The 57,671-nt window shown below is 32.0% G+C and carries 48 protein-coding genes (2 of these 48 cut by a window edge); 26 read left to right on the forward strand and 22 right to left on the reverse strand.

Annotation, left to right across the window (positions count from 1 at the left end):
• Both C1X07_RS21855 and C1X07_RS21860 read right to left on the reverse strand, forming a co-directional pair.
• Positions 1–388: the beginning of an FAD-dependent monooxygenase gene (locus C1X07_RS21855; protein WP_103072178.1), read on the reverse strand. 767 nt of this gene lie to the left of the window's left edge; only the first 388 of its 1,155 coding nucleotides appear in the window; it begins with the start codon at positions 386–388; its stop codon lies off the left edge, out of view.
• Positions 389–491: 103 nt separating this feature from the next.
• Positions 492–1,544: an adenylate/guanylate cyclase domain-containing protein gene (locus C1X07_RS21860; RefSeq protein ID WP_103072179.1), complete on the reverse strand. Its 1,053-nt coding sequence runs from the start codon at positions 1,542–1,544 to the stop codon at positions 492–494.
• A 140-nt stretch (positions 1,545–1,684) separates the two neighbouring features.
• Between C1X07_RS21860 and C1X07_RS21865 the strand changes: the two genes are divergently transcribed.
• The 14 genes from C1X07_RS21865 to C1X07_RS21920 all read left to right on the forward strand — a co-directional run bounded on the left by C1X07_RS21865 (position 1,685) and on the right by C1X07_RS21920 (position 16,784).
• Entirely contained in the window at positions 1,685–2,710 is a 1,026-nt protein-coding gene (locus C1X07_RS21865) for a S1C family serine protease (RefSeq protein WP_103072180.1), read from the forward strand.
• A 158-nt stretch (positions 2,711–2,868) separates the two neighbouring features.
• Positions 2,869–3,519 carry a DUF6515 family protein gene (locus tag C1X07_RS21870; protein ID WP_103072181.1) on the forward strand — a complete coding sequence of 217 codons (651 nt, stop codon included), beginning with the start codon at positions 2,869–2,871 and terminating at the stop codon, positions 3,517–3,519.
• Between the two features lie 26 nt (positions 3,520–3,545).
• On the forward strand, positions 3,546–4,280 hold the full coding sequence (locus C1X07_RS21875; RefSeq protein WP_103072182.1) for a hypothetical protein: 735 nt from the start codon (positions 3,546–3,548) through the stop codon (positions 4,278–4,280).
• A 624-nt stretch (positions 4,281–4,904) separates the two neighbouring features.
• On the forward strand, positions 4,905–5,081 hold the full coding sequence (locus C1X07_RS25125; RefSeq protein WP_164914225.1) for a hypothetical protein: 177 nt from the start codon (positions 4,905–4,907) through the stop codon (positions 5,079–5,081).
• A 39-nt stretch (positions 5,082–5,120) separates the two neighbouring features.
• Positions 5,121–5,258 carry a hypothetical protein gene (locus C1X07_RS25130; protein ID WP_164914226.1) on the forward strand — a complete coding sequence of 46 codons (138 nt, stop codon included), beginning with the start codon at positions 5,121–5,123 and terminating at the stop codon, positions 5,256–5,258.
• 26 nt (positions 5,259–5,284) lie between these two features.
• Positions 5,285–5,938, forward strand: a complete 654-nt coding sequence (locus C1X07_RS21880; protein WP_103072183.1) for a hypothetical protein — start codon at positions 5,285–5,287, stop codon at positions 5,936–5,938.
• Positions 5,939–6,392: 454 nt separating this feature from the next.
• Positions 6,393–6,725, forward strand: a complete 333-nt coding sequence (locus C1X07_RS21885) for a hypothetical protein (RefSeq protein WP_128755356.1) — start codon at positions 6,393–6,395, stop codon at positions 6,723–6,725.
• A 151-nt stretch (positions 6,726–6,876) separates the two neighbouring features.
• A complete protein-coding gene (locus C1X07_RS21890; RefSeq protein ID WP_164914227.1) occupies positions 6,877–7,914 on the forward strand; it encodes a sensor histidine kinase in 1,038 nt (345 codons plus the stop codon).
• Between the two features lie 5 nt (positions 7,915–7,919).
• Positions 7,920–8,681 (forward strand): LytR/AlgR family response regulator transcription factor, encoded by a 762-nt coding sequence (locus C1X07_RS21895; RefSeq protein WP_103072186.1) that lies wholly within the window; start codon positions 7,920–7,922, stop codon positions 8,679–8,681.
• 108 nt (positions 8,682–8,789) lie between these two features.
• Positions 8,790–9,209 carry a hypothetical protein gene (locus C1X07_RS21900; RefSeq protein ID WP_103072187.1) on the forward strand — a complete coding sequence of 140 codons (420 nt, stop codon included), beginning with the start codon at positions 8,790–8,792 and terminating at the stop codon, positions 9,207–9,209.
• Between the two features lie 87 nt (positions 9,210–9,296).
• Positions 9,297–11,639, forward strand: a complete 2,343-nt coding sequence (locus C1X07_RS21905) for a TolC family protein (RefSeq protein ID WP_103072188.1) — start codon at positions 9,297–9,299, stop codon at positions 11,637–11,639.
• Positions 11,640–11,790: 151 nt separating this feature from the next.
• Positions 11,791–12,876: an efflux RND transporter periplasmic adaptor subunit gene (locus C1X07_RS21910; protein WP_103072189.1), complete on the forward strand. Its 1,086-nt coding sequence runs from the start codon at positions 11,791–11,793 to the stop codon at positions 12,874–12,876.
• A gap of 24 nt (positions 12,877–12,900) precedes the next feature.
• The gene (locus tag C1X07_RS21915; RefSeq protein WP_103072190.1) at positions 12,901–16,011 is read left to right on the forward strand and encodes an efflux RND transporter permease subunit; all 3,111 of its coding nucleotides are present in this window, start codon (positions 12,901–12,903) and stop codon (positions 16,009–16,011) included.
• Between the two features lie 83 nt (positions 16,012–16,094).
• Positions 16,095–16,784 (forward strand): potassium channel family protein, encoded by a 690-nt coding sequence (locus C1X07_RS21920; RefSeq protein ID WP_103072191.1) that lies wholly within the window; start codon positions 16,095–16,097, stop codon positions 16,782–16,784.
• Between the two features lie 45 nt (positions 16,785–16,829).
• Here C1X07_RS21920 and C1X07_RS21925 read toward each other — a convergent pair whose 3' ends face one another.
• Positions 16,830–19,118: a hybrid sensor histidine kinase/response regulator gene (locus C1X07_RS21925; RefSeq protein ID WP_164914228.1), complete on the reverse strand. Its 2,289-nt coding sequence runs from the start codon at positions 19,116–19,118 to the stop codon at positions 16,830–16,832.
• A gap of 279 nt (positions 19,119–19,397) precedes the next feature.
• Between C1X07_RS21925 and C1X07_RS21930 the strand changes: the two genes are divergently transcribed.
• The 5 genes from C1X07_RS21930 to C1X07_RS21950 all read left to right on the forward strand — a co-directional run bounded on the left by C1X07_RS21930 (position 19,398) and on the right by C1X07_RS21950 (position 24,578).
• Positions 19,398–19,856 carry a COG2426 family protein gene (locus C1X07_RS21930; protein ID WP_103072193.1) on the forward strand — a complete coding sequence of 153 codons (459 nt, stop codon included), beginning with the start codon at positions 19,398–19,400 and terminating at the stop codon, positions 19,854–19,856.
• Positions 19,857–19,976: 120 nt separating this feature from the next.
• On the forward strand, positions 19,977–20,477 hold the full coding sequence (locus tag C1X07_RS21935) for a GTP-binding protein (protein ID WP_103072194.1): 501 nt from the start codon (positions 19,977–19,979) through the stop codon (positions 20,475–20,477).
• Between the two features lie 268 nt (positions 20,478–20,745).
• Entirely contained in the window at positions 20,746–21,372 is a 627-nt protein-coding gene (locus C1X07_RS21940) for a hypothetical protein (protein ID WP_103072195.1), read from the forward strand.
• 490 nt (positions 21,373–21,862) lie between these two features.
• Complete coding sequence (locus C1X07_RS21945) at positions 21,863–23,062, forward strand: sensor histidine kinase (protein WP_103072196.1); 1,200 nt, start codon at positions 21,863–21,865, stop codon at positions 23,060–23,062.
• Positions 23,063–23,312: 250 nt separating this feature from the next.
• Complete coding sequence (locus C1X07_RS21950; protein WP_103072197.1) at positions 23,313–24,578, forward strand: IS256 family transposase; 1,266 nt, start codon at positions 23,313–23,315, stop codon at positions 24,576–24,578.
• Between the two features lie 35 nt (positions 24,579–24,613).
• Here C1X07_RS21950 and C1X07_RS21955 read toward each other — a convergent pair whose 3' ends face one another.
• On the reverse strand, positions 24,614–27,748 hold the full coding sequence (locus tag C1X07_RS21955) for a metallophosphoesterase (RefSeq protein WP_103072198.1): 3,135 nt from the start codon (positions 27,746–27,748) through the stop codon (positions 24,614–24,616).
• Positions 27,749–27,883: 135 nt separating this feature from the next.
• On the opposite strand from C1X07_RS21955, the gene C1X07_RS21960 reads away from it, so the two are divergent.
• On the forward strand, positions 27,884–28,432 hold the full coding sequence (locus tag C1X07_RS21960; RefSeq protein WP_103072199.1) for a hypothetical protein: 549 nt from the start codon (positions 27,884–27,886) through the stop codon (positions 28,430–28,432).
• Here C1X07_RS21960 and C1X07_RS21965 read toward each other — a convergent pair.
• The 16 genes from C1X07_RS21965 to mnmE form a co-directional block, all read right to left on the reverse strand.
• Positions 28,365–29,144, reverse strand: a complete 780-nt coding sequence (locus C1X07_RS21965; protein ID WP_103072200.1) for a hypothetical protein — start codon at positions 29,142–29,144, stop codon at positions 28,365–28,367. The genes C1X07_RS21960 and C1X07_RS21965 overlap by 68 nt on opposite strands.
• Before the next feature lie 274 nt (positions 29,145–29,418).
• The gene (locus C1X07_RS25415; protein ID WP_262494926.1) at positions 29,419–29,550 is read right to left on the reverse strand and encodes a hypothetical protein; all 132 of its coding nucleotides are present in this window, start codon (positions 29,548–29,550) and stop codon (positions 29,419–29,421) included.
• Between the two features lie 120 nt (positions 29,551–29,670).
• Positions 29,671–29,913, reverse strand: a complete 243-nt coding sequence (locus C1X07_RS21970; RefSeq protein ID WP_103072201.1) for a hypothetical protein — start codon at positions 29,911–29,913, stop codon at positions 29,671–29,673.
• The gene (locus C1X07_RS21975; protein ID WP_103072202.1) at positions 29,910–30,287 is read right to left on the reverse strand and encodes a hypothetical protein; all 378 of its coding nucleotides are present in this window, start codon (positions 30,285–30,287) and stop codon (positions 29,910–29,912) included. The genes C1X07_RS21970 and C1X07_RS21975 overlap by 4 nt, the downstream gene beginning before the upstream one ends.
• Positions 30,288–30,421: 134 nt before the next feature.
• Complete coding sequence (locus C1X07_RS21980) at positions 30,422–30,649, reverse strand: metallophosphoesterase family protein (RefSeq protein ID WP_128755357.1); 228 nt, start codon at positions 30,647–30,649, stop codon at positions 30,422–30,424.
• 4 nt (positions 30,650–30,653) lie between these two features.
• Positions 30,654–31,163 (reverse strand): hypothetical protein, encoded by a 510-nt coding sequence (locus C1X07_RS21985; protein ID WP_103072204.1) that lies wholly within the window; start codon positions 31,161–31,163, stop codon positions 30,654–30,656.
• Between the two features lie 198 nt (positions 31,164–31,361).
• Positions 31,362–32,426: a TraQ conjugal transfer family protein gene (locus C1X07_RS21990; protein ID WP_128755358.1), complete on the reverse strand. Its 1,065-nt coding sequence runs from the start codon at positions 32,424–32,426 to the stop codon at positions 31,362–31,364.
• Positions 32,423–33,112, reverse strand: coding sequence for a conjugal transfer protein TraO (locus tag C1X07_RS21995; RefSeq protein WP_103072206.1), 690 nt, complete (start codon positions 33,110–33,112; stop codon positions 32,423–32,425). The genes C1X07_RS21990 and C1X07_RS21995 overlap by 4 nt, the downstream gene beginning before the upstream one ends.
• A 33-nt stretch (positions 33,113–33,145) precedes the next feature.
• A complete protein-coding gene (locus tag C1X07_RS22000; RefSeq protein WP_103072207.1) occupies positions 33,146–34,963 on the reverse strand; it encodes a type IV secretory system conjugative DNA transfer family protein in 1,818 nt (605 codons plus the stop codon).
• Entirely contained in the window at positions 34,960–35,850 is an 891-nt protein-coding gene (locus tag C1X07_RS22005; protein ID WP_128755359.1) for a DUF5712 family protein, read from the reverse strand. Before C1X07_RS22005 ends, C1X07_RS22000 begins: the two co-directional genes overlap by 4 nt.
• Entirely contained in the window at positions 35,847–36,311 is a 465-nt protein-coding gene (locus tag C1X07_RS22010) for a BfmA/BtgA family mobilization protein (protein WP_103072209.1), read from the reverse strand. The genes C1X07_RS22005 and C1X07_RS22010 overlap by 4 nt, the downstream gene beginning before the upstream one ends.
• 96 nt (positions 36,312–36,407) lie before the next feature.
• Positions 36,408–37,337: a toprim domain-containing protein gene (locus C1X07_RS22015; RefSeq protein WP_164914229.1), complete on the reverse strand. Its 930-nt coding sequence runs from the start codon at positions 37,335–37,337 to the stop codon at positions 36,408–36,410.
• Between the two features lie 196 nt (positions 37,338–37,533).
• On the reverse strand, positions 37,534–38,751 hold the full coding sequence (locus C1X07_RS22020) for a primase-helicase family protein (protein WP_103072254.1): 1,218 nt from the start codon (positions 38,749–38,751) through the stop codon (positions 37,534–37,536).
• 89 nt (positions 38,752–38,840) lie between these two features.
• A complete protein-coding gene (locus tag C1X07_RS22025; RefSeq protein ID WP_103072211.1) occupies positions 38,841–39,128 on the reverse strand; it encodes a helix-turn-helix transcriptional regulator in 288 nt (95 codons plus the stop codon).
• A gap of 298 nt (positions 39,129–39,426) precedes the next feature.
• On the reverse strand, positions 39,427–40,554 hold the full coding sequence (locus C1X07_RS22030; RefSeq protein WP_103072212.1) for a tyrosine-type recombinase/integrase: 1,128 nt from the start codon (positions 40,552–40,554) through the stop codon (positions 39,427–39,429).
• A gap of 182 nt (positions 40,555–40,736) precedes the next feature.
• Positions 40,737–42,128: a tRNA uridine-5-carboxymethylaminomethyl(34) synthesis GTPase MnmE gene (gene mnmE, locus C1X07_RS22035; RefSeq protein ID WP_103072213.1), complete on the reverse strand. Its 1,392-nt coding sequence runs from the start codon at positions 42,126–42,128 to the stop codon at positions 40,737–40,739.
• A 308-nt stretch (positions 42,129–42,436) separates the two neighbouring features.
• Between mnmE and C1X07_RS22040 the strand changes: the two genes are divergently transcribed.
• The 4 genes from C1X07_RS22040 to C1X07_RS22055 all read left to right on the forward strand — a co-directional run bounded on the left by C1X07_RS22040 (position 42,437) and on the right by C1X07_RS22055 (position 50,741).
• Positions 42,437–44,848, forward strand: a complete 2,412-nt coding sequence (locus C1X07_RS22040) for a trypsin-like peptidase domain-containing protein (RefSeq protein WP_103072214.1) — start codon at positions 42,437–42,439, stop codon at positions 44,846–44,848.
• A 468-nt stretch (positions 44,849–45,316) separates the two neighbouring features.
• Positions 45,317–47,740 carry a trypsin-like peptidase domain-containing protein gene (locus C1X07_RS22045; RefSeq protein WP_164914230.1) on the forward strand — a complete coding sequence of 808 codons (2,424 nt, stop codon included), beginning with the start codon at positions 45,317–45,319 and terminating at the stop codon, positions 47,738–47,740.
• A 202-nt stretch (positions 47,741–47,942) separates the two neighbouring features.
• Positions 47,943–48,281 carry a DUF4870 domain-containing protein gene (locus C1X07_RS22050; protein ID WP_103072255.1) on the forward strand — a complete coding sequence of 113 codons (339 nt, stop codon included), beginning with the start codon at positions 47,943–47,945 and terminating at the stop codon, positions 48,279–48,281.
• A 243-nt stretch (positions 48,282–48,524) separates the two neighbouring features.
• Positions 48,525–50,741, forward strand: coding sequence for a response regulator (locus C1X07_RS22055; protein WP_164914231.1), 2,217 nt, complete (start codon positions 48,525–48,527; stop codon positions 50,739–50,741).
• Between the two features lie 52 nt (positions 50,742–50,793).
• On the opposite strand, the gene C1X07_RS22060 is transcribed toward C1X07_RS22055, so the two are convergent.
• Positions 50,794–52,044: an ammonium transporter gene (locus C1X07_RS22060; RefSeq protein ID WP_103072217.1), complete on the reverse strand. Its 1,251-nt coding sequence runs from the start codon at positions 52,042–52,044 to the stop codon at positions 50,794–50,796.
• A gap of 58 nt (positions 52,045–52,102) precedes the next feature.
• On the reverse strand, positions 52,103–52,441 hold the full coding sequence (locus C1X07_RS22065; RefSeq protein WP_103072218.1) for a P-II family nitrogen regulator: 339 nt from the start codon (positions 52,439–52,441) through the stop codon (positions 52,103–52,105).
• Positions 52,442–52,878: 437 nt separating this feature from the next.
• On the opposite strand from C1X07_RS22065, the gene gltB reads away from it, so the two are divergent.
• Both gltB and C1X07_RS22075 read left to right on the forward strand, forming a co-directional pair.
• The gene (gene gltB, locus C1X07_RS22070; protein ID WP_103072219.1) at positions 52,879–57,381 is read left to right on the forward strand and encodes a glutamate synthase large subunit; all 4,503 of its coding nucleotides are present in this window, start codon (positions 52,879–52,881) and stop codon (positions 57,379–57,381) included.
• 13 nt (positions 57,382–57,394) lie between these two features.
• Positions 57,395–57,671: the start of a glutamate synthase subunit beta gene (locus C1X07_RS22075; protein ID WP_103072220.1), read on the forward strand. Its footprint extends 1,187 nt past the window's final position; only the first 277 of its 1,464 coding nucleotides appear in the window; its start codon is at positions 57,395–57,397; its stop codon lies off the right edge, out of view.

Below are 57,671 nucleotides of genomic sequence, written 5' to 3' on the forward strand. Positions count from 1 at the left end.
CAAAAGAGATTGACTTCTTATCAAGATAAATATTTTTTTTACTGGCAAAATTGAACAAAATCTTTTGTAAAATACCACGATGTATTGCTACCGTAGTAAAACCAAATTTTTCTCTTACAAAACCTTGATCAGAATCGGATATAGTATTTAGTTTATGATCTGCTACCGTAATCCTATCGAGGGCATTTCCTTGCATAACAATCTCCTTAAGTAAATCGTTATCGATCCAGTTTATCACTTGTAATGCATTTGGCGATAACCAAATCCCGGAGCCGATAGCTTTTATTTCTTTTGCTTGTTCGTATAATTTGAAAGGTATGTTTAGTTTTTCTAAACATAAGGCTGTGGTTAATCCACCTATTCCACCTCCTAATATTGTAAGATTCATAATCTTATGTTTTTACAAAGATCGATACAAAAAATCAAGAATTATTTGATCTATATCAAATTCCGGTATGAATCTATTAACTTGTAAATAAAGATCTCTAAACTTACTTTTTTACTACACTATATATAGAAGTAGTGTTTTCTTTTCCCCTTAATTTGGTTTCTCCCATATTTTGGTAGGTAAAGGTCTTATCCTTTTTAACATATTCAAAAGTAGTACCCGAAATCAAGAATGATGCATCAAAGACTTTACATTGTTCCTGAATTCTTGCAGCTATATTTAGCGTATCACCATGGTACGCTATCTCTCGTTTTAAACTACCTACTTCGACAACTGTTACCATCCCCAGATCCATTCCTGCTTTAAAATAAGGAACAACACCATATGTTTTGTCATAATAATTAGTCCTTGCAATTAATTGATTTTTAAAAGCAAAGAAGGCTTTCAGGCAATCGTTTATAGGAGTGTTCTTTTTTATCTTCCATGTTAAAACAACTTCGTCCCCAACATATTGATATACTTCAGCTTTATGTTTTTCTACTACAGATAAATCAAAAAAACAATCTTGTATGAACCTGCTATATTTTATATGTCCTAATTTTTCGGCAATAGTCGTAGACGATTTTAGATCCAAAAACATAAAAACTCTAAATTCTTCACGGGGGGTATAAAACTTTCCGGTTATTAACTTTAGTAAATTACCACTACCTAATAATTTATTGATTTGCAATACAATTACAATAATACTATTCGTAAGTATCGAATAGATTAAATTGACAATAATAATAGGGTTGTCCAAAAAATCGATAAATAGTAAGTCTGGACTTAGACCAGTTATTCTTAGAAATATGTAGATAAATAAATAGATAATTACCATTATGAGAACATGAATAACAAGCCCTTTGAGGAGCGTGGCTCTAAAAGACATTATTCTTCTAATGGAATGATCACTAAAGTATTGTACACTGCCAAACGTAACTCCGGCAAATAATGAAACAAAGAGTAATATCGGAAGAATGGTTAAGAATGGAAAATCAATATTTATTTTGGTAAGAAGAGGTTCAAAACTGAATCCTCTTGTGATTTCCCAGATAAGCGAAGAGATTATCCATCCAATAGTAAATTTAGAGACAGTTCTTAGCCACTTATAATTCATTAATCTCGTGTTTTATGGTACGGCGAAAATACAAAAACATTGAAGAAACAATTTTAAGAATTCAAGGATTAATTGATTTTTTTATCCATGGTACTATTTGAAATAGAGTTACCTTTGTTCTGTAACAACTAACCAATAAAATGAAAAAAATCACAGTTATTATTTCTCTGTTTTTTGCTGTAGCAATCCATAGTCAAAACCTTTCTGAATTATATGAAACCATAAATTCTTCTGTGGTGGTTATCGATGTAGTAAGTGTAGAGTCTGATGGTGAAGGCACTCATAAAAAACTGGTTACTCAATCTTCTCAAGGGTCTGGCGTTTTGATTTCGGATAAAGGATTAATCTGGACAGCATCGCATGTTGTACAATCAGCAGAAGTGGTATCTGTAGAGTTTGTAGATGGAGATCGATATGAAGCAGAAGTTCTATCTTCTAATCCGCAGGCAGATGTAGCTTTGATAAAGATTATAAATGGTTTTGAACTGAAAAATAAAAAAGTTGTTAAAATAGGGAACTCTGATGAAGTTATGATTGGAGAGGATGTATTTGTATTAGGAGCTCCTCATGGATTTAAACAATCGTTGTCCAGAGGAATTTTAAGCGGAAGATTTATTCCCGAAAATCTAAGCAATGATTTTGTGAAAACAGAATTTTTGCAAACAGATGCCGCGATAAACCCTGGTAATTCTGGAGGTCCAATGTTTAACATGAAGGGAGAGGTAATAGGGGTTGCAAGTAGGATATATACAACCTCTGGTGGATTTGATGGTATTGGATTTGCTATTTCTTCTAATGTCGCCAAACGATTGTTAATGGAAGAAGCAAACCTATGGACCGGAATGGAGGCAATGTTAATTACTGGAAATATCGCAAGAGTTCTTAATGTACCCCAAGAATCAGGGTTGTTGATTCTTAATACATCAACCAAAGGAGCTGCTGGTAAACTTGGACTTAGAGGAGGAGATATTCAAGCAACGATAGATGGGATGGATATTCTGGTAGGAGGAGATGTTATCCTTGAAATTGCAGGAATAAAATTTGAGAATGATGATTCTGGTACACTCATTAAAGAAAAACTGAAAAAGTATAAGAAAGGAGATAAAATTTCAATTACTATTCTACGAGGAGGTAAAATAGGGACAATTAGCTTTGATAAGCAATAGTTTTTTTAAGACAAAAAACCTTCACCTTAAGATCAGGTAACTTCACCTCCCGATTTGTTTGCTTCACTGGGTAATTAGCCTTTAACCATATTGATTGTAGATACATTTGTACAAAGAAATCCAAAAGATTTGGATAGTATAATGTAAAACAAATCAGTATGAAAACTATACCCAAAGTAGCCACAATCATTTTAGTACTCGTTTCATTTTTTGGTATACAACCAGTTCTGGCACAAAGAAAAGGAGGAGTAGCCAGTAAAGACACCAAAGTATATCGTGATTATGATAACAGAAGATCTGTAGGAACAGATCACTATAGAGATGGACGTTACAGAACCCAACCCATCTATCGAAATCCACATTACCGATATCCAAGACATCATCGAGTTGTAAGGACATTGCCAAGGCATCATATGCGTGTAATGTATCTGGGCTTACCATATTTTTATTACGCAGGGATTTATTATACAGTATATAATGATGCATATACAGTAGTACTACCCCCATCAGGATTTAGAATAACTGTTTTACCAGTAGGGTATGTGAGTATAACTGTAGGTCCGTCAATATATTTTTACCATTCTGGAGTGTATTATACAAAAACAAGTACTCCTTCTTCTGAAGAGGTAAGATATGAGGTTACTTATCCTCCCGTGGGAACTTTGATCACAGATATCCATGAAGATGCCGAGGAGGTAATAATAGACGGTAAAATATTCTATGATTTCAATAATGTACTATATAAAAGAGTATCCACATTTGATGGTAATACAGCCTACGAAGTAGTTTATATAAATAAAGAAAATTAACAAAATAACATTCAAAATATATGTATATGAAAATTATAAAAAACCTAACGATTATCCTTGTCTTAGCTAGTTTTAGCAGTAATGCACAGAATGCTAAAGAAGCTATTCAAAACACAAAACAAATAGCAGAAGGGAAAAGGGATTTGGAAAGAGATATAAAGGAGTTAAATGCTTTAAAAGTTAAACTAGCAACATTTAAAACGGCTTTTGATGAACATAATACTATAAGAGTGAATAAGCAAAAGCAAGATATTATTAATGATATGATTCGAGAAGTAAAGCAAAGCGAAGTCAAAGCATTAAAAGCCAGAAACGAAATAGCCCAAAGTTCTGCAGAAATAAGAACGGATAGAAGAGAAATTAGACGAGATAAGGATGATAGCAACAGAGGTAGATATGATAGAAGAGATGATCAAAAAGATCTGGCTCGGGATAAAGCAAATATGAGAGATGATAAACGAGATCGTAGAGACGATGTGAGAGATTTTGAAGCACAAATAGCACGAGCAGAACGTCAAGCACTAATTTTAAGTAAACTAAGAGGATTTAATTTTTCTTTTAGCCCCAATACAGTAGATAAATCAATTGCCAACAAAAAACTTATGTATGAGTTTTTAGCATCTCTAAATGAAGATATTATAGCCACAAAAAGAGAATTAGCCGAAGATAACCGAGAGAGACATGAGGACAGAAGAGAACGCAATGACGATCGAGATGAACGTAATGAACATGACTATTACAAAAAGAGAAGAGTGAGGTAAGATTGATGACTCTCGAGTAACCCTTTTATTATATAATAGAAGGTTTTTTTTTGCGTCATCATATGGGAATTAACCCTCTTTAGGTCGTCTACCTACACCTATCAGGGCTTCTTAATGGCTCAACACCCTCTATAGACTGTTTGTAACCACCTGTTGGTCGCTTCAAAGTCATTTATAATCAATATGATAACACCTTATGGAATGTTTTTTAGGACCTAAGGACGGTTATGATATGGATTCTTTAGTGTTTTATGTAAGGATGTGAATATAGAATAAAGAAGGTGCTATATCATATTTGCTTTAAAAAGTAGCATAACAATGACTTATTTATGGCTAATAGGCTAAGCCAAGAAATGACTCAATAAATCTATTTAGTTACATACGAAAACGCTTAAAGTAGTATGGGATGATTCTAGTAGAACTCGGTAATATTCAAATAAAATCAGGAAGATCGAATATAAAAATGTTAGGCTAAATAAAGCTCACTATATGATTAGGTTAGTTCACTTGTTATTTTGGTCACTTCACTTAAAAAGTCAAAAAAACTCTATCAGTACCGAAGTACATTTGCGTAAGAAAATAAAGAAAAATAGTTACCAATAAACAAAACAAAAAATAACGAAAATGGAAACAACAAACTTTAGAATCGTATACAATCACAAAACGACTACAGTAGTAAAACAACCAACAGTTAAACAAGTACTAGCTAACTGGATTAAGAAGTGTAAAGAAAGTATGACAAGGCTATACAGTAAGTTAGAAGAATTAGGTATAGGTGCTGGTATAGCAATGAGAAACTAGAGTAGCAGTATCAAATGTTAAATGATAATATATAATTAGATGAAAAGGATTCAATCAATTTTAGATAACATCTCAAAGGAAATTAAAGACAGAGTAATGCAACAGAAAGAGGTAAAAAAGTATAAAGAAATTCTTTCTGGTTATGAAAATGACGAAAATGCATTTTTATTCATATAACAAGTCAAAAACAAAAAAATAAAGTCATGAAAACAATTCATAAAATAGTAGGAACCATGTTAGGAATGACACTCTTAGTAAGTTGTTCTGCTGTAAAAGTTACAGATTCATGGAAAGCAGTAAACACTGAAGACATAAAACAAAAGAATATTATGGTAGTAAGTAAAACAGATAATCAGGTAATCAGAACAAGATTTGAAAAAGATATGGTATCAAGGCTAAATGAGAATGGATACAAATCTGTAGAGAGTATTGAGATTTTTCCGGGGGTAATACCTACAAAGGAGCAAAGTTATGATCAGGTAGAAGAGATAAAGAAAGAATTGAAAAATAAAGGAGTAGATGTAGTAATAATGACCGTATTAAGAGATACACAGGAGTATACAGAAACGATTACTACAGGAACAACGTATCAAATGACAACATATCCTTCGTTCTACAGGTTTGGATATTATGGCGGATTCTATAGATACTACGGAACAGTTTTTACCGAAGCAGATCCTATAACAACAGTAACATCACTTGGTAAAAAATATATCTTGGAAACCGTAGTATATGATCTAACTCAATCTGAAGATAAAGAACTACTATCTGTGATTACAACAGTCGTAGATAACCCCGAAAATCTGGGAGTAACATCCAAAGATTTTTCTAAGAAAGTAACAAAAGCATTGTTGTAGTAAACAATTTTTCATAATTAGGTTTTTTTGATTTGACTGCCGCAGACATTGAAACAGTGTCGCGGCAGTTTTTTTGTATGCACTAAAAGAAGAAGTGTGTAGACGCTATCTCGTTAAACTAAATGTATATACTTGACACACTTAATTGAACAGTCTCGGGTAAGTTTTACTACATCTACTTATTATTCTTAAATATCTTTTCATTTTAATACAATTTGTACCAACCTATTTCAGACCAAGACGAGCTTCAGGATAGGAGTATTATGGGAAGTGTCGAGTTATCAAAAATGAAATCGTTCATTAAAAAAAAGAAGAATTAAAAGTTCATATTCCTTACAGGTCGTTTCACTTATTAATATAGCCGCTTCACACAGAAAACCACAAAAAACACTAGGGCATAGCGCTAAATTTGTACAAGAAACAAGTAATAAAACAACAAAAAACAATAAGCAACATGAAAGTAACAAGTTTAGTTTTAGTAACAATGTTTACAGGAGGTATAATTGTATTAGAGACAAAAAAAGAAAAGGGAGATAGTTTTGAATCCTTTAATGAGCGTAATCAAAAGCTTACCATTCTAGAGCAGGAGTTGGACAGAGAGATATGTGAGTTTCTATATAGCAATGAGTCCGGTAATGAAATCAGTTTTGAAAATACTTTTTCTGTAAAGAAAGAAGAAATAATAGAACCAAACGATATTGTTGATATTGAAGAAGAAGAAGAGATAGTGTTAGATGTTGAAGTAAAGTCATATATGCCCAAAGGTTTTAATAAATATAGTAGTTAATACCCCAGACCTTTACTTCGTTTGAAGAAGTCTCCAATTCCCATACGGAGACTTCTTTTTTTAATAATGAAAACTAAATATTATGTTTGGTAGATTAGAATATTCTTTAAGCTTATTTTTGTGTAAATTTAAAAATCATAAATCTATAGTTTTGCTATCTATATTAGACTTTCAACACATTAAACATACCGTAATAGTAAAGATAGCATTGCTAATCTCTGTACTAACTAATCTTCCGAGAACACTGTCTTTGTTTAATGTAACAGATAAGCTAATAGAATCTTTTTCAGAGGTATCTATAAAAGACATTATACTACGTGCTTTTTTTCTGTTTATATTTTCGTTTATAATACTTCAGTTAAATACCAACTGGAAGAATATATATCGCAAGTATTCTACTATAGTCAGAAGTAGCATTACTACATTACTTAATAGTATTGTCTATCTGGGAGTAGTTGAGTTGTTTACTATAGTATATCCCTTATTTGTAAAAGAATCTATCTCAGAGCCCGAGAAAGGGTTAATTTATTTTGTATATCTGGTGGTACTACTAATTGCCGTTTTTATAGCTCGGATTTTGAGTTATCAAATTGTGCATCAAAAGGATCTTTTGGAAAATGAGAGATTAAAACAACAGAATCTTCAAAAAGAATTAACAGCTTTAAAAAATCAAATTAACCCTCATTTTCTTTTTAACTCACTTAATTCTTTAAACTCCATTGTAAGAGATAATAAAGAAGCGACTACTTTTGTACATAAATTATCATTTATGTATCGTTATATTTTACAAAGTGGTGATAGAGATTTAGTTTCTCTAAAAGAAGAACTTAAGTTTTTAGAAAGTTATATCCACTTGGTAAAAACTAGATATAGAGATAGATTCACAATTGATGTTTCTATAGACGAAAAATACCTAGAAAAAGAAATTCCACCATTGGCATTGCAACTGTTAGTCGAGAATGCTGTAAAGCATAATGAAATTTCTAAAAGCAACCCATTGCATGTCTTGGTGTATGTAAAAGACGGTTTTATTTATGTCGAAAATAGAATCAGACCCAGAACCTCTTTTGTAGATAGTACAGGTAATGGATTAATGAATCTGGACAAAAGATATTTTTTGTTAAAAAAGGAACATATCAGTATCAGTAATGCTGATAATGTTTTTAGAGTAAAACTACCTATAAGTTAATAGATATGAAAGTAGTAATAGTAGAAGATGAGATTGCAGCAAGTGATAACCTTACGTTTTTGTTGAAAGCCATTAATCCCGATATAGAAATCCTTACAGTGCTAGATTCTGTAAAATCTGCTATTATGTATTTTTCTACCCCTAATATGGCTGAATTGATTTTTATGGATATACATCTGGCTGATGGTATTTCTTTTGAAATTTTTGAAGAAGTTGATATCAAAACTCCAATCGTTTTTACGACAGCCTACGATCAGTATGCGATTAAAGCTTTTAAGGTTAACAGTATAGATTATTTGTTAAAACCAATAAACGAAGATGAATTAGAAGAAGCAATACTGAAGTTTAGAAGCAAATCTGAGGATGACAAAGGAATAAATGCTCAAATGAGTGGGATGTTACAATTGCTTCAAACAAAAACCAAATCCTACAAGACTACCTATTTGGTACATCAAAGAGATGAATTGATACCCATCAAAACTGAAGATATTTCTTATTTTTATATAGAAACTGGGATTGTAAAAGCAGTAACCATACACAATAAGTCATATAGTATTGATAAGAAGTTAGAAGATGTTGAAAATGAATTAAACCCTGAACGCTTTCATAGGATCAATAGGCAGTTTATTGTAGAAAGAAATGCAATTGTAAATATTAAGCACTATTTTAATGGTAAGTTAATCGTAAATGTTAATCCGCCATCAAAAGAAAGAATGGTAGTAAGTAAGGCCAAATCATCAGAGTTTAAGAAATGGGTGAACTCATGATTTTTCTAAATACATTGAATAAAAATAAAGCAAATAAATTTTAACTCACAATATATTAAACCGGCTATAATCTCTTTGAGATAAAGTCCAACCACTAAAACACTAACCATGAGAATTACAGTAACGAGCTTTTTATTATTAATCTTTGTAACAACATTTGGACAAACACACGAAGAAAAACTATTAGAAAGACAAAAGAATAAAGTAGAAATCTTTACATCAGGAGAAAAGGATAATTTGCAATTTTTCTTTAATGAGCAGGTAGATAAGATGAAGCTCTCAGAAGATTTGAGAGATGATTATTATGGAATAATATTATATTATACCAATAAGATGGGCCGCATTGGGGATAGGAATAAAGGATATACCGAAGCAGAGAAAAAAACTAAACTCGATGCAATGGTCATTCAATTAAATGATGAGGTAAAAGAGATTTTAACCAAAGAACAATACCAAATACATAAAGAAAGTTTTGGTAAAATTATTACCAGTGTTTATAATAGGAAAGGGTGGGACAAGAATAACTAAATTTCTTAAATAGAATCTTTACTTAGTACCCGCTGATCAAATATTTAAAACATTTAATTTTTAGTATCACACATATTATTTTAGTATATGAGAAATATAAAACTAGTATTACTACTTGTTTTCATTAACGTGCTAGGCTATTCCCAAGTCTCAAAAACAGTTACAATCGGTATTCTTGCTGATAAATCTTCAAAAGAAACACAACCCTTATTGACTAAACTTCAAAATGAAGTTAAATCCGTTGTTGGGCAGGATGCGATCATTGTCTTTAAAGAAGTATTAGAAAATAATATTGATGTTGTCAAGGCAAAATCTAATTATCAGACTCTTGTTAATGCTGATGTTGATATCATTTTGGCTTTTGGAGTCATCAATACCGTAGCCTTGTATCAAGAAAAAGTATATCCCAAACCGACAATCATATTTGGTTCTGTAAATGGTGATTTCTATGATCTTCCCAAAGGGAAACAAACATCAGGAATAAATAATATTACATATATTATTACACCATTTTCTTACACAAGCGATCTAGAGGCTTTTGAAACTATTTATGATTATAAAAAAATAGGAATTATAGTCGATGATTTTATACCCGACATGTTACCAGTTAAGAAATTATTTGATGATTACTTCTCTAAGAAAGAAGCTACATACAAGCTAATTTCACTCCAAGATGATGGAAATTTGAATACCGAGTTAGATGATATAGATGCTGTCTATCTGGCGGCAGGGTTTTACTTAGATAAAGAAGAGTTTTCGTCTTTGGTTAATACAATAAACTCTAAAAAACTACCTTCTTTTTCTGCTTATAGCAAAGAAGATGTCGAAAAAGGAATATTGGCATCTAACCAGCCAGAGACTAATATTGATCAGTTTTTTAGGCGTATTGCACTTAATGTAGAAGCCATAGTAGGAGGAACAAATCCTTCAGAGTTACCTATGTATGTGGAGTATAAAAATAAGCTCTCCATTAACTTTAATACTGCAAGACAAATTGGGTTCCCAATACGGTATAGTATGCTGGGTAAAGCCGATTTTATTAGTGGAGAAAATGATGTAAAATCCAATATCTCGTATTCTATTTTGGATATTATTAATGGAGTAGTAGAAAAAAACCTCTCGCTTCATTCAGAACGTAAAAATGTAGAATTAAGTGGTCAAGATGTAAAAACAGCCAAGAGTAACTACCTACCGGATCTTACTGCTAATGCAACAGCAGTATATATTGATCCTAAAGTGGCAGAGATCTCTAATGGATCTAATCCGGAGTTTTCGACATCAGGGAATGTTGCTTTAGAACAGGTTATATATTCAGAAAGTGCTGGAGCCAATATTACGATCAAAGAAAATTTACAAAAGGCAGAACAAGAAAATTATAATGCAGCAGAATTGGATGCGATTCTAAATGCATCAGTGGCATATTTTAATGCATTGATATTAAAGACTAATGTAGAAATTCAAAATCAAAACCTGCAAGTAACTAAAAAAAACCTACAAATCGCAGATCAGAATTTTGAAGCCGGAGAATCTGGAAAATCAGATGTGTTACGTTTTAAAAGTCAGTTGGCTCAAAATACCCAAAGTTTGATTGATGCAGATAATCAAATGCTTCAGGCTTTTAATACCATTAATCAGCTAATGAATAATGATATAGCTACCGAGATAGACATTGAAGATGCCGAAATATCAAAGGGGATTTTTAAAAACTATAAATATGAAGAGTTTCTACAAATTCTTGATGATCCTAAACTTAGACCATCATTGATAGGATTCTTGGTGGAAGAAGCGAAGAAAAATGCTCCTGAGTTAAAAAATATTGGGTATAACGTAGAAGCGACCCAAAGAAACTATAGGCTTAATCATTTAGGAAGATTAATACCGACTGTGGCTTTGCAAGGCAAATATAACCTTACGTTCTCAGAATCGGGTAAGGGGACTACTGTACCAATTGGTTTTCCAAACCCACCTGATGGGTCGTACAATGTTGGGCTTAATTTGTCACTTCCTATTTTTCAGAAAAATCAAAGAAACATAAATAGGCAAACCGCAAAAATACAGGAAGATCAGTTAATGATTCAGAAGGATAATGTAGAACTAAATATCGAAAAAAATGTGAACGATCTTTTGTTAGATATCATCAATCAGATTGCCAATATTGAGATATCAAAAGTATCAGAAGAGGCGGCAAAAGAGAGTCTCGATTTAACACAAAATGCGTATGCACAAGGAGCAGTACCATTGATTCAGTTAATAGATGCACAAACTAATTATTTACAAACGCAGTTGGCTAGTGCTACTGCCAGTTATAATTATTTGCTTACCTCTATACAATTAGAGCGAGCAATAGGATACTTCTTTTTAGTGAATACAGAAGAAAGTAATCAAGAATTTATTAGAAGAGCTAATGAATATATTCTTAGTGAAAATTAAAATCAAATATACAAAGAGAAATAGTACTCCTGCATCTAACTATTAGTGTCTAATGACAATCAGGAGATAAAATAAATGTCAAGGTAGCAGGGAATCATGTTTTTCTACTTAATAGACATAATGATATAAAACTAAAAACAAACTAACCGCAATGAAACTCACAAAATATATAATTCCTGTATTAGCATCTTTGGTGTTAAATGCCTGTAAAGATAAAGAAGTATTAAAAAAAGAAATACTGCGACCTGTACAATATCAAGTGGTAGGTAATATTGATGCTCAAAAAATTAGAACTTTTAGTGGTACAGCAAAAGCAGGAGATGAAATTGAATTAAGTTTTAGAAGTAATGGGATTATTACAAAACTTGATATTAAAGTTGGACAAAAGGTTAGTCAGGGTGACCTTATTGCCAAGTTGGATAATGTGCAAGCCAACCTGGCATATGAGCAGTCAATTTCTGCGCTAAATAGTGCTCAATCTGCTATGAATACTGCTAAGTCTAGTTTGAATCGCATGAAATCTCTATACGAAAAAGGGAGTAACTCTTTAAGTGATTACGAATCTGCAAAAAATGCTTATCAAAATGCATTGGATCAATATGAATCTGCAAAGCGCAATAAGAGTATACAGCAATCTCAGATTAGTTACGGATATATCAAGGCTCCAAAAGATGGTGTTATTGCCGCAAAGAATAGTCAGCTTAATGAAAATGTAAGTGCTGGTCAGGTAATAGCTGTGCTTAATGCAGGAGACCAAACAAATATTATCGTTGGATTACCAGAAAATGTAATCAATAAAGTGCATTTGGGAATGCATCCCAAGATTTCTTTTTCGGCATTAACCGATCAAACTTTTAAAGGAAGTGTTATTGAGATTTCACCTATCGTAGATGAAGGATCTGCTACGTATCCAGTAAAAGTTGATATCCTCGATGTAACCGAAGATATCAAACCCGGAATGACTGCAAATGTGACTTTTGATTTTGGAGAAGTAGAAACTACTACAGAAACGGCATTGGTTGTTCCCGTAAAATCAGTAGGAGAAGATGGTGATGGTAATTTTGTATTTCTTATAGAATCTAAAGATGAGTCAATAGGAATCGTAAAAAAACAGCGTATAGAAATTGGAGAGCTGACCACAGGAGGTTTTAAGATAAAGAGTGGACTTGTAGAAGGACAAAAGATAGCTACGGCAGGATTACAGACCTTATTAGATGGTCAAAAAGTGAAACTATAATAATCATTATCAAAAGAATAAGATATGAATTTTGCTAAATTTTCTATAGAGAAAAACAGAGTAGCGTTAAGTATTCTTGGAGTTGTAATGATTATGGGAATGGTTTTTTACGCATCTCTTTCTCGAGATAGTATGCCACCATATACAGTACGTATTGCTTCGATCGTTTCTTCGTTTCCAGGCGCAAGTCCAGAACGAGTTGAAGAATTAGTAACTGATAAAATCGAAAAAGTAGCGCAAGAACTTCCAGAACTCAAAAATGTAAAGAGTACTTCGCGTACAGGCTTATCAGTAGTCAATGTAGAGCTCAAAATGGATGTAACCCCAGAAAAATTACAATCTGTATGGGATAGACTACGTCGAAAGTTGAACGCCATTAATGGGTTACCTAGTAATGTTCATCCGCAACTTAATGATGATGGTATTGGAGAAGTATTCGGGATAGCAGTAGGAATAACCAGTGATGGGTACTCTTATGCCGAAATGAAAGAAAAGGCAGATGACCTTAGAGATGATCTTATTAAATTAGAAGACGCAGCCAAGGTAGAAATCAATGGTGCGCAGGAGGAAAGGGTCTTTGTAAAATTTGATAACGCTAAACTTAAAGCATATGGGCTGACTTCCAGTAGCCTACAAGGAATTATTGCAAGTACAAATATTTTAAATTCTGGTGGTGAAGTTAATATAGAAGAAGAACGTATTATATTAGAACCTACAGGTAATTTTAATGATGTTTCTGATATTAAAAACATGTTGATCCCTATAGGTCAAAACGGGCAAGTAGTTTTTCTTGGAGATATTACAACTATCGAAAAAGGGTATATTAACCCACCAAAACAAAAAGTACGTGTTAATGGAAAAGAAGCTATTTCTCTTCACATCTCTTTAAAAGAAGGAAGAAATATTATCAAATTAGGAGAAGAAATAGATGTGCTGCTGGCTAAATGGAAAGAAAAACTTCCTGTAGGGCTAGAAGTAAGTCGATTAGCATCTATAGATCAATATATTGACCTTAAGATTAGTGATTTTTTGGGCAATCTAATGCAATCCATAGCAATCGTACTAGCCGTAATGCTAATTTTCTTAGGTTTTAGAACAGGAATGGTGATTGCCAGTTTAATTCCTATTGTAACGATCACCACATTAATGGTAATGGGGCTTATTGATGTTGGATTAAATCAAATTACATTAGCAGCCCTAATTATGGCTCTAGGAATGATGGTAGATAATGCAATAGTCGTTGCAGAATCTATTATGGTAAAAATGGAGGAAGGAATAGATGTAAAGAAAGCAGCTATAGATTCTTGTGCAGAATTGTTTATGCCTTTATTAATATCTACCCTAACAACATCAGCAGCTTTTCTGGCATTTTTTATGGCAGAATCTGTAATGGGTGATATTATGGGACCTATTTTTGTGGTTATAACTATTGCTTTATTGTCTTCCTGGTTAATTTCCTTAAGTATCATTACATTGTTTTGTGTATTCTTTCTTAAAATTAAAAAGAGAGAAGACGGAAAAATAGGGTTTTTGGATCGAATGATTAATGAATTGAAAAAGAGGTATAAAGATCTTATTATGTGGGCGTTATCGTGGAAGAAAATGGTACTGGTTAGTATTGTAGCTTTGTTTCTCCTATCAATATTTGGTTTTACAAAATTAGCATTTGTATTTTTCCCTGATAGTGATCGTAATATGATTACGATTGATATAAATTTACCCCAGGGAACAAAAATAGAGAGTACAACAAGTACAGTACTAGCAATAGAAGAATATATCAAGAGTAACCTAAAAGTAACTTCAGAAAAACCTGATGGTATTGTAGATTGGTCATCTTATATAGGTGAAGGACCATCATCTTATGATTTAGGTTATAATGCAGATGAACCTAATTCTAATTATGCACATATTTTGGTAAATACCTCATCCTTTGTTGTTAATGCAGATATGGTAAAACAATTAGATACTTTTTGTTTTAATACCTTTCCTAATGCAGATATAAAGATTGGATTTTTGGGATCAGGAGGAGGAGGAACTCCAATTGAAATAAAGGTCTCTGGTGATAATCCAGATAAGTTGGCAAGTATTTCCGAAGAAATAAAAGCAAAATTATTTAGTAGTCAAGGAACCAAAAATATCAAAGATGATTGGGGACCAAAAGGAAAGAAGTTTGTTATTGATATTGATCAAAACAAAGCACAGTCTGCTGGGATTACTAATCAAGATGTTGCCATTTCTCTACAGACAGTACTGGATGGTTTTCAAGCAGGGGAGTTTAGAGAAAATGATAAGTCTATTCCTATCATTATGACTAGTAACCAAGGAAAACAACAATCACTAGCTTCTTTGGAAACACTAAATATTTATGGTCAAAATTCTGGTAAAAGTGTTCCTCTCTTGCAAGTAGCTAGTATTGTACCACAATGGCAGTATTCAAAAATTAAACGCTTGGATTTAACTAGAACAATCAATATCTCTAGTGAATTGACAGAAGACGGAAATGCTTCAGAAATTATGAAATCTATTACTCCATGGCTCAAAGAACAAGAATTAGAATGGGGTGAAGACTATACATACCAATTGGGAGGTGATGCAGAGAATAGTGCCGAAAACATGGGTGCCGTGGCTAATTATTTACCGCTTTCTGGATTTATTATAATAATGCTATTGATCATTCAGTTTAATTCTTTTAGAAAAATGACAATGATAGTAAGTACAATTCCTTTGGGGGTTATAGGTATGGTTATAGGCTTATTGTTGTTTAGGGTTCCGTTTGGATTTATGGCATTTTTGGGGATAATTTCTCTTGCCGGAATCGTAATTAATAATGCAATTGTATTAATTGACCGAATAGAGATTGAAGAAAATGAGTTACAACGTAACCCACAAGACGCAATTATTGCCGCCTGTTTACAACGTTTTAGACCTATTTTGTTGGCAACATTTACTACAGTGTTAGGGTTAATTCCATTGTATCTTGGAGGAGGAGAAATGTGGGAACCAATGGCGGTAACTATTATGATTGGATTATTATTCGGTACAGTAATTACACTAGTATTTATTCCTGCATTTTATAGTGTATTATATAAGATTGATTATAAAGAATATACCTTTAATGAAGAACTGTTAAAATAGATATAGGGTATCCTTATTTTGGCTGTGTGAAAAGAACGTTGTTTGACTAAAAAAGAAATAGAAGTTAAAAATATTTATAAAGTATGTTAATAGAGAAGTTATTTCCGTATCGTTTTGAAATTTTCTTTTTTAGTCAAGTAACTATTCTTTTTGGTTCTCTAGTTTTTCCGACAATACTTTTTGAAAATGTAATATCTCCTATTTTGTTTCAAATTAACTTAATGGCTGGAATACTTCTGCTATCCAAAAACAAGATGGTAATGTTGTTTTTTATTATTTTACTAGTCATAGCAGGTGTTGTTTTTGGCTCTAGCTTATTAGATACAAGAAATAACAGGTTTTTTAATTTTGTGAAGTTGATTATTTATTTTGCGTATTATGTTGTGGTTACTTTTGAAATTGTAAAACAGGTATGGAGGGCAGAGATAGTTAATAAGAATGTGATTTTTGGGTTGATAAGTGGTTACATTTCTTTGGGGCTTATAGGTTTTTTTATTTGTTTGAGTATCGAAATGACAGATCATGGTTCATTCTCTGGTATGTTATTAAATACATCTAATTCTGAAACTTTAACAGAAGAACTTATGTATTTTAGTTATATTACTATTTTGACGATTGGATATGGTGATATAATTCCTGTAACAGCTTTGGCAAAAAAAGCTTCGATACTTATAGGACTAATGGGGCAGTTTTATCTGGTGATTATAACAGCAATCATTGTTGGGAAGTATCTTAATCAGCTACAACATCATAGGAACTCGAAAAGCAATTAAAAAAACATCTGTTTCTTTAAGATAATCCAATACTATAGTAAGGTATCAAATCATAGAATTGTTTCTCTTTTTTATTTCGTTAACCAGTATCTGATATAAATCTTCTGAAACATATGGTTTTTGAATTAGTCCATTCATTCCTGCATCCTTTATTTTATCGTTAACCTCAAAAAAAGTCGCCGCTGAAAGCCCCAAAATAATTACATCTTTATCAAAAGCCCGAATCTGTTTGGTGGCTTCAAAACCATCCATGTTTGGCATCATTAAATCCATCAAAATAATATCATAATCGTTTTCTTTGTATTTAGATACTACCTCAATTCCATCAGAAGTTACATCACATAATAGACACCTTTTTTCAACGATTTTTTTAGTTATTAGTTGATTTAATTTATTGTCTTCTGCTAAAAGAACCTTTCGCCCAACTAATACATTTTCTATTTCTTCTTTTGATATTTTGGGCTTAGATTGTTCTTGGGTTTTATTGAGTACAAGTGTAAACCAAAATCGAGTTCCACAACCGTATTCGCTTTTGTAAAAAATTTCACTACCCAAAACTCTAATCAGGTTTTTGACTAGAAAAAGACCAAAGCCAGTGCCTACAAATTTACCATTTAGTTCATTGGAGAATGGTTGAAATATTTTTTCCTTCATCTTATCAGATATGCCTACACCATTGTCTTTGACTTCAAAATAAACTTTTGCAGTGTTTTCATGTTCTTCAAGTAATTTTACTTCTAATGTAACATTCCCATTTTGGGTAAATTTTATAGAATTACTTAGTAGGTTGATAAGTATTTGAGAGATTTTAATACAATCACCTTTAAAATGTTTTGTTAGCCTGTGATCAATATTAAAATCAACTGTATTATTATTGTTGTTATTTGCATAATAGGCTATTGAGCTCTTTACATTTTCTATAACATCGTTAAACTTAAATTCAACTTCATTAGTTTCAACTATATTTGTTTCTGCAGAATTAAAACTTAAAATATTATTGATAAAGTTTAATAAATAGTTTGCAGATGTATTTAGCGAGTCGACGAATGCTTTGTTTTCTGGTTTTAAGTCATTTTGTAATAAAAGATTAGAAATACCAGTTATAGAATATAAAGGAGTCCTTAACTCATGAGTTATTGTAGATAAAAAATTAGATTTGTCCTGCGCTATTTTTTCAGCTTGATTTTTAGCAATAATCAATTTGCTATTTGTTCTTTTTAAGATACGGTTGATTTTTATCTTGTTAAAAAACAGTGATATAAGAGCTACAAAAAAAGAAATAGAGACGAAGGTAGCCGTAATAATATTGGCTTTTAGTTTTTTAGATTTTAAATCAGCCTTTATTTTGAGCTCTGACTCCAAATATTCTTTTAGAATATCATAAACCCGTTTGTTATCTAAATTTCTATTAGAGTAATAGTTAAACTGCTCATTTTTGTAAAAATAAGCATCTTTATAGCTTTCTTGTTTTAAGTTACAACGTATTGCTAATTCAAAAAAGGTCTCATAGTCAAAGGTGTCGTAGATTGCATCTGTTCCTAATTGAAGGTAGATATTGTTCACAATTTGGCATCCCTTTTTATATTCCCCAATATTATACAAGACATCAACATATTTTAGTAACAAACTATAGTATAGGTAAGGTTTGATAAGCTTATTTGAATAGAAATCGAATATTTCTTTAAAAGAGTCTTTTGCTCCCAGGTAATCATTTATTTCTACACAACTTTTAATATCGTTGTAATTATATCTAATAAAATATGCCTCTTTTTTTACGGGAGATATAATTTCATAAGCATTTATGAGTCCATCAATAAAATCGAATTTTGTATATTCTTCATAAGATTTGGTTGTATCATAATTGACGAATAGAATTTCATTTTTGGATAGCTCCTTACTTAGTTTTTCAATTTTGGATTTCCAAAAATTGTTTTTCGGAAATCTATACGTTAAAATATATAATAAATGATTATCAAGAATTTGAGTATTTTCAACTAGATTATTTTTTTTTGCATACTCCAACGCTTGGATAAAACTTTGTACCGACCTACTTATTTGATCTTTATGATCATAATAAATGCCTTTTGCGGTTAAATATGAAATCTTACGTTCAATAGATATTTCTTCATTCGTAATAAGACTATCTATTTTTCCAATATAGTATTGTGCAGAGTCATTTTGTCTTGTTCTTGAAAAAAGAAAAAACTTAAATTTTTGATAATCAAAGTAATTTGAAGTGTTTTTTGTCGACGAATATTCTAGTTTCTTTAATTCGACTTCTACTTTGATTTTGTAGTGATCAAAATAAAAGGGAGAATAATAATGCGATAACATTGATAATTCGCGGTTTGATAAATCTGTTATGTGTAGTTTACTAGGAGGTTTGGGGGTAATATGCACATTTGCAATAAGGGAAAGTGAAAAACAAAAAAATAGCAAGCACAAACATATTTTTAAATCTTGGGGCATAGAATTCAAACATTTGTTAGAGCTCTAATTTAATAAAAATAGAATTAAAGCGTTTATAGGGTAATTTAATTGTTTTTTATGAATAAAAATTATGAACCAAATCATTAAGAACATTAACTTTGCCAATATTAAGAAAGGAAATTTGTGATTCAGGATATAATTATAGCCATATTATGGAGTATTTCTCCTTTTGGAGAAGCAAAGGTTGGGATTCCCTACGGGATGTTTAATGGAGTAAACATCTATTTAGTATTTGCGGTATGTTTTTTAGCAAATGTACTAGTCTTTCCAATAATGATGTTTTTTTTAGAAAAAATAAATAACTATTTACTAAGATGGAATTTTTATAAGAAATCTGCAATATATGTTGCCCGAAAAGCAAAGGTTGGCTCAGGAAATAAAATTAAGAAATATGGTTTTTGGGGGCTTCTGTTTTTTGTAATGATACCTCTTCCAGGAACGGGAGTTTATGCAGGAAGTATTGCAACATATTTATTTAAAATAAAAAAAAGAAAAGCCTTTTTAGCTAATACATTAGGAATTTTCTTTTCTTCTGTTATTGTGTGGACTACTACATTACTTACCATGAAAGGGATTAGCTAGGAATTATTATTCTTTCTGGTGCTCTAAAATGACATATAAGGAATATAATTTTTTAAAATACTGATATTCGTCATTCTTAGAAATCTAAAAACGTACTAACATTGATATTCAAATGTAGGTATGGAAATCTCTAATGATATAGTTTTACGACCCAGGTTTTTTATAGATATAGATATACCGGCGGAAAAAGCACTCGAAGCCTTTGAAAAGGCAGGAGACACCTGTAAGGATTTTAAAATAAGTAGGGTTGATCATCATGTTTTTATACGTATTCCAAAAAAAGAACAACATTTTTGGTCTCCGCAATTGCATTTAGAAATTTATGATGTTGCAGAAGACAAACCTAAACTCAAAGGACTTTTTGGTCCAAGTCCTACCGTATGGACACTTTTTATGTTTTTGCATTTTGTAGTAGCAATTCTATTTGTAGGAGCTGTAATATGGATGTATGTAAATATTCGTTTCGAAGAATCGTATATTTATCCTATTGTTTCTATGTTTTTTCTTGCTATTACTTGGTTTGTATTATACTTTTCTGGTCGCTTAGGAAGACAGGCAGGTAAAAAAGAAATGCATTTACAATATCTTTTCATGAAAAAAGTCTTAAGATCTAATGTGTAGTTGTAATTGTTTGTATATAAAGTGTTTAAAAGTAAAGATGTTAGATCAAACTGTAGATTGGTATAGTAATTGTTATATTCCTTTTGTAAACTTGTATCGTTAGAGTGCAAAAGGACTAGTTAAATGTTTATTTGTTAAACTTTTGATTATGAGTATAAAATAATATTACCTTTAGTATGGTTTAAGAATAACAATAAATCATTAAGATTAGTGCTTTGAAAACTACTTGCGAAAGTATAACTTTAACCCCTCAAATAACCTATTTATTATGTGCAGAGCAAATTTTTGGAATACAAAAAAAACTTTATTGATACTTGCAGTTTTTGGTTTTTTTATTCAAATGCAAGCCCAACGAAATGAACAGATTTCTATAGAATCTATTAGTAATGAAGAATTTACGGTGAGTAGCCTTAACGGAATTCCTTTTACAATTGTTTTAGAAGAAAGCAATAATGATGGTCAATTTCATTTAGGAGTAAATAGGACATTAACATTTAAGGTCGCAGATTTAATTGAAAAAAGAAGTACACTTAGAATTATATTTGAAGATGAGATATATCATTCTTTAGAAAATAACCTTATAGCACAATATCACTCCGATTTGGATTGGATAGAGTCTTCTCTAGACATCCCGAAAAGTGTATTTGAAAAACTACCAACTCGCCCCGTTTTTCTAAATAATAGTTTGGAAGAATTAAAGGCTAAGGTGTTTGAATATGCAAACACAGAATCGCAAGAAAGATATTTTAATCAGTGGATTGAAAAAATAAATTATTCTGTTGGAGCTGTGGAGTATTTCCAGAAATTGTTTACTGCATCTAATGGTGAAAGCAATGAGCACAGACATAATTTTTTACCGATTAATATATATGAGGAACTTCAAAGAAGCAAGTGAGATAAAAATTAGTCTAGTTGCAGAATAAAGATAGTGTCAAAGTATATGAAAAGAACTTCTTAATAATTATACTTTGTTGATCTGAAAATCATAAAAGTTATACAAAAAAAGTCCTGAAAGCTTTCAGGACTTTTTTTATAGGATTAGCCCAATTTTTTTATGATAGCTATTGTCTAAAAAGAAAAAGATTCAAGATCTGTAAGATTTTCACTTTTTTTTTTGATCGATACTAAACGACCATTCAACGGTATAAGTAGGAGCTCTACCGAAAAGCATAAAAGTATTGTAAGAAATAAATTTATTTTGAACATACTGTTTACAAAAATGTTAATCCATTTGTACTAAACAAAACCTTTATCCAAAAAACCAAATTGTTGTTATTAAAGAAAAAACTGTAAATAGAATCATTGATAATGAAGATCAAATAAGAATAAATTCATACAAGATACTGAAAGATAGATCTTTGTGTGGTGATCTTTATTCTGATAGCATGATTGAATCTAATCATGTTATAAATACTATTGTAAAATATATTTTTGGTAAAACTAATTATTACGATATAGCATGGGAGGTTGTAGTTAATCTTGTTGGTTACCTTCAATGTGAGGATTGTGTGGTATATCTGATTAGAGAAGACGGTAAGTCAATGGAGCAAATTGCGGCTTATGGAAACAAGGTGGATAATAAAAAAATAATTAATAAACTTATTATTCCATTAGGTAATGGCATTGTAGGTACCGTAGCAAAAACTGGAATTCCGGAGGTGATTCATGATACTTCAAAGGATGAAAGATATATTGAAGATATTGAGTTTAATTATTCAGAAATAACCATACCAATAGTTGTAAATGGTGAAGTAATAGGAATTATTGATTCTGAGCATAAAGAAAAAAATTATTATACCTATGATAATCTATTGACTCTAATGAATGTTTCTAGAGTAATAGCAAAACAATTAAACAATGCTTTAAGATTAGAAAAAAGCATAGAAAATGAAAAAATATATAAACAACTTAATTATGAGTTAAAGAAAAAAAACAAAAGTTTAGAAGAATATGCGCACATTGTTTCTCATGATTTAAAATCCCCTTTAAGAAAAATATCTACCTTAATCGAATGGGTTAAAGAGGATAACATTAGTAAACTAGATAAAACTTCCTTGAATAACATACAACAAATAGAATTCTCTTTAGAGCATATGGAAATACTTATAAATGATGTATTAGAATACTCTAGTATTGAGCAAGGTTTAATTAGTAAAAAGGTAATTAACGCCCAAGCATTAGTAAAGAGCATTTTTGAAAGCATTGATATTCCCAAAAATATAAGTATAGAAGTAGGAAATATGCCCGATGAACTCTACACAGATAGAGTAAAAATTGGACAAGTATTCAAAAATTTAATTAGTAATGCAATAAAATATAATGATAAAGAGGTTGGCGTAATAATGATTAATTATACTGATTTAGGAAGTGAACACCAGTTTACCATAACTGATAATGGGATTGGAATTGATAAAAAATATTTCAGTAAGATATTTAAAGCCTTTGAATCCTTAAATAAGACCCATAAATCTACTGGTATCGGGTTGTCGATAGTTAAAAAGATACTACAGATGCTAAAAGGAAAAATATGGTTAGATAGTGAAGTTGGCAAAGGAACTTCTTTTTACTTTACCATAAGTAAATAACTTAATCTAAGTAATGTTAAACAAGAATATTTTAATATCGATATGCTAATGGGTTATTTCCCAATACAATATGTAACAAACCCCTATAAATAAAGGGGTAGGAGAGTGGAAGGTGAAATCACGGTGCTAGATTTTGTTTTCTTTTGGTAGGATATTATTAGATATCTATGTCACAAATGGCTATTAAGAGGCTGTAAACTGAACTCTGTCTGAGTTAAATTTTAATCATTAATTTTATTCAGACAGAATCATGACAAAAGAAGAACAAAAAGAATTTGAGAAAAAGGCATTAGACCAGTTTATGTCTGGCAAGAGTCTTTTTGGTAAAGATGGTGCATTTGCACCTATGCTAAAAAACTTCATAGAGAAGGCTCTTGAAGCCGAGATGAATGATCATTTAGGCACTAGTGAACGTTCTAAAGGCAACAAGCGTAATGGCAAGGGTAAAAAGACTGTAAAAAGTGGTTTTGGTACTTTTGATATTAATACTCCTCAAGACCGTCATAGTAGCTTCGAGCCAGAGCTTGTTAAGAAGCGTCAAACTATTTTAGCAGATAATCTTTCAGATAAAATCATTGGTCTCTATGGTTTGGGGATGAGTTATCGAGATATTTCTTCTCATATTAAAGAGATGTATGATACCGATATTTCTCACACTGTTTTGAGCCAAATAACAGATAGAATCATTCCTGATGTAAAAGCATGGCAGAATCGCTCACTAGAACCTTTATATTGTATCGTATGGCTTGATGCGATGCATTACAAGGTGAAAGTAGATGGAAAGATCACTCATAAGGCACTCTACAATATTTTAGGCATCAACAAAGAGGGTTATAAGGAAGTGTTAGGCATGTACATATCAGAAAGCGAGGGAGCCAACTTCTGGTTACAGGTATTAACTGATCTAAACAACCGTGGTCTGAAAGATATCTTGATTGCCTGTACCGATAATCTTAAGGGCTTTACAGATGCAATACTGAGTGTGTTCCCAAAGGCACAGGTACAGCTCTGTATTGTACATCAAATACGTAATTCTCTTAAATACATTGCCTCTAAAGATCAAAAAGAATTCATGCGTGATTTAAAACTGGTCTATAGAGCAACTAATAAAGAAGTTGCAGAAGATCAATTATTGGATTTAGAACAGAAATGGGGCAGTAAATACCCAGTAGTAATCGAAAGCTGGCAACGTAATTGGGAGCAGTTATCACAATACTTCCAATACACCGAACACATTCGCAAGATCATCTATACCACTAACACTGTTGAGGGATTCCATCGACAAGTCCGTAAAGTCACTAAAACAAAAGGAGCCTTTACTAATGACATGGCATTACTAAAATTGGTATACTTGGCTACAAAGAATATCGAAAAGAAATGGACTTCACCATTACATAATTGGAGTTTGACAGTCCAACAACTTTATATTAAATTTGGAGAGAGGATACCTCTGATATTAAACACCAATTCCTCTGGGGCTAGCCCCAGAGGAATTGAAACAACAGACAGAGTTTAATTTACAGATCCGCTATTAAAAAAAAATAGTTAAAACTATTTAACTTTCGACGTACCTTCAATTAGCCTTTGACTTTTTACAGAAATATCTAAAAGTCCTGATATTTTTTGTTTTTCAATTTCCTCTAAAGGTTTAAATTTAAGAAAATTATAACCCAGACGCCTCAACACATAAAAAGGTAAAATATTATTATTTAGAACATTTTTTAACTCCTTCGTTTCCTCAAAAGGGAACTCTTTATTGTAATCAAATTTATTAGCAATAGTTATTAATTTAATAATATTATTCTTATCATATTTAGATTTAACATTATCGAATGTATTTTTTAAATCTCTTGATGAGATAGATGATGAAACTTTTTTTATTGTTGAATATGATATCATATAAAGCATATTAAACATAATTTTCTTAGCCAGTGTTTCCTTTTCATTTTCTGTTATTGTGGTATCTTCTCCAATTAATTCTATTATTTCATTTTTAATGTGTTCTTCCCCCTCAAGTAACACGTTAAACATTGAAGATAATGTCTTTATGGATAAAAAATAAACATTTTCAATTATATGTATTTTTTCTTCTTTTCTTAAAGAGGCATATCTGTTTTTAACTATATGTCCTAAAATCTCAATTGATTTATAAGATGTATTAATTTGTGATATGTAGTCGATTTCATTATTGCTTTCTGTTTCAATATGCAAGTCATCATTAATAACAGAACTTTCAACAACATCTCTATTACTTAATTCCTCCTCTTTATTTTTTACATGATCGGTACTATCTAGTGTTAGATTTTCTGATCTTTCTTTTATCAAGTTGTTAATCTCATTAATATCCTCGTTAAAATTTAGAATATTTGAATCAGTAAATAAGTTTTTAGTAACACTAATTATTTCATCGATAACCAATTTAGATTTAGAATGATGAGATAAAAACATATATATATTGGCAGAGTGAGATTGATATAATTTACTTGATAAATCTTTTATATGTTTCATTACATGTTCTTCCTCAATATTATCTGCTAAATATTTAGCAATAAAATAAAAATAGATATATGTATACTTAAACTTATAAAAATCATTTACTTTTCTTAATATTTCAGTTTCGATTAGCGTTTGTTCAGTTTTGACAAAACTAATTTCCACATCATAATTATCTTTAAATTTATTATGCAAATCAATAAACCCTCCTTCACTAATATGATTACTTTTATTTAAAAATAACTCATAGGCTAATTCAGATAAATAAGAATATAGTTTTTCAATTTCTTTGTTTTCTTTAACTTTTTGACCTAATGCAGACTTAATTAATACATCATAATAATATCCAAAAGTACTTTGTTCAAGATTAGTTGATGAGGTAAGCTCATTGGATTGAAGTATTATTAATATATATATCGGTAAAGATGGTACTAAATTTTTTCCAATAATTGAATCAATTATTTTTTCAGCTGCATAGTAATTATCTACTTTATCTTTCTCATCAACAAAATCATCATTTAAAGTTAAATCTTTCCATTTTTTAATTAGTTCAAATCTTTTAGACGCTCCAAAAGGAAGTAATTCAAAGATATTGACATCTAAATTTTTAACATCTAATAATTCACTAAGGGTTAAGTATTCATCCCAAATAATTAATGACTTAAATTCTAAATCAATGATAGAATTAACGAGTTTCTTTTTTAGTTCAAAAGATAATTTTGAGTCATTAAAATCATCAAAAATTAAATACACCCTATTACTACTTTTCTCAGTAAAATTATCATATTGAGAATTAACTTCTTTCAAAATTAATTTTCTAACTCTTTCAATATTTGTTTCTTTTAATAATTTTCCAGGTATGTATACAGGGAATAAATCACTCTCTTTTAAAATCTTTTCATAAGTAATTTTACAAAATGCTGTTTTACCTGAATTTTCTTCACCAAATAGAATAATATTATTAAAGTGATTGCTAATAATATTTTTATGAATAAAACCAAGTGTAACATTATTACTTTTATCTTCTTGATCAACAACATCATACCTTTCGAAAAAAGGCGACACATAAATATCTTTTAACCTTATATCTTTTGTTGAACGATTAGTAAATTTTGCCCCAGCATCAAGAACAAAAGAGTTTTCAAAATCTTCATTTAATGCCGGAGGTGTTTCGATTGGCGTTATATTAACAGGAATCTCATTTAATATATTTACTTCAAATACACCATTAGTTATTCCATTATCTAAAGAAGGGATAAACCCTGAAGAATCATCATCGTATTTTCTGAAGTGACACTTTATTTTCTCATTGTGTTCATATTCTATTATGGTATAACCATTTTTGTAAGCATGTAATTTTGAATTTTCAGAGGTTAATGATTTTCCTATTGATAAAAGATATTTTCCATATAGACCATTAACGTAATCAGTTTGTTGTTCATGAGTGTGTCCAATTAAAATTATATCATAATTTTTATAAATTTTCTTTTCTATCTCCGATTGCTCAACTTCACGAGATAGAAAAGATAGTGGGTGATGAATAATACACACTTTGATTTTTGAGTCATCAATAAATTCAAGTGAATGTTCTACTTGCTTTATTCCTACCGCAATATTTCCTTCATCATTGTCATCATAGCTCAACCAACTTGAATTTAAACAAGAAATACCAATTGAAGTACCATCTAAATCTAAAACAAAAGAATTATCAATCCCTGTTATTTGTGATTGATCATATTCTGAATAAAACTTCTTTGCAAATTCATTATAAGATTCTAGACCTTTTATTTTACGTTCTGGGCTTGAATCATAGAAATCTTTTAAAAAGTTATTCAATAAATCAGAAGACCTTTTATCTTTATCTTTGTTTTTATTTAATAGGTTTTCTTTTAGTGAAAAATCTGTGTATTTATCTAATTTTGATCTGTCTATTTCATGATTACCAGGAACAAAAAAAATTTTATTCTTTAGAAAAGTAAATTTATTTAAAAACTCTAGTATAGTATTGTAATGTTCTTTAGAAGTAAAGTTTCTACCTCCTTGATTTAAAAAATCTCCGCTAAAAACTAATATTGAATTTTTATCAATATAATTAGAAATATCTTCCAAAAGAGAGTCAATTAGTCTTTTATGATTATATCCAAAATCATCATCATTTATATGTATATCACTAAGGTGTATTATTTTTATCATTGATTAGTTTTTTAGATCTTAAAGATAATAACAACATAATTCCCTACCATTATTTTAAGACCAACCTTATAAACAAGTTTTCAACGTGTGGACTGATTATATAGTTGTGGGGAATTATTAGTATATTGTGGTGGTATGTCAGATTATGTGGGGTTTTTAGATAGCAGAAATGAGTATTATCGAAAAAAAAGCAAGTATAGTGATTTAGACTATCTTTTGAATTTTGAGAAGGTCAAAAATAATAATAAACTAGGTCTAGAAATTCCGAACTTTAACCTCAATAATGAATTTAGTTGCCTCTCCTCAGATGAACCACGTGAAGATATACATAAAGTGTTGGTTAAGAGTGATTCTCAACACGTTAGTGCTATTAGTCAATGCTTTAGTTCCTCTTTCTCTGCACATAAGGCTTTAAAAAAGATATTGGGTATTGATTCTATAATAACTCTAGGGAGTATCATAGATAATCTTAAGAGAGAAAAAATGTTTTATGAATCTTTGGAAAAGTTGGAGTATAGGCTCAAAAATCAAAATTTCCATTCAAATGGTATTAATCTTCATGCATGGTTTACACTACCTGATGGTTTTGTCGTTGACGTTAGTATTATAGGTTCAATCAAAAAAAATGAGTTTTTTTTCCATTTTTATTTTCATGATTATATTTTAATGCAGGGAGGTAATTAATAATTTCATTTTTGAAATTTTCTTCTTTTTCAATATGAATAAAGTCTCTTTCTAATTGAAAACCTAAAGAATTTATAAATCTCATTTTTTTTGATTGAATCCAAGAAGGTTTTGTTGACTGGTATAAGGAAAGAAATTGCTTCAACATTTCATAACCATGAATAAATATTTTAACACTATCTATTTTTGTTTTCCACATTGTTCTTCTAAATAGATTACGATCACCTAAGTCTAAATCCAATTTTTCTTTTTTGTATTGATTAACTGTGTTATACAATTCGTAATCAAAAAAGTATTCTTGAACATCTCCTTTTATGCACTTATATCTTAAAAATCTAGCAATATGAGTTCTGTGATTACCCTGTGTTATAATATAATCATCTCCAAATTTGGCATAGCTGATTCCTGTTTTTTTCTCATCTGAATTAAAATAATCGGAACAATATTCTTTAGTATAATAAGAAGAAAACCTTTTTAAACATCCAAGATTTTCTAACCAGGTACTATCTGCATAGCTTATATGACTAGTACCAATCACTTTATTTAAAGGAACATTAATATATCCCAATTGTTTTGAAGGTAGGGTTTTCCAATATGCTAAATTAGGCATGCTGTCATAAAAAACTAAAGTGTCATTATACCAATCATGAAACCCTTGTTCTTTTAGTTGTTTTAACCTATTATATCCATTTTCTAAGCAATAGTTTTTCATAAGTTTTAAATTTAAGCTGACTTGTCCGAGTACTATAATTCTATGACTTTATACTTGTTAAAGTTACAAACGAATTTAGTAATTATATTTTATCCTTATTCTTTTAAAACAAACAAGATACCTTTGTTTTCAACTATCAATCTCATCTTTTAAATCGCTTATTTCTAATCTGTAATCACGTAAAAGAGCTTCATATTGATTGAGTTTTATATTCTTTTTTTTGTTGTCGGATAAAGTCTTGACTAATTTTAATTCGTAGGGTTTTATTTTTAATTTATAGTTGTTTATAGGATCGTCTTTTTGTTTCAATTGTTTTGGTCTGATTTTCGGTTTTTGTGATCAAAGATGATATTCCGTCAATCAATTCTTCTTTTGCTTGATTTCTAAGTTTTTCTTTCAAATACATCTTGTTATTTTTTTTAGCAAGCGTAGCCCCAAATCTACCAAAACTAATACTATAAAATGAAAGGTGAACATACCGATTATTTGCCCTATGTTTTAAACTTAATAGTCGGTAATTTATAATTCAATTACTATATTTCATTTTTCCTTCCAAAACTTTTAGCATATAATTAATGGCGTGTTCTTTATCATTAAAATCTTCACGTTTTCTTCCCGCCCAAACAATAAATTTTTTAATGGTTTCAGTGTTTTCTGGGTTTGTTACATAGTCTAATAGTCCTCTGTATTTTAGAAGCCCTTCTGTTATATCATATTTTTGTTCCAAAGTATCAAGTAGGGCATCGATTGTTTCACCATATGAGTTCATAGTTTGCTATTTATATCATTATCAATATCATCTAAAATTAAGTGTAATTTTTTAAATGCTCCTTGTATCTCAGATGATTTAAAATCATTGATGTTTTCGATAATATAGGTTATGTTATGCATTTCTATTGGGTATTTATGTACGACAAGTTTATATTTTGTTTTAGCTCTTTCAAAGTATTCAATAAATTTTTCATCATCTTTCATATCAAAGCTTTTATATTTAGTTTTTCTTGTATTTCTCTGTATGATAAAGGGTAAATCGTGGAAATCTACACCAACATCTAAAACCAATTTTCTGCTATGGCTATTAAGTTTTCCGTGTGAATGTCCGTAAAAAAGAAAAACTCCACTATATTTACCTTTCCAAGTCATTAGTGAATAATATATAGTAACTATAAGTTGATTATTCGCAGAACTCAGATTCGGTAATTTTAGTTTGTGATAGTCCTTAACCTATTCAAGTCGATCTAAGCAATTTTGATTTAATTTATCATGATTCCCTTTTATCAAATGAATTTACCATTCAATCTATCTAAAGCATTTTCCAATTTTCTTGGTGACATCAATGCGATGTCACCAAGATGATATATAAGGTCATTTTGTTTTACTTTTTTATTCCATTTTTGGATCATAGTTTCATTCATTTCTTCAACGGATTGAAAAGGTCTTTTGGAATGCTTAATAGCACCTTTATGACCAAAATGATGATCCGCAGTAAAGAATATTTTACTCATACTATCAATCATTAATGGTTAAGTGATTTAAAATATAATATTCTGGATCTTGAACAGGTTCATAATATTCATGCATGCTTTTACGACCCTTGAGTTTAATATAATCGATCTCATATCCATCGATAATTTTTTTGATTGTACATTCTAAAATAGCAGTGCCATAGTGATTTATATTCTCAGAACTATAAGTAAAATCAAGTGAAGCAGTAATTCGGTAATAATTTGGAGGTACAAAATTAATTTCATCTACTTCTTCTGCGAAATCACTAGCTATTACCTCAATAATCCTAAAGTCTATGATTTTATCAAGTTTTATCTTTTGACAATGTTTAGGAAATCGATCACATTTTTGATAAAAGATTTCCCGAAATGATTTTGATGCATTAAAACGAACTGGGAAATTAGCTTCTACAGCTATATATAACTTTGATTTGATCTCTTGATGCTTCAATTCCTGACCTAATGTTATAAAGCTTATACATAGCATTAATAATATTGTTATAGTAGTTTTCATATTGTTGTATTTTGAATTTTAAAAATGATTTTTTATTCTATGGGGTGTACTTTTATTCCGAAAAGGTGTTTTAATTTTTCAAACCAACTTAGCGCAGTGAATCGAACAAAGATTTATGGTAAGTGCCTGTATAGGTCTTAACAGGAATTTTGTGAAGCTGAGCAAGATAAGCTGGTTTGAAAAAAACAACTCTAGTTATTAGTCATAAAATTCAACATTAGCTGTAGTCTCGTAATTAGCTCCATTAGAATCATTAAAGAAGAAAGTTACTGTTCCTTTTCTTGCGTTTCCAATACCTAACTCCTTTAAATCTCCATTCATATAAGGATTGGTTCCTAAATCTACTTTGAAACCAGGGGTTGTTATGATTTCTTCACCAAAATTGTTAATGGTAAGAAATAAATTCCCCAGATTCATTGAGGTGAAATACATTGAATAGGTAATTTCCTGTTCAATATTCTTTGGAGGTAAGATTAGAATTTTGAATTTAATGCCATTTCGATAGTTATCTGCAAGTGGTGTAGGAGTAATAGTTACTTCAAAGTCTGTTTGTAGAGATGAGTATACGATCTTTTGAGACCTTATGATCCCATTAGAGGATTCTATAATAAATTCTATTTCTTTGTTATTAACCTCTAAAGATCTAAATCTTCCTTGGGTAATTTCTCCTTCTATGTCAAAAAACTCATTTTGTCTAAAACTTTCTTCATCGTCTAATAGTATCAACTCGCCATCAGTATTTTTGAAATATGCTTTGTAGGTTGCTTCTTCATCATTCTCCTTTGGATCCAGACGGATAATAAAATTGGCAAACTCATTTACATAATTTTCGTTTTTCTCAAAAGTAATCGTAAAATCAAAGTCTTCTTTTATAATCTGATAGGCTAGTTTATGTTCTTTTCGTAATCCTTTATCATTTTCTATAAAGGTTTGAATTTGATGTTGTCCTGCTATTTTAGCTACATACTTTGGTACAATTTCTAAATCAGAAAACTCATACTTTTGCCCTGGGGAGAGAACTAAGTTCTCTAACTTATAGAATCCATCACCTTCCTGTATTTCATATTCAAAAGTATAGGTAGTGCCCTCTACGATGTGATTAGGAAATATGTCAATAAAAGTGAGTATTTCGGTGTCGATTTTGTTTGTGGAGATATATTGACTTTTGATTTGGAAATCAAATGAATCTTTAACATTTACTTCCATTGGTTCACAGCCTATTATAAACGATAATGTGAACAAAATTAAGATTGATTTTTTCATTGTGCTTTATTTTTAAGAATTGAATATTTTAGACCTAGACCCGCAAAGAATTTTGTTTTACCTATATCACTATTAGCATGATAGTATATGTTGATTTTTGTGGCTAGAGATAATCTTTCTGAGATATGAATATCCGTATCGACACCTCCAAATCCGCCATAAATAACTTTGCTTTCATCTGTTATCATAGCTCCATTTGAAAATTGAAGCTCACCTTTATTAATATCTTCATAACCTATTGTGCCTCCTGCACCTAGTGCAATTACGAATTGCTTATTCGAAGCACTTAGTGTTGGTAGCTTTACAAAATATCCTGCATTTAGAGTGTATTGATCCACAGGAATATTATAATCTGATTCTTTTTCTTTTTCTTTTTCTTTTAGAAATGATGCTAAAAAGCTTAGTTCTAAAAAATTGTTTTTTCTTTTTTCGACATTACTATTGTAATAACTGTAACTGCCTAAAACTGAAAATCCGTTTTCTGAATATCCTCCCAGAATAGAAAATACCTGCTTTTTTAGCCCTACTTCGAGAATACTTTCTTTCAAATCGTTAAGACCTGCAAGCAGTTTTTCGTTTTCTTCTTTCAAAGTTTCAAGGAGTACCAATGTTTGATCTTCCGCCTTTTGTGCAAATAGATTAAGGCTACTCAATATGAGTAATCCCCATAAGATTGTGTTTTTCATATATGTGGTTTTTATTGATTTGTGTATTTGTTTTCAGAGATCTATTAATCCAGATTGTACTTTTTCATCAGATAGAATACTTTTTACTTCTTGAATAATTTTGGAATAATTGAAGTCAAGTAAGTATTGATCTGCAGATCTTGTTTTGATAACATCTTCATGAATTTCTGTTTTATCATAGCTAAATTGATACTTGATAAATTCACGTGGTTTACCTTCTGCTATAAGTCCATAGAATTGTCCTGGTTCCGCTTTAAGTATTTCGCTAATTTTCACCCGATCTCTTTCTTGGATACTTTGACTTTTTCCTTGTCCATCATTTGTATTGAAGTGTAACATAGTACCAGAAGATCCTGTATTCTTGTTTTTAGCCCAGTACACTTTATCTTCTTTACTAAAAAGACTTTTAATCATTTCTGCAGTTTTAGCATTAGAAGTTCTTCCGTAGAATTGATTTCCTAAGTTTGATAGTAACACTTGCGCTTTATCCTGACCATATTTTTCTACAGTTTGGCTAAAATCTTGTACTCCGAATACAGTTGATATTTTGTTGCTTCGCCCTGTGGCAGGTATCTGTTCTATGTTTGGTAGGTATAGTGTTGGGGCTTCATCAAGAATTAAAGCACTTGGATGCTTATTAGGTTGATTCATTAGCCTCGTGCAAACAGATATGATTAATGAAATAGCTGGAGCATATGTACTAGGTAACGTACTATCATTACCAATACATAAAAACTTGGGCTCATTAGGATCGTTTAAATCTAGTGTCAAGTCATCTCCTGTAAGTAACCAAAAAATATCTGGCGTGTTTAATCTCGATAGAGCCGTTTGCAAAGTTGATATAACTCCCGCAACTTGCTTTTCAGCACCTCTTTGCATAGCCTGTCTTAGACTTACTACCATTCCTGCAGTTTCTGGATCAGAGCTTACCTTGTCTAGTAGTGTTTTAGTATCTGTTTCTAGAATTAATGCGATAATATGTGGTAGGCTGCAGTATTCTTGATGATGTTTTTTGATATACCAAATGATACCCGTTAGAATAGACTGTGCATCTCGATCCCAAAACTTACGTTCTTTGATGGTTTCAGGTAATAGATTATTTATGATTACTTCGGCATATTCAAAAGCATAAGCAGATTTCATTAAGTATGCAGGGTGTAAAGGATTTACCCGATTACTGTTTAATGGATTTTTGAAATCAATGAAGTAAGCTTCTGTAGAACTCTGGAAATGGTTAATGTAGTGGTATAAATATTTTGTAAGTTCTCCACTTTTGAAATCATATAGTATTCCTGAATATGATTGTTCTACAAATTTTCTGATGATGGGTTTGAAAATACTTTCAGATTTACCAGATCCTGCACCACCTTGAATGTAGATTCCTCTTGCAGGATTATCTAAAAAGACTTTATTTGGCTTTGCATTAAATAGTATTCTTGAAGGATTTGCAATAGATTTTTCAGACTTCTTTTCACGTATTGACTTTCTTTTAAAAGCAAATAGTAATACGGATACAAGAATCAAAAATGCATTTACAGCTAAATATATTTGGTGTCCTAACTCTGCATTTTCGCTTTTTTCTAAACCTAGAAGCATTGTCCAAGCTTGACCTTCAATAATTAGAAGAATACTAGTAATGAGTAAAGATTTAAAGAATCTCTTGGCAAGCTTTATAATTGGAATAAATACTAATACTGGGTGTATCATAAATGATACCTGATGAAGAATTGACCACTGTGATTCTTCATACATTACGATATGAGTAATTCCTAAACCTATCCAAGCAATGGGTGCCATGATGATGGATAGATAAATTACATACTTGGCTAGTTTTAATACGATTGAAATCATAATTCTAGGGATTTATTGTTAGACATTTCTTGTGCTTTCTCTTTTTCAATTCTGTTTTGAATCTTATACTTCTCTTCGGGAGACCCGTTTTTGAGAGTGTTTTGAACTTCAAATTTCTCTACTTCCTTTCTTTGGTATTGAAATTTTTGATCAAAGGCTCTTTCGTTTTTAGTGATCCATTCTTTGCGATCAAAACCAACCGTATAGTTATTTTTACCAATAGTGCGTTTTGTGTTTTTTTCATTAGCTACTGGACTAAGCTTTAATCTTTGTGATTTATCCTTTCTGCTGACGATTATGTGTATATGAGATTGTAGCCCTAGTTTATTTTCTCCTGATTTTGCACTACCGTTTAAAACCTCGGGATCTGTACCTTTATATTTTCTTTGGTGTTCTATTTTACCGAAGTAGACCAAATCACCACCATGTCTTAAGCCTTTCTCTTGACGGTTAAAATTCTCAGCATAATTATTCATTGCGGATCGACCATATTCCCTAAGGCTTTGATTGTATCTATCAAATTCGCTTTTACTCATTTCTGATACATTTTGTATTTTTCGACCATTAGTTGCTTTCTGAGTTAAATGATTTAATTCCTTTTTACTAAAATTGATTGTTGGAGCATAGAATTTTGCGTCATTTTGCCCTAATTTTCTTTTGTTTTGATCAATAGTATCTTGCACATCAATTTTAGAATGATGATCATTCTCATGAGAAAAGAAACCTTGTTTTCTGTCGAGGTGTTCTTGCCCTTTTTCCATGTCCTTTTCATTCAAAGCGAGCTTGTCTAATTCTTGATTTTCTTTATCCAGATACTCTACAAGGTTTGCGCTGCTTCCAGTATTATTTCCTCCTGCACTACTATGTGGTTTACTTATCGGCATCATTTAAAAATGTCTTTGATTTGGTTTGTTAATCCTGATCTGTTTTTGGGATCTAAATTTTGAGCAATAGCCAGAATAGAGTTTTGTTGTTTAATCAATTCCTGTTGCACAAGTTGTGTTCTGTCTTTATCTGCACTATTCATTTTGTCTAATAATTCCTTGAGCGATTGAGTTAGACTTTCTATTTTCTCCTGCTGTTCTTTTGAATACGAATACACTTCATTTCGCATTGGTTTTAGAATATCTCTTTCTTGTACTTTTAGAAAAGAAACTATCCTTTTGTCTAAGGCTTTTACCATCACAGAAGGGTTCTTGTTTGAAGCATCTTTTGGGTCAATTCCTGTCTTCTTGAAATACAATATCATATGCTCTACAAGAGTGCCTAATGGTAGGTTTAAAGCCTGAGAAAGTTGCTTTAGATCCTTATGGTATTTTTGATTTATTATGATACTCTTTTTAGTCATTTTATAATTATTGTATTTGTAAATCAAGTACTTAGGTGTTTGATTATAGTTTTGATATAACTCGTTATAATTTTTGATACCCTGTTAAAGCAGGTTTTACCTGCGTTTAGCCCCGCAGGGCAAGTCGGATAGGGGGTGTAAGCCCCTGTCCGACTTGCTCTCTTTTTGAGACCTTCGCATTACCAAATAATCGTTGAGATCATTGTGCTTGTGATAAAAGAAACTACAGTCCAAAATTGCCTTGTGATTTTGCTTCAAAAAAGCGATAGCTTTTTGCCCTGGTTCGTCATTGTCTAGGTATGCATAAATATTGCGGTAATCCGTAATAAAGGGAGAGATGTTTTTGATCATTCCAACAGAGTTGGAAATGATGTAATCCTCATTTAGAGATTCTGATTTGAATAATGTTTTATAAGACAGGAAATCCAAAAAACCTTCAAATACTACCAATTTAGAATGGTTGTTTTTAATGCTTGTAATTTCTTTACTACCTATACAACCTTTAAAATATTTGTTACGCAGTTCGTAACCATTTGAATCATTTTGAAATGAAATAGCAAAGTATCTTTTACTCTTGCTTCTATAGTATATTTCCTTGCAATATTGTTGTGCGATTTCTACATCAATACAGCGGTGATTTAGGTAACCCAGTAAAGCTTGGTTTTTAAGTTTTTTAACCTTTAAGATTTCGTATTCTGGAGATGTTGGGATAGATTCCTGTAAACTTGGTTGCTTCTGAAAAGAGAAAGAACTTTCGTCATTCAAAAATGATAAAGCTTCTTTTGTATTGCATCCTTTTAGTTTTATGATTAGGTCAATTACATTACCTCCAAAACCTTCTCCGTGATCATACCATCGATTTAGTCGTTTTGAAACCTTAAAAGATGCTTGGGTTTCTTCCCTGAAAGGAGAAAGCAGCCAAGCTTCTTTTTCATTTTCTCTTATAGGAAAATGTCCTAATTTTCCGAGTGTTGGCACGATGGAAATATTACGGGCTTTTTCACACGTTAGTTTCTCTCTTTTCATTGGCTTTGATTTTATCCGTTTTTTTGATGATTTGATGCCGAACTGCATTAATCAATTGTTATACAATATTTTTGGTCGCATCAATACTGTCATCAATTCGGCATCATTTTTCAATTTTCTTTATTCTTGTCATCATTTTATTTTTTGATGATAGTTTGATGACAATTTGATGATGGTTTATCTGTTTGTAAATGAGTTAATTATGTGTTTTTGTCATCAGGTCATCATAATTTTCTATCAAATAGGATTTCTTTAGCGTATAAAACCTTCCTTTATCATTTCCTTCTACTATGGTTCCATCAGACAAAACAGTGAATTTTTTGTACTTCAATGAGTTCTCCGCAGGAATCAAATTCCATTCTTCTCTAACAATAGTTTTAAGTCTGGTTTTGGTTTCTTTATATGGTGTTCTACTCATTAGATTTTGTAGGTCTTTAATACAGAATTGAAATTCGTCTAACTCATAGTTGTCCATTATTTCGATAATTGAATTCACTAGTTCAATTTCAATAATGTTTTTATTGAAATTGATAAGTTTCTTCAAGGCTTCTGTTTTAATTTGTTGTGGTGTGAACCACATGCGCGTTGTATTTTCAGTATGGTATACTCGATGAGATAGGTAATGTAAAAAAGCAGGAATTTCTTTGATTAGCTTATCTAACAAGTCTTCATCTTCTGTTATGAAAGCCTCTATTTTTCGAACCCAGAAACGGATTTCTCCTGGTTCAATTTTGATGAAGTTCTTTTCGTTATTGGAACAAAGAATAAATTTGCCAAAAAACTCAATTTCGTTTTTATCTTTCCCTTTTGCTTCTACTTTATAGGTTCTAGCGGTAGAAAGATTTTTAATGCGTTCAGTATCTTCTTTTTTGTCAAGTAGTACTTCATCTACAGCAATGATTAATTTATTTGACCAATCCGAATTAAATTGAGATCTAAAATCATCATTAGTATTATAGGTCATATTTCCTCCAAAGATGTTTTTTAGCCAATTGAGAGTAGTTGTTTTGCCTGTATTTCTTTCTTTGGATACCAGGCATAGAACAGGTAATATTTGAGTAGGTTTCTCATATAAAATTTTTAAGTAATCGAGCCCTAGTTCTAGTTGTTCTCCAAAAATATGTTCCATGAATTTTAGAGAATATGTATAGCTTCCTTGCTTAAGTTTATGTGGTAGTTTATTATAAGTGTTATAGAAGTTGGAGATTACTTCTTTAAAATCAAGATGAGAAGGAACACAACAAAAACCGTCGTATTTATCTATTTTACTTAAGTAATCTCTCCCATGATCTTCTTTGATGCAATCTTTACTCCATATCGTTAATATTTCCAAAGTGTCTCCCGATATCAAAGGTTTTCGAATGCGTTTTTGATATGAAGTGCCTATTCTAAGATATTGTGTTTTGTGTGCCATACTTATGATATATTGCAGAAAACCGTATATTTGCGCCATACGATAATCTCGTTGAAAGAATTATTGAAAAAGTGTAAAGGTTCAGAGCTTTACACTTTTTTGTTTTTAAGGGTGTAATTCAGAGCTTCTTTTTCTATTTCAGCAGTGGATTTCCTTTTGTTTTGTAGTAACCAATTATCTAATTTACCTTTGGAAAAGAAAATAATCTTTCCGTTAGGTTTGGAATGAGGAATTTCACCTGAAGCTGTAAGTTTGTACATGTAACTCCTTGATATACCTGTGTAATCGCAAGCTTCATCAAAGGAGAATACTGTTTTAGAACTTAATAATAGTTTTTCTATTCTATTAAGCCTTTCATCTAATTTTATATTGTCCATTATTTATGGTATTATAGATTAATAATGAACAAAGCGCTTTGTTTTTATTCTACTTTTTGTAGTACTATGAGACAAATAAACAATAAAAAGAAAAGAAATCTAAATTAGATGGAATTGCTGTAAATAGTGAATTCCGGAAAAAAAAAAGACATTTTTCTGGGGCTGTTTTTTTTGAGAGGAGTTTGACGGAATTTTCGTTTTTTTATTTATCGTAATTGATTTTTTCAGGAAAAAATTCCGTCAAAATGGGTTTTCAGTTTAACAAAATTTTAACTCAAGTTGTTAGTGAGAATTATTGTTAGAGTTCCAAATTTGGGATAATATTAGCAGCTTCTTTCATCTTAGCATCAATAATTTTAGCATATATCTCCGTAGTTCTTAATTCTTTATGCCCTAGTCGTTTTGATACTGTATAGATATCAGCACCATTTTCTAATAACAATACAGCGTTGGTATGCCTGGCACTATGAAAAGTAATATGTTTGGTAATTCCGGCACGCATACACCAACGTAGTATTTCAGCATTGAAATGCGCACCGTATTTCAAACCAGTAAAAACACGATCACTTTCATTTTCTCTTTTACCAAGGAGATCCCGAGCTTGCTCGGATATATATAAGTATTCCAATCCATCCGTTTTTTTCTGTCTAAAAATTACTCTAGAACCGTTATCTTCATCTCTAACTTCTGACCAGATCATTTTGTTAATGTCGGACCAACGTAAACCCGTTAGGCAACTGAAAAGAAAAGCATTTTTCATAACAGGGTATTTACAATTTGCTGTCGCCATTGCTTGTAATTCAGAATAGGTGAGATACTCTCTTGTCGATTCTCCTTGTTCAAATCCTTTTACAGATTTGACTACATTGGTGTCTATATATCCTTCGTTAAAAGCTTCTCTTAGAGCTGCACGTAATTTATTGAAGTATGTGTATTTTGAGTTTTGAGATAGGGGAGTGCCACCTTTTGTTTTAGCTTCTTTATCAAGGTGTTTTTTAAAACCTTTTACAAAATCTTCATCAATATCTGCTAATGTAATGGTAGGTGAACAATAGCGTTCTAAATGTTTATATGCGGCATCCCAATTGTCGTAATTACCCTTACTTTCATATCGATCTTCTTTAAGTTTGCTGTAATACTCTAGAAATGAAGTTTTAGATTTATTGGAGTTTTTAATATTGAATTTCCCTTTAATAATATCTGCTTGTCGCAATGCTAAGATCTGCTCTGCAAGCGAGAAGATTTCTTTAGTTTCTTTCTTTTCTTGAGCAGTTTTTGGATTCTGTAGAGGATATAACTTTAGGTACTCAAAATCTCGATTGTACTTATTCACTCCATTATTATCTACATAGTGTCCTTTATAGTATTCAATATAGAGGCTAAATCGATCATTCTTGATTTTCTTCTTTTTTAGGCTTACTTTCATTATATAGTTAAAAGGTGAAAGTATTTTCACCTTTTAACTATATATTTATCTCAAGGTGAAAATAAGATGAAATAAAAGTACAAAAATAAGTTGAGCAAAGGAAAATATAAATAATGATAATTGATTTAAAATATTGTTATATACGCTTTTAGTGTAATTTTGGTTTCCTTTAGTTTCTATAATTACTTCCCAATACAGAAATTAGCAAAAATATTACCAAGCAAGTCATCACTAGTAATTTCACCGGTAATCTCTCCAAAATGGTATAATGCCTGACGAATATCTATAGCCATAAGATCTCCAGAAAGCCCCGAATCCAATCCATATTGTACTTTTTGTATTTCTTCCAAAGCCTTTAAAAGCGCATCATAATGTCGTGTATTTGTAACTATAGTTTCATTATTACGAAGAGCTCCGGTATTAACAAATTCCAGAAGCTTATTTTGCAATGCTTCAACACCTATATTTTGTTTGGCCGACAGCAGATGTATATTGTCAATCTCAGATTTTAAATCTTCAATCTGGTCGTTATTAAGCTTGTCTATTTTGTTGGCAACAACGAGTAATGGTTTTTGTGGATACTTATTTTTGATCTTTCCAATTTCAATTTTTAGCTCTGTTACACCTTCTTGCGTTAATTGTGAACTATCAATAAGGTAGATTACTACTTGGGCTTGCTCAATTTTTTCAAAAGTTTTTTTGATTCCAATGTTTTCGACTACATCTTTAGTATCTCGAATTCCTGCTGTGTCTATAAACCTGAAACCAATTCCTCCAATAGTAATCTCATCCTCTATAGTATCTCGAGTAGTTCCTGCAATTTCTGATACTATTGCTCTTTCTTCATTAAGTAGCGCATTCAGAAGAGTTGATTTACCCACATTGGGTTCTCCAACAATAGCTACAGGAATTCCGTTCTTAATCACATTTCCAACCGCAAAAGAATCAATGAGGCGTTTCAATACTTTGGTAATTCTGGAGATGAGATCTTTAAACTGAGTGCGATCAGCAAATTCTACATCCTCTTCAGCAAAATCTAATTCTAATTCTATTAAGGAAGCAAAATTTAATAACTCATCTCTAAGGTTTTTAATTTCACTAGAAAAACCACCACGCATTTGCTGCATTGCAATCTGGTGCGACGCCTCAGAATCTGATGCTATAAGATCCGCAACCGCTTCGGCTTGTGATAGATCTAATTTTCCGTTAATAAAGGAACGCAATGTAAACTCTCCTGCATTAGCAATTCGACACCCACTTCTTAGTAATAATTGAATAATTTCTTGTTGGATATACACAGAGCCGTGACAAGAAATTTCTACTGTCGGTTCTCCAGTATATGAATTTGTTCCTTTAAATAGCGAAACTAATACTTCATCTAGTATTCTGTTGTTGTCAATAATATGCCCCAGGTGTATGGTGTGAGTTTTTTGGGTTTTTAGCTCTTTCCCGCTCACTGATCTAAATAATGGGGAACAAATAGTAATGGCATCTTTACCAGAAACTCTAATAACCGCTATAGCCCCAGCTCCAGATGGTGTTGCTAAAGCTACTATGGTGTCTTGTGCGATCATATGCTTTATATATAAAAGGCAAAAATAGACATTAATAAGAGTAATTTAAATATTGATTGCTAAACTTTTTTGAAGAGTTGTTTTTCTTTTCTATCTTGTAACACGAAGAAAAAGAGATACTTGCGTTGATGAGTGATTTCTTTCTTTAGGAAAGTAAAAAGGATACTAGAAAAATTGAAGTTTTGTCTGATTAAAATTAGATAGACTAATTAATGGAATATAACTTTATTGTTGTCAAGTGCATACTAAAGATTTTATGTGCTAACTAAATTTAATGTCTAACTAATACTAATTTAATCTTAATTCACATGAATTACACTAACACAAACTCAATTTCTCTTAATTTCGGATATTCTGCTCGACGGATCTGTATGCTTATATGTACAGTATTCATGCTTTTACCCTTTATAAATTTTGCTCAGGATGAATTACCTAGGCATTACAAAGATTATAATATGAGTATACAATCTGAAGGTATACAAAATAAAGGGCGAACTGAAGTTATTACAAGAACCATTTCAGAAAAAGGGGCTATTTGGTTACGGTTATTTTTTAAAGATGTAAATCTTGGAAGTTATAGTACTTTAACAATAACATCAAAATTGGATGGAGCTAAACAAACATTAACATCGTCAACTATTAAAGATTGGAAAAATACTACTGCCTATTTTAATGGAGATGAAGTAACGATAGAATTGACAGTTGCTCCAGGTGAAAAAGCAATAGGGTTAAAAGTTCATGAGGTAGGAATAGGAGAAGAAGACCCAAGAACAAAATCTCAATGTGGATCTACTGATGATAGAGTTGACTCTACAGATAATGCAATTGGGCGAATAGTGCCCATTGGATGTACAGGTTGGATTATTACCAACGGTAAACTTGTAACAGCGGGACATTGCCTTACTAGCAGAGCTCAGATAATAGAGTTTAATGTGCCTAAGTCAAATCCAGATCGTACCATTGTACATCCTGGACCAGAAGATCAATATCCGATGAGTAATTTTGTATCACCTTATATAAACAATCCAAGTCAGGCTAATGATTGGGGAGTGTTTACGGCTGGTGCAAATTCACAAACAGGACAAACCCCAATTCAGGCGCAAGGTAAATCATTTAATGTAGTACAAACTAATCCTGGTAGTAATATTACAATTACAGGATTTGGTACAGATACAGGAATCGACAATCAAACACAGCAAACCCATACAGGACCATTATCTTCTGTCACAAATACTTTTGTACGTTATAGAACAGATACCACAGGAGGAAATTCTGGAAGCCCAATAATAGATTCGGCAACAGGAAATGCAGTGGGTGTTCATGCATATGGTGGATGCTCTGGATCAGGAGGATCTAATTCTGGAGAAAGAGCAACCATTCCTGCCTTTTGGGATGCCATGGGGCTTGGCGGAAATCCAGATCCAGGTTGTACAGGTAACATAGCTTCTTTTCCTTATAGTGAAAGTTTTGAAGGTACTATTGGAGACTGGTCGCAAGATACAGGAGATGACCTAAATTGGACTGTAGATTCTAATGGTACCCCCTCTAATGGTACAGGACCAAGTAGCGCCATTGATGGAAATTCATATATATATGTTGAAGCTTCTGGAAACGGAACAGGATTTCCTTCTAAAAGAGCAATTCTTAACTCACCATGTTTAAACTTTTCGAGTATTAGTGCTCCTAAATTAAAATTCCAATACCATATGATAGGTAGTGCAGTAGGAACATTGAAAGTAGAAGCAAGAACCAATAATACAGGGTCTTGGACAAGTGTGTTTACCAAAACAGGAGCGCAGGGAACAGGCTGGAATGCGGCTGATATTAACCTTTCTTCATATGCTGGGAATTCGAGTGTACAACTAAGATTAAATGTTGTTACAGGAAACAGCTGGCAAGGAGATATTACTATAGATGCGTTGAGTATAACTGGTGGTACGGTAAATCCAGGGTGTACTACCTTAAACTTTAACGATTTTACCATTACAGGATTTGCTACTCAAGATGTTGCAGGTAACTATTCAATACAAAATGGAGGTGCTGCAATTTCTATGCAAAATAATACCTGGAAATATATCTCTATGAATTATACGGTAACAGCAAATACTGTAGTAGAGTTTGATTTCAGTAGTACTTCGCAAGGAGAAATTCATGGTATTGCATTTGAAAATGATAATACATTGACCTCTACAAGATGCTTTAAAATACATGGTACACAAAACTATGGAGTAACTAATTATGATAATTATACTAGTGGTACTAAAAAATACATTATTCCTGTAGGGAATTTCTATACAGGCAATATGGATAGGCTAGTGTTTATTAATGATTTTGATGCAGGTAGTGGTAATACTTCTGTATATAGTAATGTAAAAATATATGAAGGATCTTGTGGACAATCAGCATTAACAGAAAGTGTAGCACAGTTAGAAGCAATTTCACCAATATTTGGAGATGAAGATGAAGGAGACCTTGCTACTTTGAGTATAAGACCAAACCCAGCCAAAGATGTATTCTCATTGCATGTAAACAAGTATGCAAAAGGAAATATAACGGCAACTATATATACAATTCTAGGGCGTAAAAAAGCACAGATAACAATGCAGCCTGGTATCAACACTATTTCTGCACGAAACTTGTCACTGGGTAGAGGGATCTATCTAATAAAAATTGATAGTAGTACAGGAGAATCCGCTACCAAAAAGCTAATTGTTAACTAATTGTAATATCAAGAAGACATTAAGTTTATTCCTAAAAAGCATCTCGAAAATAACGAGATGCTTTTTCCATTTTTTGAGAAAAGATATTATCTCAAATTTTGAATTATTACTATAAGTTTCAACCCAGGGTTCTATTAAGTGTCAATACTACCTTATTAGACTATGCTATTGGGGGTTGTGTGCAAAAAACGGATTAAAACGGGGAAATTTTAGTATTGTTTATCATTTTTTTTTGAGGAATCGTTTTTCTTTTCTAACTTGTATAGTGAAATAGAGTGATACTTGTAGTATTAACCAACTTACCCCTTCAAAACAAAAAAGGAATAGAAAAAACAACTAGTTTAATCTGATTAAAATTAGATGACTGGTTAGTGGAATACAATGTTGTTAGATCCAGAATGGTGTAACAATTTTTTTACTAACTAAAATTTGATGTCTTATCAAAAACTAATTTTAATCTTAATTCCTATGAATTACACAATCAAGAACTTAAGTGATTTTAACCTGGGCTATTTTAAACAAAAAACCTGTATACTAGTCTATACAGTTTTTATGCTCATTCCTTTTGTAACATTCGCTCAGGACGAACTGCCTAGGCATTATAAAGACTATGATGTCAATATAAAGTCTGAGGGGGTGCAAAATAGAAAACAATCAGAAGTCATATCACATACTATTTCAGAAGAAGGAGCTATTTGGTTACGTCTTTTTTTTAAAGATGTAAATCTTGGAAACAATAGTACATTAACCATAACATCAGTATTGGATGGTGCAAAGCAAACCTTAACTGCTGCAACGATACATGACTGGAAAAATACAACAGCATATTTTAATGGAGATAAAGTTATTATAGAATTAATGATTGCTCCAGGAGAACATGAAATTGGAGTAAATATTAATAAGGTAGGAGTAGGAGAAATTGATCCCGCAGTAAGAACCATTTGTGGTCCCACTGATGATAGAGTAGACTCTAATGATGATGCTATTGGAAGATTAGTACCTGTTGGGTGTACCGGTTGGATTATCTCTAATGGGAAGCTGGTTACTGCCGGGCACTGCGTAGCCGGTGGTTCTGCTGATATAATAGAATTTAACGTGCCTAAGTCTAATCCTGATCGTACCATTGTACACCCTGGTCCAGAAGATCAGTATCCTGTTAGCAGTTTTATATCGCCATATCCGAATGACCCTAGTCCTGCTACTGATTGGGCAGTATTTAGAGCAAGCGAAAACTCTGAAACGGGTAAAACACCACTAGAAGCGCAGAATAAGGCATTTAATGTAATGCAAACAGACCCAGGGGATAATATTACAATCACGGGATATGGTGTGGATGATGGAATCGATAACCAAACCCAGCAAACGCATACAGGACCATTAGTAGAAATTGATAATACTCATGTGAGATATAATACAGATACTACTGGGGGAAACTCTGGTAGTCCTATCATTGATGCCGCTACAGGTAATGCCATTGGTGTGCATGCTTATGGGGGATGTCCATGGACTGGATCCAATTTCGGAGAACGAGTAACAATACCTGCCTTTTGGGAAGCTATGGGGCAGGGTGGACCTACAACGATATGCTCGGGGAATGTTTTTTCTTTTCCTTATGATGAAAGTTTTGAAGAAGGTCTAGGAAATCATTGGGTAAATAATCAAGATGATGATGACTTAGACTGGATCACGAACTCCGGTGCTACTCCTTCATTAGGCACTGGTCCCAACAGTGCTTTTGATGGAGATTCGTATATCTATGTAGAAGCTTCTGGAAATGGGACAGGGTCTTCTTTTAAAACAGCAATTCTTAATTCACCCTGTTTAAACTTTTGGGTTCTTGATGCTCCCAAATTAAGTTTCCGATATCATATGTTTGGTCGTACAGTCGGAACATTGGCAGTAGAAGCCAGAACTGATGACGCAGGAGATTGGACAACTGTATTTACAAAAACAGGTATGCAAGGTTTTGATTGGAAAACTGCAGAAGTCGATCTTTCTGCCTATGCCGGTAACTCAAGTGTGCAATTGAGATTTAATGTGGTGACAGGAAGTAACTGGCTGGGAGATATCGCTATAGACGCGGTTAATATTACAAACGCTAATGGATTTCCCCCTGAATGTGATGATGTAGATTTCAATGATTTTACAATTGAATCGTTCGCTAATCAGGATGTAGTTGGTGATTTTTCTATTCAAAGCGGAGGAGCTTCACTTTCACTACAAAATAACACTTGGAAATACATTGCTATGAATTATATTGTAACAGAAAACACTGTTGTCGAGTTTGATTTTAGTAGTACTTCTGAGGGTGAAATCCATGGAATTGCTTTTGAAGATAACAATGGACTCAGCCAATCAAGGGTTTTTAAAGTTCATGGTATTCAGGATTATGGGATCACTAATTTTGATGACTATATCGGGGGCACCAAAAGATATGCAATTCCTGTTGGAAATTTCTATACAGGTAACATGGATAGACTTGTGTTTATAAATGATTTTGATGCTGGTAGTGGTAATACTTCAGTATTTAGTAATATAAAAGTCCATGAAGGCTCTTGTGATCAGTCATCGATAACGGCAAAGAGTCTTGTAGCGCAGTTGGAATCGGTAACGGCAATAATGGGAAAAGAGGGTGAAGGAGATTTGGCATCTCTAAGTATTAGACCCAATCCTGTCAAGGATGTATTTTCGATACATTTAAGTCAGTATGCAAAAGGAAATGTAACTGCCACTGTCTATTCGATTTTGGGAAGTAAAAAAGCTTGGATCAATCTAGTACCAGGAGTAAATATGATTTCAACTCAAAATTTATCATTGAGTAGAGGTGTATACCTCATTAAGATCGATAGTAGTACAGGAGAATCTGTTACTAAGAAACTAATCATTAATTAAATAATAATATAGGTAAGACATTATATTTTAGTTGAAAGCATCTCGTTATTATTTTCGAGATGCTTTTTTTGGGGGATACTTAAGCCAGAAACTCAGAGAATAGTTCTGTAACAAAATACTATTGTTTGCGTCATATAGATAAAGGTTGCTAATATTTTTAGCAATCATCAATCATCAATCATCAATCAAAAAAGTAGAAATTATGAAAGAAGACAGGTCACTATTGGTCATTACGCATTTATCACAATTATTAGATCTCGTTACCGGGTTCGGCGGATTCATAATCCCGTTAATATTATGGCTGACTCAAAGAGAAAGAGTTTTAGCAATGGATGAACATGGAAAATCAATTATGAATTTTCAAATAAGTATGTTTATCTATGCTTTAATATGTATTCCGCTAACATTAGTATTTGGTTTAGGAGCATTAGGTATGGGGATCATTGCTGTATTGTGTGTTGTGTTTCCGATTCTCAATGCAATAAAGGTTAATAATGGTGAACGACCATCTTACCCTTTATCAATAGACATTATTAAATAGATTTTTTTTATTTTTTTTTTAGACCATCGTTGCCTTAGGTAATGATGGTTTTTGTATTTGTTATAAGGTGTTTATAACCAGTATGTTGTTTGTTTTTTTTATTTTATCCTTTATTTTTATATTTTATTTTTTTTAACATAAAATTTCCTCAATACAGCGCTCTTACTGAGTTCAACCATAAATGAATACATATATAATCATTATATTAGGAATTGGTAAGTAATGATGAAAAGGAAGAAATATATGAAAGTATGGAGTGTAAGTATTAGATGGTTTATAGCAATATTATTTCTTTATCATACAGGTTTCAGTCAGGAAAAAATAAGCATAGATTATACAGAAAGTACTGTTTCTCGTTTAATTAAAAATGACAGTATTGTAGAGGCTCGAATGCTATTAGACAGTGTATATAATATTGGAAAAAACTCAGTTAATAAAGAGTTTTTGGTGTTATATAATTACAAGTATGGATTAATATTTAATAGCTCAGGGAGGTATAAAGAAGCGCTAGCCTATTTGACCAATGCTCAAAAGATTTCGAACAAACTTCTTGATAAACCCTATGAATCTGGGATTTTAATGATGATTTTGAGAGTTTATAGAGAAAGCCATATGCATAAGGAGCTAGATAGTTTGTATCCTATTGCTGTTCGCAGAAACAAACAAAACAATGATATAAGAAGCTTTTTTAATCATACTGATTATGTGATTAGTTGTATGAATAGAGGGCAATATAAAAATGTAATACGTACAACTGAGCAGGTTCTTTCTGATCTTGATCAGGTAGATTTTAGTAAACAAAGCCCGCGAGTTCAGCTTTCGGCAAATAAAGTTCTTCGAAACGAACTTAAATTGTATTTGGCCATTGCATTAATTGAAGAGAAAAAAGAATATAAAAAATCATATAAATTACTTAATCAATTAGAAACAGATTCTCTTTTCTTTGTAAAAAGAGAAAGAGATGAATATTTAAGATTAATCAAGCAGTATAAAGCACGTTACTTTTATGAATATGATAAAAATATCGACTCTGTATCTTATTATCAGGCACTGTCTAATAAATATGAAGAAATCTACATAAGAAAGTTAAAGGAGCGAGCTTCGAATGCAGATACCTTTATTTATGAAATAGCTAAAAACAAAAGCGATATAGAACAGTTGTCAGTTATAAACAACAAAAATGTTCAACTAAAAAAGAACTATATTCAGATAAGTTTTTTAATTGGTTTTTTGTTAGTGCTGGCAATCATTTTTAGTGTCTATGTATACAAATCAAATACTCATAAAAATAGGATCAACAGAGAGTTAAAAGAGAAAAACACGGAGCTTTTGGCGGTTGATGAAGAGAGAAATCAGTTTTTTTCTGTGATAAGTCATGAATTAAGAACGCCCATATATACCATACAAGGTCTAGTTGAGGTAATGGAGGATGCAAAAAACGAAAGTCAAAGAAAAGAATTTCTAAAAACACTCAAGTTTTCCAATAACCATTTATCAGGATTGGTAAATAACGCATTAGAGTACTCCAAGTTTCGATTAGGAAACGTAAGATTGAATAAAGATGCTTTTTTTTTAGATGAGATGTTATTAGAGATTTGTAATTCGTTTGCCCATCAACTTAGCCAAAGCAACACAGAATTACATGTCAATATCTCAAAGGATGTAGAGACAAATGTTATTGGAGATCGGTTAAAGCTTTCTCAGATTTTTATCAATCTTATTTCTAATGCTATTAAATTTACTTCGAATGGAAATATTTGGCTGAATGTAATACGGATTGCAAATACCAAGAATAAGACAAAGCTTCATTTTGAAGTGAAAGATGATGGTATAGGTATCAAAAAAGAGCTACAATCTGATGTGTTTAATGGATTTAAAGGAATACAACACATTGACAAACATAATGGAGGCTCTGGACTTGGGTTGTATATTGTAAAAAGATTTATCGAAGACTTGTATAAATCTACTATCACTTTGGAGTCAGAGCAAAATAAGGGGACTACTTTTTCTTTCGAAATAGAATTGGAAAGAAACTTAGAAAAAAAATCTCCTCCTTCGATGGTAAAAGATGAAGATTACAAAAATGTATTAAAGGGATATAATATGTTGGTGGTAGATGACAATACGATCAATCTGATGATAACAAAAAAAATACTAGAAAATGCAGGTGCAGTTTGTATAACTGCGAATAATGGTATTGAGGCAGTAACATTGGTACAAGAAAATAGTTTCGATATTGTTTTTATGGATATCCATATGCCTGAACAAGACGGTTTAGAAACAACAAAAAAAATAAGAGCATTTAATGAAGATGTGATTATTATGGCACTTACAGCTGTTGATTTAGAAAATATGGTTACCCAGATCTATAAATCTGGGATGAATGGTATAGTAACCAAACCTTATAAGCAAAGTGATTTGTTTCAAAAGATATTGTCGTTTACGAAGTCAAAAAAATGAGCTTTCAAAAAAGAAGAAAGCTCATTAGAAAAAAAAGTAGATGTATTATGTTTTAGTGTTGATTGATTCTAAAATCCGGATAAGCATCCATACCATGTTCGTGACTATCTAACCCATCGATTTCTTCTTTTTCAGAAACTCTGATACCAATAGTTTTCTTTAGTGTATATATAATAAGGAATGCTGAGGCTAGACAAAACCCTCCAACGATTATAATACTAAGACCTTGAACTAGGAACTGATCGAATCCTGCTTTGGCTCCAAAGATACCAACAGCGAGAGTACCCCAGATACCGCAGATTAGATGAACAGCAATAGCACCTACAGGATCATCCAGTTTTAAACGATCAACTAAGGCTACACCCAAAATAATGATTATACCGGCAAATAGACCAATGATAACAGCTTCATTAGGAGTCATTAGATCTGCTCCGGCAGTTATTCCTACTAATCCTCCTAGAATACCGTTTAAAAACATAGTAAGATCATAGTTTTTGTATAATATAGTAGAAAGCACGAATGCACCAACACCTCCTGCCGCGGCGGCAAGACAAGTAGTAACTAGTACTAACGATGTGGTCTCTGGGTTGGCAGAAAGTACCGACCCTCCATTAAAACCAAACCAGCCTAACCAAAGGATAAGAACCCCTGCGGCTGCCAAAGGTATATTGTGCCCTGGTATTGCTTGTGGTTTTCCTTCAGTACTAAATTTACCTATTCTGGATCTTAATAAGATAATAGCTACAAGAGCGGCCCATCCACCTACAGAATGCACCAGAGTAGAACCTGCAAAATCATAAAACCCTTCAGCTTTGCCTATGACCAAAGTAGATAAAAAGCCCTGTCCCCATTGCCAGGAGCCTACTATAGGATAAACAAGTCCTACGTATAATATTGTAAATATCATAAAAGCTCCTAGTTTAATACGTTCGGCAACAGCGCCAGATACTATAGTTGCAGCAGTAGCAGCAAACATTCCTTGGAATAAAAAGTCTGTCCACCAGGTGTAGCCACCATCCGCATATTCTGGAGTCATACCATTCTCGGGAGCTGCAATCCCGAATCCTGCAAATTTAAGGAATCCAAAATCTCCTTCTTCAAATCCTGGATACATAAGATTAAACCCTCCTATATAATACAATAGTAGCCCTACACAGATGATAAATACATTTTTAAATAATATATTGATAGTATTTTTTTGACGAGTTAGCCCTATTTCTAAAAAAGAAAACCCTAAATGCATGAAAAACACAAGTGCAGTACACACCATCATCCATACGTTGTTTATAGTTAAAAATTCCATTGTTTAATTACTTTTTATGTTGTTTTTGACTGTATAATTTTATAATCGATAAAGATTGTTAGTTTAATGTGTCTCCTCCTTTTTCACCAGTACGAATCCTATATGCTTCTTTGATATCAGAGATAAAAACTTTTCCATCTCCAACTTCTCCTGTTTTTGCAGCTTCCAGAATAGCATCTATTGCGGCTTTTTCAAAATCATCATTTACAACAATTGATATGTATCTTCTTTGTATATCAGAAGTACTATAAGAAATACCTCTGTATACACTTCCTTTTTGTTCATGTCCCACACCGGTTACATCCCAGTATGAGAAAAACATAACACCTTTATTATGTAAAGCTTCTTTTACAACACGATATTTAGACCTCCTGATAATCGCTTCAATTTTTTTCATAAAGAACAAATGTTAAAATTAATGTTAAACCTGTTCAAAAGTATATGTTTTTGATTTTAACCACTAAAAAAATAGGGTATTGATTTTAATTTTTATCATTTATAATAAATGACCCCGTAAAAATTAGGGGTATTTTATTTTTCAGTTCAAAAAATGATAATTTGATACTGCCAGATTCCGGTGATTTTAGCGAAAACGTTTTCGTTTAAATTTATGATTATCAGTTGTCTGTAATACTTATAAAAATCACAGATTTTTACAAAAAACACATTATCAGATTCATAATTAGAAGTCATTATTTTATGATTATAATATTCAAAAAGGTGTTTTTTTAGAGAGCTCAGAAAAGTGATGTTGAATGATTCTATTTTCTTTTTCCTTCCTTAATGATTTGTTAATTTCATCAACTTGAAACACTTTTAGAATTGGAAAATATTATGAAGAAACAAGGAATGTATCTACCAGAATTTGAACACGACGCATGTGGTGCCGGATTCATATGTAGCCTCGAAGGGAAAAAATCAAACGATATTATTCATAAAGCTTTAGAGATTCTTGAAAAATTAGAACATCGCGGAGCGGTAAGTGCGGATGGGAAAACAGGAGATGGAGCAGGAATTCTTATCGATATTCCTCATGACTTTTTTATAGAACATTGTGATTTTGTATTACCCGAAGCTGGTGAGTATGCGGTTAGTAATGTTTTCTTACCTAAGAAAGAAAATCAAAGGAAATTTTGTATCGATACATTCGAGAAGAATATTATAGATCAAGGACTTGTTTTGTTAGGATGGAGAGATGTTCCGGTAGATTATAGCCACCTAGGAGAAATTGCAGCAACAACAGAACCTTTTATTAAACAAATATTTATTGGCAAAGAGAATAGTGATCAAAGTTACTTTGACTTTAATTTAAAACTGTTTACCGCAAGAAAAATTACAGAGCACACCATATATGAGTCTAAACTATCCGAAAGTAAGTTTTTCTACTTGCCAAGTTTGTCTACTAAAACTTTGATATTCAAAGGGCTATTAATGCCGGAGGATATTAAACTTTATTATACAGATCTAATGGATCCTAAAGTAGTGACAAGACTAGCTTTGGTTCATCAACGCTTTTCAACAAATACATTTCCAACTTGGGATCTGGCACAACCTTTTAGGTATATGTGTCATAATGGAGAGATTAATACCTTAAGAGGTAATGTTACCAGAATGCGATCCAGAGAAGAGTTACTAAAGAGTGAGTGGTTTGGCGATGATATTAAAAAAGTATTACCTGTTGTACTCAAAGGTAAGTCTGATTCTGCATCTATGGATATGGTAGTAGAGCTATTATTGATGACAGGAAGGTCGCTACCCGAAGTAATGATGATGATGGTACCCGAAGCCTGGGAGAAAAACCCAGAAATGTCTGAAGCAAAAAAAGCTTTTTATGAATATAACTCCTGTACAATGGAGCCTTGGGATGGACCGGCATCTATACCTTTTACTGATGGTAACTATATAGGAGCAGTATTAGATAGAAATGGACTTAGACCTTCTAGGTATAGTGTAACCAAAGATGGGTATGTTATTATGTCTTCAGAAACCGGAGTAGTTGATCTAGAACCCGCTAATATCGATTATCATGGTAGATTGGAACCTGGTAAAATGTTTTTGGTGGATATGAGTGAAGGCCGCATAATTAATGATGAAGAAATCAAAGAAAAAATAGCTTCAAAACATCCTTATAGAGAATGGCTGGATAAGAATTTGGTTCATTTAAAAGATATTCCATACAATGATTGTCCTTTGTTTTTGGGAGAAGAAACAGTTGCAAAGCGAAAAGAGGTATTTGGATATACCCAAGAAGATATAGATACTATTATTGCTCCTATGGGGCAATTAGGAAAAGAACCAATTGGTTCTATGGGATCAGATACACCGATCGCAATACTTTCAGAACGCCCACAGTTGATTTATAACTATTTTAAGCAATTGTTTGCCCAAGTAACTAATCCACCATTAGACGGAATTCGGGAAGAGTTAATTACGGATATTAGTTTAACATTAGGAGCTGATCATAATATATTTGATGTTAACGAGAAACACTGTAACAAACTAAAAATTCAAAACCCCGTAATATCTAAAGAAGATCTTGATAAAATAAAAACATTTACTGATAAAGGTTTTAAAGTAACTTCTATCCCAATGCTCTATAATATCAATAGAGGGCTAAACGGTTTAGAAGATGCTCTTGAAGCATCCTTAAAAAGCGTATCAGATGTCATTGATGAAGGAACAAATGTCGTAATTCTTTCGGATAGAAATGTAAGCAAACACAGAGCTCCGATTCCGGCACTATTAGCATGTTCTTATGTAAATAGTGGATTACAAAAATTAGGGAAACGTTCTAAAGTAAGTATCATTATAGAGTCTGCAGAACCTCGTGAAGTCCATCATTTCGCATTGTTGTTTGGATATGGAGCAAGTGCTATTAATCCATATATGGTTAACGAAATTATTAGAGAACAAATAGATGAAAACAATATTACTGATCTAACTTTTGAAGATGCTATATATAATTACAACAAAGCCGTTGGAAAAGGTGTGTTGAAGGTAATGAATAAGATTGGTATTTCTACTTTGAATTCATACAGGTGTTCTCAATTATTTGAGTGTATTGGTATTAACACTAAAGTGGTAGACCAATATTTCCCTAATACCGCTACCCGTATTGAAGGTATCGGATTGTATGAAATAGAAAAAGAAATTGCTAAGCGCCATAAAAGAGCATATGTAGAGCAGGAGGTAGCAGCAAATTTGAGTTTAGAAATAGGAGGGCAGTATCGATGGAGACGTAATGGAGAAAAACATCAATTCAACCCATTATCTGTTGCCAAATTACAAAAATCGGTTAGAGATAATGATGCTAAAACATATGCCGAATATGCAAAACTGATCAATGAGCAATCAAAAGCGTTAATGACAATTCGTGGCTTACTAGAGTTTTCTAATTATGATCCTATTTCAATTGATGAAGTAGAGCCTTGGACAGAAATCGTAAAGCGTTTCAAAACGGGTGCAATGTCATATGGATCTATAAGTAAGGAAGCTCATGAAAACCTTGCTGTGGCGATGAATCGTATCGGTGGAAAAAGTAACTCAGGAGAAGGAGGAGAAAATCCACTTCGTTTTTATAAAGATGTTAATGGAGACTGGAAAAACAGTGCCATTAAGCAAGTAGCTTCTGGTCGATTTGGAGTTTCTTCAAATTATCTAACAAGTGCCAGTGAGATTCAAATTAAAATGGCGCAGGGAGCCAAACCAGGAGAAGGAGGACAGTTACCAGGACCAAAAGTAAATCCTGAAATAGCAAAAACTCGTAACTCTACGCCTTATGTTGGGCTGATATCACCACCACCGCATCACGATATTTATTCTATAGAAGATTTATCACAACTGATATACGATCTAAAATCAGCTAATAGAGATGCTAGAATAAATGTAAAATTAGTATCAGAAGTAGGAGTTGGTACTGTAGCTGCTGGTGTAGCCAAGGCTAAGGCAGATGTCGTTCTGGTTTCTGGTTTTGATGGAGGTACAGGAGCCTCTCCTCTTACATCATTGAAGCACGCAGGTTTACCATGGGAGTTAGGTATTGCAGAGGCACAACAAACACTTGTTGGTAACAACTTGCGTAGTCGAATTGTATTAGAATGTGACGGGCAATTAAAAACGGGACGTGATGTCGCGATAGCATGTTTGTTAGGAGCAGAAGAGTTTGGTTTTGCTACGGCACCCTTGGTAGCTTCGGGATGTGTTATGATGCGTGTATGTCATCTTAATACTTGCCCGGTAGGGATTGCTACTCAAAACCCTGAATTACGTAAAAAATTTAAAGGTAAGCCAGAACATGTTGTAAATTACATGTATTTCGTAGCTCAGGAGTTACGAGAGATTATGGCGCAATTAGGGTTTAGAACCATCAATGAAATGGTTGGACAAGTAAGTAAATTAGACCATAAAAAAGCAATTGATCATTATAAAGCGGCAGGTGTAGATTTAACACCCATTCTTCATCAGGTAGATGTACCATCTGGTACGGCAATTCACAATACAGAAGAGCAAGATCACAATTTAGAAAAGTCTATAGATTTTAAAATCATAGAACAGGCACATCCCGCATTATTCCGTAAAGAAAAAACAGCGTTGGATTTTGATATCTGTAATACGGATAGAGCAGTAGGTGCTATTTTAAGTAATGAAATCTCTAAAATATATGGCGCGCAGGGATTACCAGAGAATACATTGAAGTTAAATTTCACTGGGGCTGCCGGACAAAGTTTTGGAGCATTTGCTACTAAAGGATTGACTATGGTGGTCAACGGAAATACAAATGACTATTTGGGGAAAGGGCTTTCTGGAGCTAAATTGATTATCAAAGTTCCAGAAGAAGCAAGTATTGTTCCTGAAAAAAATGTTATTACAGGTAATGTAACTTTATATGGTGCCACAGCCGGAGAAGTATATATAAACGGTAAAGCCGGAGAAAGATTTTGTGTTCGTAATTCTGGAGCAAAAGCTGTAGTTGAAGGAATAGGAGATCATGGGTGTGAGTATATGACAGGAGGAGTTGCAGTTATATTAGGTGAAGTAGGAAGAAATTTTGGAGCAGGTATGTCTGGAGGTATAGCTTATATCTATGATCATAAAAAAACATTTGAGGCGCATTGTAATAAAGAAGCACTTAACCTCGATCCCGTCAAGGAACAAAAGGATGTTGAGGAACTCAGAACATTAATCGAAAACCATTATAATGCTACATTAAGTCCTCTGGCTCAAAGAATTCTGGAGAATTGGGAAAGTGAATTGCCAAAATTCATTAAGATTTTCCCAGAAGAATATAAGCAAGCATTGATACGATTAAAAGCAGAAGAAAAATTAGCACAAGCATAAAACGATATTGAACATGGGAAAGATAACTGGATTTTTAGAATTTGAAAGAGAGATTGAACAGTACCAACCTGTTAAGGATCGTATAAAAGGATATAAAGAGTTTACGGTAGAAATGCCCGAGAAAGAACTCAAAAACCAAGGAGCAAGATGTATGGATTGCGGCATCCCATTTTGTCATAGTGGATGTCCGCTCGGGAATTTAATTCCCGATTTTAATGATGCTGTATATCGTGGTAAATGGGAGAAAGCGGCAAAAATATTGCATTCGACAAACAATTTTCCTGAATTTA

This window comes from Aquimarina sediminis (genome assembly GCF_002895435.1).
In the GTDB taxonomy this organism is placed as follows: domain Bacteria; phylum Bacteroidota; class Bacteroidia; order Flavobacteriales; family Flavobacteriaceae; genus Aquimarina; species Aquimarina sediminis.

Coding starts and splice junctions, on each gene's coding strand:
- C1X07_RS21870 (WP_103072181.1), top strand. CDS start 2,869: ATGAAAACTATACCCAAAGTAGCCACAATCATTTTAGTACTCGTTTCA.
- C1X07_RS21880 (WP_103072183.1), top strand. CDS start 5,285: ATGAAAACAATTCATAAAATAGTAGGAACCATGTTAGGAATGACACTC.
- C1X07_RS21865 (WP_103072180.1), top strand. CDS start 1,685: ATGAAAAAAATCACAGTTATTATTTCTCTGTTTTTTGCTGTAGCAATC.
- C1X07_RS21955 (WP_103072198.1), bottom strand. CDS start 27,748: ATGATAAAAATAATACACCTTAGTGATATACATATAAATGATGATGAT.
- C1X07_RS22060 (WP_103072217.1), bottom strand. CDS start 52,044: ATGGAATTTTTAACTATAAACAACGTATGGATGATGGTGTGTACTGCA.
- C1X07_RS22055 (WP_164914231.1), top strand. CDS start 48,525: ATGAAAGTATGGAGTGTAAGTATTAGATGGTTTATAGCAATATTATTT.
- C1X07_RS21935 (WP_103072194.1), top strand. CDS start 19,977: ATGGAAATCTCTAATGATATAGTTTTACGACCCAGGTTTTTTATAGAT.
- C1X07_RS21920 (WP_103072191.1), top strand. CDS start 16,095: ATGTTAATAGAGAAGTTATTTCCGTATCGTTTTGAAATTTTCTTTTTT.
- C1X07_RS22005 (WP_128755359.1), bottom strand. CDS start 35,850: ATGATGCCGATAAGTAAACCACATAGTAGTGCAGGAGGAAATAATACT.
- C1X07_RS25415 (WP_262494926.1), bottom strand. CDS start 29,550: ATGTATTTGAAAGAAAAACTTAGAAATCAAGCAAAAGAAGAATTGATT.
- C1X07_RS21905 (WP_103072188.1), top strand. CDS start 9,297: ATGAGAAATATAAAACTAGTATTACTACTTGTTTTCATTAACGTGCTA.
- C1X07_RS21925 (WP_164914228.1), bottom strand. CDS start 19,118: ATGTTATCGCATTATTATTCTCCCTTTTATTTTGATCACTACAAAATC.
- C1X07_RS22015 (WP_164914229.1), bottom strand. CDS start 37,337: ATGAAAAGAGAGAAACTAACGTGTGAAAAAGCCCGTAATATTTCCATC.
- C1X07_RS22045 (WP_164914230.1), top strand. CDS start 45,317: ATGAATTACACAATCAAGAACTTAAGTGATTTTAACCTGGGCTATTTT.
- C1X07_RS21895 (WP_103072186.1), top strand. CDS start 7,920: ATGAAAGTAGTAATAGTAGAAGATGAGATTGCAGCAAGTGATAACCTT.
- C1X07_RS25125 (WP_164914225.1), top strand. CDS start 4,905: ATGGAAACAACAAACTTTAGAATCGTATACAATCACAAAACGACTACA.
- C1X07_RS21900 (WP_103072187.1), top strand. CDS start 8,790: ATGAGAATTACAGTAACGAGCTTTTTATTATTAATCTTTGTAACAACA.
- C1X07_RS21950 (WP_103072197.1), top strand. CDS start 23,313: ATGACAAAAGAAGAACAAAAAGAATTTGAGAAAAAGGCATTAGACCAG.
- C1X07_RS21970 (WP_103072201.1), bottom strand. CDS start 29,913: ATGAACTCATATGGTGAAACAATCGATGCCCTACTTGATACTTTGGAA.
- C1X07_RS21995 (WP_103072206.1), bottom strand. CDS start 33,112: ATGAAAAACACAATCTTATGGGGATTACTCATATTGAGTAGCCTTAAT.
- C1X07_RS21975 (WP_103072202.1), bottom strand. CDS start 30,287: ATGACTTGGAAAGGTAAATATAGTGGAGTTTTTCTTTTTTACGGACAT.
- C1X07_RS21965 (WP_103072200.1), bottom strand. CDS start 29,144: ATGAAAAACTATTGCTTAGAAAATGGATATAATAGGTTAAAACAACTA.
- C1X07_RS22020 (WP_103072254.1), bottom strand. CDS start 38,751: ATGGCACACAAAACACAATATCTTAGAATAGGCACTTCATATCAAAAA.
- C1X07_RS21860 (WP_103072179.1), bottom strand. CDS start 1,544: ATGAATTATAAGTGGCTAAGAACTGTCTCTAAATTTACTATTGGATGG.
- gltB (WP_103072219.1), top strand. CDS start 52,879: ATGAAGAAACAAGGAATGTATCTACCAGAATTTGAACACGACGCATGT.
- C1X07_RS22025 (WP_103072211.1), bottom strand. CDS start 39,128: ATGGACAATATAAAATTAGATGAAAGGCTTAATAGAATAGAAAAACTA.
- C1X07_RS21990 (WP_128755358.1), bottom strand. CDS start 32,426: ATGAAAAAATCAATCTTAATTTTGTTCACATTATCGTTTATAATAGGC.
- C1X07_RS25130 (WP_164914226.1), top strand. CDS start 5,121: ATGAAAAGGATTCAATCAATTTTAGATAACATCTCAAAGGAAATTAAA.
- C1X07_RS21945 (WP_103072196.1), top strand. CDS start 21,863: ATGATTGAATCTAATCATGTTATAAATACTATTGTAAAATATATTTTT.
- C1X07_RS22050 (WP_103072255.1), top strand. CDS start 47,943: ATGAAAGAAGACAGGTCACTATTGGTCATTACGCATTTATCACAATTA.
- C1X07_RS21885 (WP_128755356.1), top strand. CDS start 6,393: ATGAAAGTAACAAGTTTAGTTTTAGTAACAATGTTTACAGGAGGTATA.
- C1X07_RS22065 (WP_103072218.1), bottom strand. CDS start 52,441: ATGAAAAAAATTGAAGCGATTATCAGGAGGTCTAAATATCGTGTTGTA.
- C1X07_RS21875 (WP_103072182.1), top strand. CDS start 3,546: ATGAAAATTATAAAAAACCTAACGATTATCCTTGTCTTAGCTAGTTTT.
- C1X07_RS22040 (WP_103072214.1), top strand. CDS start 42,437: ATGAATTACACTAACACAAACTCAATTTCTCTTAATTTCGGATATTCT.
- C1X07_RS21985 (WP_103072204.1), bottom strand. CDS start 31,163: ATGAAAACTACTATAACAATATTATTAATGCTATGTATAAGCTTTATA.
- C1X07_RS22000 (WP_103072207.1), bottom strand. CDS start 34,963: ATGATTTCAATCGTATTAAAACTAGCCAAGTATGTAATTTATCTATCC.
- C1X07_RS21980 (WP_128755357.1), bottom strand. CDS start 30,649: ATGAGTAAAATATTCTTTACTGCGGATCATCATTTTGGTCATAAAGGT.
- C1X07_RS21960 (WP_103072199.1), top strand. CDS start 27,884: ATGTCAGATTATGTGGGGTTTTTAGATAGCAGAAATGAGTATTATCGA.
- C1X07_RS21910 (WP_103072189.1), top strand. CDS start 11,791: ATGAAACTCACAAAATATATAATTCCTGTATTAGCATCTTTGGTGTTA.
- C1X07_RS22030 (WP_103072212.1), bottom strand. CDS start 40,554: ATGAAAGTAAGCCTAAAAAAGAAGAAAATCAAGAATGATCGATTTAGC.
- C1X07_RS22010 (WP_103072209.1), bottom strand. CDS start 36,311: ATGACTAAAAAGAGTATCATAATAAATCAAAAATACCATAAGGATCTA.
- C1X07_RS21940 (WP_103072195.1), top strand. CDS start 20,746: ATGTGCAGAGCAAATTTTTGGAATACAAAAAAAACTTTATTGATACTT.
- mnmE (WP_103072213.1), bottom strand. CDS start 42,128: ATGATCGCACAAGACACCATAGTAGCTTTAGCAACACCATCTGGAGCT.
- C1X07_RS21915 (WP_103072190.1), top strand. CDS start 12,901: ATGAATTTTGCTAAATTTTCTATAGAGAAAAACAGAGTAGCGTTAAGT.